Origin of the sequence: Dyella subtropica (assembly GCF_026283965.1) — a bacterium.
GTDB classification, from domain to species: Bacteria; Pseudomonadota; Gammaproteobacteria; order Xanthomonadales; family Rhodanobacteraceae; genus Dyella_D; species Dyella_D subtropica.
In genome coordinates this window covers 1-57671 of sequence record NZ_JAPDPD010000019.1, presented here as the reverse complement: position 1 = coordinate 57671, position 57671 = coordinate 1, and the positions used below count along the sequence as shown (strand labels likewise).

Below are 57671 nucleotides of genomic sequence, written 5' to 3'. Positions count from 1 at the left end.
TTGTTACGCTGGCGTAACGCATGGCGCGCACGCGTGATCCAAAGAGATTCTCACACTATTGGAGAACACATGGACGACAAGCACTTATAAGGTCAATCCAAAGATCGTTCCTTCAAACACCGTCCCATTACAACCACCTAATGATGAAGAGCGCATATTGTTCGCAGGGGTAACACGCTCGCTGCCATCCGATAAGCAGTGAAATGCGGCAAAGGCCATGATCATGATCGCTCACAGCACATCACTACCTCGCTCACCATCATTGTTCCAGGCATGGCTGGACCACATTACTCGCATCGCGCGCCACATGGGATTCGTCGAGCCAGTTCCCGTGCCTGTACCCCTGACGCACAGGCAGCAGTTGATGTTGGCTCAAGATAAAAAGAAGGCAGAAGAGCGCGCACGGCAGCTCGAACTTTTACATCGCGTCAGATACCCAAACCGATTCTGACCTTGAAAGACCCGCTGCACGGCCTGCGGACTTCGGCCAATCACATGCCCGGGGGCCGCTATGCGCGCTGAAATGAAGCGTCGCTGCGTTCTCGCCAGCGAAGGCCGTATGCATGGATGTTCGGATTGAACAACACGTTCGAAGTACGGCCAGGAATCCATCTAGCTGGATTGGACCCACGTGAACTCGATGTCATCCTTCACAGCGGTATCGACCTCTGTCATGGGAACGCCGAGAAGTTCGTAGATACGCCCGTGCCGCATACCGAAGAAAATACCTCCACGCCTGTACGTAGCGGTCCATGTGACGCGGCCCGAGTTTGCATGCTCATAGTCGCCTTCGTACGTAAAACCATTGGTGGTCATACCTGAAACGGTTGTCATGACTGCTGCCTTATAGACTGGCCATAGATAGGATCAACGGGTGCTGTCAGCGCTCGCTGGATTCAATCCTTGAATGCCTTGCACCGTCATCATCCATACGATGGGCCTCCAAGTCTTGCAGGTTCTTCTCGAGCTGTTTCGGCGAGTCCACCTTGGGCATCGGCGGGCCATGCTGGCTTGAGGTCGATGCACGTGGCCATGTAGCTGACGCGTCGTCCTCCGGAAATCGGTGATTGTGCTGCCCACTGCCAGCCGCTTTCAGGAATGGCCCAAAACTGAGCTTGTGCGGGTAGAAGTACAGCGAATTCGTTTGATTGAGCGCGTACATAAGCGTTGCCTTGAGTGTTGACCTGCCTCCTGCAAGTCATAAGCGGACGGCAGCCCACGTATCCGACCAGGCCGGAGTGAACTCAGTGGCGTTAGAAGGGAAACCGTAGCCTGAGACGATCGGAGCTGGCCCAGAGTAGCTTCGTCGTACGATCAACATGCGCTTTCCGCTGTTACGCGGCTGTAATGTTTTACCAAGCTGTCGGCCAGGCAGGGTGTGCGTATGGGCAGCGCGGTAGGATGCCATCAGCCAAGCTTCAAGAGGGTGCCTCATGCTCGCCTATCTGCTGCGACTGTTCGGACGCCCGCTTGCTCGTTACCTCACCAAACCATTGAAACGCTACGCACCTGTAGCCATGGTGCCGGCACAGCGCATGACGGCGATATTGCTCCCCGGTGACGTACTGCTGATCGAGGGTTCTTCGCGGGTCAGCCTGGCAATCAAATATCTGACTCAGTCCACCTGGTCACACGCAGCCCTCTATCTCGGCGCCGAAGCGCACGCAACAACGGGGCATGACATGCCGATGTTGATCGAGGCCGATATGCAGGAGGGCGTGCGCCTGGTGCCTCTAACGCGCTACGAGCACGCGCATACGCGCATCTGCCGCCCGCTGGGCTTGACGCCTGACGATGTGCAGCAGCTGATCGCCGATGCCCTGACCCACGTTGGCCAGACCTATGACCTGGGGAATCTCCTCGATCTCGCACGCTACCTGTTGCCGACGCCACCGGTGCCTACGCACTGGCGGCGGCGGATGATCGCGCTCGGCAGTGGTGAGCCCACCAAGGCCATCTGCTCGAGTCTGATTGCAACGTTATTTCAAAACATTCGTTACCCGATCCTTCCCGATATCGAGCACATACCGGAAGAACATCCCGGGCGAGATACCTTTTGTGCAGAAATTCTGCACATACGAAGCAGCAGCTTGTACGCGCCACGCGATTTCGATATCTCACCGTATTTCCAGATCATCAAGCCGGAGCTGCCCGCGAACTTCGACTACCGAACCCTGCACTGGGATGAACTCCACGAGCTCAGGCGCAAGTGAAGTCGTTCGCCACGTTACCCTTACCTAACAACTGCAAGCGCATGCTGCGACGGCGCCAGGAAAGCAAGTCTCCTCCTTGGCAGGCGTCTCAGCCACGCGGTCCTCTCCCTAACGCCATCTGAGTACTTCTCCGATCTACATCGGAGTCGCGGTTTCGTCCGCTCAAGATCCGCTACGCGGATCATCACTCAAGGCAACTCCATGTCCAATCATGATTCCAACACCTCTCAGGCTTCCTCCAAGAACCTCATCGATACAGCAGCGGCCAACGGTTCCTTCCTCACGTTGGGCAAAGCTCTCGAAGCAGCCGAACTCACCAGTGTCCTCAAAGGTTCGGGTCCCTACACCGTTTTTGCGCCGACGGATGCAGCGTTCGACAAGCTGCCCAAGGGCACGCTGGACAACTGGCTGAAGCCAGAGAACAAGGCGGAATTGATCTCCGTACTGAAGTACCACGTGCTACCAGGCCGGACATCAGCCGTCGAAGTCGAGAAATTGACCTCACCGAAAATGATGCAGGGCCAAACCGCGTCCGTCAGGAAAGACGGCGACAAGCTCAGCATCGGCGGTGCCAACATCACCCAGCGTGATATCGCCTCCAGCAACGGCGTCATCCACGCGATCGATACGGTGATCGTGCCCACTAAGCACTAATCGGCAAGGGTCTTGTGGTGGGGGTAACCTCACCACAACACCTCGATCGAACATGCCATGGAAAGTGGTAGCGGGATGATGGCCGTGGCCAGCGCTATGCGGCTAATGCCGAGAATGCGGCCCCAAGGACTCGCTACCCCTGGTGGCACAGATGGCGCGCTCTACATCGACCGAAGCACTGGTGCCGTGTTCGGGGCACAAGAGCGGATTCTCTGTTGGCGCTTTCATATCCAGCAGCTCTATGGACCTGGCACCAACGAGTTCCAGGAGATGGCGCACATCATCGGCACTCATTTCATCGTCCAGTTCCACAGTGACCACGGCATGACCCATTTGCGCCGGTCCGGGGAGACTGCTTGGCGAACGGAGTTCCGATACCTTCTGATGCTCTCGATGGCCCTGATGGCTGATGCTGGAGACGACCGACGTCGGCGCGCTTGAACTTGCCGCTGAATTGCCCACGCTTTCATCGACGCAAGTCGTCACATGTGCGCGCTGCATGCCTCGTGATAGCAGCTTGCCTTCGGCTGAGGCTGCTGCGAATTGAGTATCAAACTTGGCAACAATGAGGTTGGGCATGTTCCCGACTCCTCCATGGCGGCCGGCAATGCATAGTGGGCTTTCACTTGGAATCGTTCTGTGAGGACTTCCTTACGGGTGCGATCAGAAGCGGTATCGATGCTCCTGATTAGCGTCGAAGCTTAGCGAGCCGAGCTATTGGCGCCATCCTCTGCAAGCAGGGGCTTGTGCAGCCCTGGGGCGACTACTTCGGCCGGCTGACGGACCGATTTGGTGCGCAGTGGATGTTCAACTGCGCTACTCGAGTCGAGTATGAGCTGCTTGCCTCGGATGCCCAAGCCGAGTTCAAGCAGATGCGGACCGAAACCTTAGTTTCGATCCGCATGATTTTGCGCCTCTCGCATGAGTACGTTTGTCATCTGCAGCGCAGAGCATGGCGCGGCCCAATAACGGGCGCTGACAGGTCATGCACCCATGAAAAGGACGTATAGAGCGGCGCTAAGCGCCGCCCTGTTGATCGTTGCAACAGGCTCGGCCAGCTCCGCATTGGCTGCCCCATTCACCAGCGCGAACACGAGCGCGAACCTGATCGTCGGTGGCGACGGCGAAGCGGCCGCGTGCACGCCGGATTGGAACGCGGTCACCACAGTGCCGGGCTGGACCGTGCTGCAAGGCAATCCGAGCGTCGTGTGTTATTCCGCCGCCAGTTTCTCCACGCCCAGCACACCGGCGCGCGGCAAGGCGTTTCTCGCCGACGGCCCTTACGGTGACTCCGCGCTACAGCAGCGAGTGGATGTGTCGGCCGCCAGCGCCGCCATCGACACCGGTACCACGACCTACACGCTGTCCGGTTGGTTGGGCGGCTACGGCATCTACAGCGGACACACCGAGCTGAGTGCGACCTTCCTCGATGCCAGCGGCACCCCGCTGGGTTCGTCGGCGACCGTGCCCACCGTGACGGCGGCCGACCGCGGTTATGCCAACGCCTTCCTGGCGCGCGCCATCAGCAACCCGGTGCCCGCCGGCACGCGCGCGATCTCCGTGCTGTTGCGCTTTGTGGGTACCAGCGGCACTTACAACGTCGGCTATGCCGACAATGTATCGCTGACGCTTTCCACCCCGGTGCCCGCCCCGGCGCTGACCATTCCAACATCGACCGTGCCGGGCTACGACCATGTCTTCATGGTCATGATGGAAAACACCACCTATAACCAGGTCATCGGCGACACCACCGATGCGCCCTTCATCAACGGCCTGGCCAACCGCGGCACGCTGCTGATGAACTCCAGCGGGACCTACCACCCCAGCGACGAGAACTATCTCGCCGTCGCGGGTGGCGACAATTTCGTCCAGGGCGCGATCTACTACCCGAACATCCACGTCGCCTCGCCGCATCTCGGCGATCGCCTCGAAGCCATCGGCAAGAGCTGGAAGGCGTATGAGCAAGGCATGGGCACGCCGTGCAATACGAACAAAAACTACGATTCGTATTTCGGACCCGACGATGCGCCTTTCATCAATTTCACCAATATCAGCACCGACTTCGCGCGCTGCCAGGCGCACCTGGTGGATCTGAGCCAGCTCAATAGCGACCTGCAAACCGCCGCGAGCACCCCTAACTTCGCCTGGCTGGCGGCCGACGACTGGTACGACGGCGAGGCTTCGGGAAACGGCTCATCGGCGAGCCTGCAGGTACAAGACGGCTGGCTGAAGCAGACCCTGCAGCCGATCTTCAACTCCCCCGCCTGGACCGGCCAGCACTCGCTGCTGATCCTGACCTGGGATGAGTCCGCGGATAAGGCCAACAGTTCCGGCAATCACATCGCCACCATCCTGGTGGATTCCCAAGGCGCGGTGCGAGCCGGCTATGGCAGCTCCACCAGCTACAACCACTTCAGCGTGGGCCGCACCATCGAGCAGGCGCTGGGCCTGTCCTCGCTGACGGCCAACGACACCTACGCCGCGCCGATCAATGATGCGTTCGCGCAGGCCACGCCGCTGCCGGTAGCACCGACGCTGTCCACCACCACGCCGACCATGCCGCAAGGCGCCAATCTGGTGCTCGACTATGCGACCACCGGCGGCAAGCTGAGCGCCACCAACTGGGTGGGCATCTACAGCGCCGGCAATACGCCGGGGTCCAGCTCGTCGATCACCTGGCAATATGTCCCCACCGCCAATGGCAACGTGGCCCTCAACACGTCCTCGCTGTCGCCGGGCAGCTACACCGCCTGGTATCTCTATAACGATGGCTACGGTGTGCTGAGTGGGCCTGTGAGCTTCAGCGTAACGCCGTGATCCACGTGCACCGGGACAGGCACGTGCCTGTCCCGGAATCTCGGCTGGCGCGATGTTCCCCTCCCCCTGCTCGCAGGGGGAGGTCGGGAGGGGGTGAACACTTGCGATGACCTCTCCCGAAACGCTTTCTCAAGTGCCTACCCCTCCCCAGCCCTCCCCTGCTGGCAAGGGAGGGGGCAGTTCGTCTGGCCCACGACTCAGCTATCCCAGTCAGCGCCCAAAAAGCCGCCGCCCCACCCTGCGCCAGCGAATGTTGCGCAGGCTGATTAAAATGGCGGCCTTGTGACGTAACCGGAGTAGTTCGTGATCATCCATCCCAAGGTTCGTGGCTTTATCTGCATCACTGCGCATCCCGCCGGCTGCGAGAAAAACGTGCTCGAGCAAATCGAGATCACCAAGGCCAGCGGCACGCCGGCCACGGGTCCCAAGCGTGTGCTGGTGATCGGCGCGTCCACGGGTTATGGGCTGGCATCGCGGATCACCGCCGCCTTCGGCTACGGCGCGGCGACGCTGGGCGTGTTCTTCGAGAAGCCTTCCAGCGACAGCAAGCCCGGCACCGCCGGCTGGTACAACTCCGCCGCGTTCGACAAGCTGGCCAAGCAGGCCGGGCTGTACAGCAAGTCGATCAATGGCGATGCGTTTTCGCACGAGACGCGCGCCCGCGCGATCGAGCTGATCAAGCAGGACATGGGCGGCCCGATCGACCTGGTGGTCTATTCGCTGGCGTCGCCGGTGCGCAAGCTGCCGGATACCGGCGAAGTCGTGCGCTCCGCGCTGAAGACCATCGGCGAAACGTTCACTGCATCGTCGGTTGATACCAACCGCGACACCGTGATCCAGGCAACCGTGGAGCCGGCGACGGAGCAGGAAATCAAGGACACCGTCACCGTGATGGGCGGCGAGGACTGGGCGCTGTGGATCGACGCGCTGAGCAAGGCCGGCGTGCTGGCCGAGCATGCCAAGACCGTGGCCTACAGCTACGTCGGCACCGAGATCACCTGGCCGATCTACTGGCACGGCACGCTGGGCCGCGCCAAGCAACACCTGGACAACACCGCGCGCGAACTGCGCAGCCGTTATGCCGCGCAGGGGCTGGACGCCTATGTCGGTGTGATGAAATCGGTGGTGACCCAGGCCAGCGCCGCCATTCCGGTGATTCCGCTGTACGTCTCCATGGTGTTCCGCATCATGAAGGAGAAAGGCATCCACGAAGGCACCATCGAGCAGATCAACCGCCTGTTCCATGACGCCTTGTATCGCCAGGACGGATCCGCACCGAACACCGACGACGAAGGCCGCCTGCGCCTGGACGACTGGGAGCTGCGCGACGACGTGCAGCAGGCCTGCAAGGCGATGTGGCCCACCGTCACCACCGAAAATCTGTCGCAGCTCACCGACTACGCCGGCTACAAGCACGACTTCCTGCGCCTGTTCGGCTTCGCGCGCAAGGATGTGGACTACGACGCGGACATCAATCCGGACGTGCACTTCGACGTCATCGAACCCTAAGCCGTAGCGGAGGGCTGCCCCTCCGCAGGCATGGCAGCTTTCACCCATATGGGTATGCGTGAAAGCTGCCAACGCCTCCCGGCCTGCTCTACCATGCGTGCCCAGCGTCCCCGCATGGAGTTCTTCCCGTGACATCCGCTGTTCACCTGCCCAGCCGCGAACAACTGATCTATTGGTTGCATGAAGCTTCCGAAATAGAGCACCACCTGATGTGCTGCTATCTCTACGCAGCCTTCAGCTTGAAGTGGGATGACCCGCATTGGAGCGAGGCGCAGCGCGAAGCGGTCAAGCGCTGGCGCGCCACTATCATGTCGGTGGTGTTCGAGGAGATGACCCATCTGGCGCTGGTCGGCAACCTCGCCAATGCACTCGGCTCGACGCCGCACGTGAACCGACCGGCGCTACCGGTCGACGCCGGTCCCTATCCGGCGGGCTTCGTGATCCGGCTGGCGGCTTTTTCCGCCGAGACCATCGAGCACTTCAAATTCCTTGAGCGATCGTCGAATCAAGCGCAGTCCGACGGCGCCGGCTTCGAGCCGACGCGCCAGTATCGACGCGCCATTCCCGAAAGCCGCTTGAGCCCGGGGCCACGCGACTACGCAACCGTCGGCGAGTTGTACGAAGTGCTCGCGCACTCGCTCGAAGCCTGCGTAGCCGCGCAAGGTGAATCAGCCGTCTTTATCGGCGACCCAGCACTGCAGATCGATGCCAGCCTGGCGCCGCTGCCGGGCATGGTTGCGGTGACCGACCTGGACAGTGCACGCCGCGCGATCACCACCATCGTGACGCAAGGCGAAGGCGCCGGCAGCGAAGAAATCGACTCGCACTTCTCCCGCTTCTCGCGTATCGCCGACGAACTGGCCGCACTGACCGCCGCCGATCCAAGCTTCGCACCGGCATGGCCCGCGGCGACCAACCCGGTGATGAACGCACCAGTCCATAGCGCAAGCGAGCGCGTGTACATCAGCGAGCCGCGCATCGCGCGCTGGCTCGATATCGGCAACGCGATGTACACCACCTCGCTGCGCTGTTTGCTGCAAGGCTTCGCCACGCGCGAGCGGCGTGCGAAGGCCACCTGGCTGACCGCGAGTTTTTCGCTGATGCGCGCGCTGGTACCCGTAGGCCAGGGCCTTGCCGCCCGCCCCGCAGGTGACGATGCGAACGGTCCACATGCCGGACTGACGTTCACCCCCCTGCGTGCATTGACGCGCTTGCCGGAAAGCGACGCGGCCAGGTTCGTCGCCGAACGCATGGGTCAATTGCGCCAGCGTGCGATCGAACTGCCGGTGCACCCGGTCGACGGTGAGCGATGCGAAATGTGGCCCGGCGTCATCGACCTGCTTGCCGCACAGCAAGCTGCGTTGCTTGAGCTGGCCGGCATCGAAAGCGCAACGCCTCAACAAGCAACACCGGTGAACGTCCCAGCGCCGTCGCCTACGCCCGCAGCGCCCGCAGAATCGAAAATCGAAACAGCGAAAGGCCGCGACGTCACCGTGATCTTCGAAGGCCGACGCTGCATCCACTCCCGCCATTGCGTCCTCGACGCGCCCTCCGTGTTCAAAGCCAACACGCCGGGAGAATGGATCTATCCCGACACTGTATCGACAGAAGCTCTGATCGCCGTCGCCCACAGCTGCCCCTCCGGCGCGATCCGCTATGAGCGACACGACGGCGCCGCCGAAGAAGCGGCTCCCGCAGTGAACCAGCTACGCATCCGCGAGAACGGCCCCTACGCACTGCACGCACCGCTCACTTTGGCCGGCAACAACGACGGCTTCCGCGCCACCCTGTGCCGCTGCGGACAATCCAACAACAAACCCTGGTGCGATGGCACACATGCCACCGCCGGCTTTGTCGCCAGCGGCGAGCCGAAGAGCAGCAGCGTCGATCCACTAGCCGTACGCGATGGACCACTGGAAGTAGCACCGCAGAAGAATGGCCCGCTACACGTGCGCGGCAACCTGGAAATCTGCGCAGGCACCGGACGCACGGTGGCTCGTGTCACCGAAGCCAAGCTATGCCGTTGTGGGCAATCGAAGAACAAGCCATTTTGCGATCTATCGCATCTGGCGGCGGGGTTCGTTGCGGATGGGGCCTGATCGGGCACCCAAATAGCGTCGAATCTCAGCTGGCGCGCTGTTCTCCTCCCCTTGCTCGCAGGGGGAGGCAGGGAGGGGGTGAACCCTTGCGAAAACCTCTCCCGATACGCTTTCTCAAGTACTCACCCCTCCCCAACCCTCCCCTGTCCCACGGGACTAGCTTTGCGTCGCAAGCAAGGGAGGGGGCAGAAGCAAAAGCGATGCGTCAGCGAGCCCGTGACGGGTCCCCTGTGCAGCGGTGAGGGCTGGACGATAAGGCCCGCAGGGGCATGGGCACGGATGCCCATGCCTTTTCGACACGACAGGGACGTCGTGTCCCCATGTCATCTAAGAGCAGGCCCGGCCAGCCCTCACGTACCCGTAGGCGGAGCCGGAGGGCGCGGAACCGGGGTGCCCTTCTCTTTGGTTACTTTCTCTTGGGCAAGCAAGAGAAAGTGACTCGGACCGCGGCAGCGGTTCGACAGCCCGCCGCAGGCGAGCCAGGTCGCGATAACGCTTAAATCGAACGTCAACGACACTGGACCCCGGCCTACGCCGGGGTGATGAAATAGGAAGAGGTGTCGCTAGTGCACACCCTCACCCCGCCCCTCCCCCATCGCCTGAAACAACGCCGCCGTATCCACCAACCGCACCGCCGTAGCCTGAATCTCCGACAGCCGCGCGTTCTGCCACCGCTGCTCACTCACCAACGTCACCGGATACGAAACCGCACCAAGCTTGTACCGCGCCCCCGCATCGGTAAACGACTGCCCTGCCGCCGCAGCCGCCGCCTGCGAAGCCTGCAAGGCCAGCGCATCCTGATTCAAAGCCGTAAGCGAATCCGCGACATTCTGGAACGCGTTCAACACTGTCTGCTTGTATTGCGCCACCGAAGCGTCATAGCTCGCGATCGCAGCCTTGCGTTGCGCCAGCAACGCGCCACCGTGGAAGATCGGCTGCACCAGCCCCGCGCCTACGCTCCACACCTCGCCGACGCCGGTAAACAGCGAAGCCCGTTTGAAGGCAGCGGAGCCGTACGAGGCCGATAGCGAAATACGCGGAAACAGATTGGCCGTCGCTATACCCACTTGCGCCGAAGCCGCATGCACGGCGGCTTCGGCAGCGAGCACATCAGGGCGTTGCTGCAGCAGATCGGAAGGAACGCTGACGGGCACATCGGCCGGCAAGTGCCACTGCGAGAGCGGCAGCACCGCCGGCGCCTGATCCGGCGTGCGTCCCATCAAGGTGGCCAAGGTGTGTCGGGCGCGCTGTGCCTGGGTGCGCAGCGGCGGCAAGTTGGCCTCCAACGCGGCGGCGTTCTGCTGTGCCGACAGCAGATCGTCATGCGATACGGAGCCCAGTCGAAACGACTTCTCGGTCAGCTCAGCCTGTTCGCGCGCCAGCGCGGTCAACCGCTCGCTGGCAGTGACCTGTTCGGCCAGGGCCGACGCATTGACGGCGGCCACCACAATGTTGGCAGCGAGCGCGCGCCGTGCCGCATCCAGCTCATACGACTGCAGATCCACCTGCGCCGCCGCTTCTCGCACGCCATAGCGCGCCGCGCCGAACAGGTCGAAGGTGTAGCTCAGGTTCAACTGGCCGGCATAAACGTTGTAGAGGTTGGTCGGCGGCCCGAACTTGGGGAATCCCAGCGCACGCTGGCGGCTGGCCTGCCCGCCCGCGTTGAGCGACGGCAGCAGGGCTTCGCCGACTTCCGCGCGAAACTGTTGATGCGCGACTTCCAGCGTATGCCTGGCCGCATCCAGCGACGGATTGTTGCGAAGCCCTTCGTCCACCCAGGCATTCAACGTGTCCGATCCGTACTGCCGCCACCAGTCCGGCACCGGGCGCGCACCGAGGCTGAAATGCTGCGCGACGCCGCCCGCCTCCGCACTGACTGCGGGAACGGGTTCGACCGTGTAGCTGCCTGGCGAAGGCGAAGCCGGTGGCTTGGCCGGCGGTGCGAACGAGCAGCCGGCGAGCGTGGTGGCGGCTGCGGCAATAAACGTCAGCCTCATCGTGGTGACATGTTTCATGGTGCAACCTCTCGCGCCGGCTCGTCGGCCCGCACACGGAACCACGCGGCGTACAACGCCGGCAGATAGAACAGCGTCAACACGGTAGCCACGGTGATGCCACCCATCAGGGCGGTCGCCATCGGCCCGAAGAAGTTGCTGCGTAGCAAAGGAATCAGCGCCAGCACCGCCGCGGCGGCAGTCAGCGTGATCGGGCGGAAACGCCGCACCGTAGCGCCGACGATCGCCTCCCAACGTGGTTGGCCAGCATGAATATCCTGCTCGATCTGATCCATCAGAATCACCGAGTTGCGCATGATGATGCCCAGCATGGCGATGGTGCCCAGCATGGCGACAAAGCCGAATGGCTGACCGAACATCAGCAGCGAGGCAATCACACCGATCAGGCCCAGCGGCGCCGTGAGCACCACCATGAAGGTGCGGCCGATACTCTGCAGCTGGATCATCAGCAAGGTCAGCACGGCGATCACCATCAACGGCATCTGCGCGTTGATCGAGCCCTGCGCCTTCTGATTCTGCTCCACCGCGCCGCCCACTTCGATGCGATAACCGACCGGAAGATGGCTGCGCACCTCGTCGAGCTTTTTGTCGAGGGCGTTGGTGACATCGAGCCCCTGCGCGCCATTGCGCGTATCGGCCTGCACATTGATGGACGGCTGACGATCGCGCTCCCAGATCACGCCGTATTCCAGACCGTAGCTGACCTTCCCGAGCTGCCCCAACGGAATGGCTGCGCCGCTCGGAGTCGGCAACGCAAGGCGTTCGATCTGGTCGGGATGGATGCGGTCGTTCTTCGGCGCACGCAGGTCGACCGCAATCAGTTTATCGCGCTCGCGGTACTGGCTCACCGTGGTGCCGGAGAGCGACATGGCAAGGAAACTGGCCACGTCTTGCGAGCTGATGCCGAGCTGTCGCGCCTTGACCTGATCGATCTCGAAACGCACCGAGCGCTCGGCTGGCTCGTCCCAATCGAACTGGACATTGCGCGTGCGCGGGTCGGCGCGCACCACGGCGGCCACCTGATCGGCGATCTCGCGCACCTTGGCGATATCGTCGCCGTTGATGCGGAACTGCACCGGGAACCCGACCGGCGGCCCGTTCTCCAGCCGGCTGACGCGGCTGCGCACCGCGGTAAAGTCGCGCTGAAGTACGCCATCCAGATCACGCGCAAGCGACTCACGCTGCTTGACGTCCTTGGCGGTAATCACGAACTGCGCGAAGTTGGGCTGTGCCAGTTGCTGATCCAACGGTAGATAGAAACGCGGTGCGCCGCTGCCGACGAAGCTGACGTAGTTGGCGATCTCCTTGCGATCCTTGATCACGGCCTCGAAGCGCTTCACCTGGCTCAGGGTCGCCTCGAACGAAGCACCTTCCGGCAGGCGCAGATCGACCAGCAATTCCGGGCGGTCCGAACTGGGGAAGAACTGCTTGGGCACCAGCCCGAAGCCCGCCAGCGACACCACAAACAGCGCCACCGTCAACGTCAGCACCAGGAAGCGGTGCTGCAGGCAGAAATCCAACCAGCCGCGGAAGCGCCGGTAAAACGCGGTGTCGTAGATTTCGATGTCGCCTTCGCGATGCACGATGGCCGCCGCTTTCGCGCTGCGCGCCTCATTCCAGCGACGCGGCAGAAAGCGTGCCCACCATTCCTGCCCGGGTTTGGCGCGCGCATGATGCTCCGGCAGCATGTGATAGCCCAACAGCGGGATCACGATCACTGCGGCCAGCCACGACACCAGCAAGGCGATTGCGGAGACCTCGAAGATCGAGCGCGTGTATTCGCCGGTGCCCGACTTGGCCAGCGCAATCGGCAGGAAGCCGGAGACCGTCACCAGCGTGCCCGTCAGCATCGGGAATGCGGTGCTGGTATAGGCGAACGCCGCCGCGCGCACCCGGCTCCAACCCTGTTCCAACTTCACCGACATCATCTCGACGGCGATGATCGCGTCGTCCACCAATAGCCCAAGCGCCAACACCAGCGTGCCGAGCGACACCTTGTGCAAGCCGATGCCGAACAGTTCCATGCACAGCGCGGTCGCCGCCAGCACGAACGGAATCGAGATCACCACCACCATGCCGGTGCGAAAGCCCAGGCTCAGCAGGCTGACCAGCAGCACGATGCCCACCGCCTCGGCGACGGACTCCAGGAAGTCGTCAACCGAATGCGATACCGCGTGCGGCATGCTGGTGACTTCGGTCAACTTCAACCCAGCCGGCAGGCGCTTCTGCAGCGCGACGGTGGCTGTATCCAGCGCCTGGCCGAGGTGAACCACATCGCCGCCAGGCTGCATGGTGACGCCGATACCCAGCACCGGCTGCGCCATAAAGCGCATCTGCTGGCTCGGCGGGTCGTCATAGCCGCGCCGGATGGTGGCGATATCCCCTAACCGGAACGTCTGGTTGTTGACGCGCAACAAGGTGTTCTTCAGCGCATCGAGATTGTCGAACTGTCCGGTCGGCCGTACAAACACGCGATCGTCCGACGTGATCAGCACTCCGGCCGCCGCCACTGCGTTCTGCTGGTTGATCGCCTGCGCGATCTGCTGCGGGCTGATGCCGAGCTTGGACAGCTTGGCATTGGGGATCTCGATAAAGATGCGCTGATTCTGGTCGCCAATGAAATCGACCTTGCCCACACCGGACACACGCAGTAGTTCGGCACGCAACTGATCTGCGTAGTCGTGCAACTGCGCCTGGGTGAAGCCGTCGCCTTCGAGCGCGTAGATATTGGTGTAGACGTCGCCGAACTCGTCGTTGAAGAACGGCCCCTGCACGCCCGGCGGCAGCTGCACCGCCATGTCACCGACTTTTTTGCGCACCTGGTACCAAGTATCGGGCACGCTGGAGGCCGGCGCCGAATCCTTCACGTTGAAGAAGATCAACGACTCGCCAGGGCGCGAATAGCTGCGCAGGAAATCGATCGATGGTGTTTCCTGCAGCTTGCGCGAGATGCGGTCGGTCACCTGCTCCTGCATCTGTTTCGCATCGGCGCCCGGCCAGAAGGTCTGGATCACCATCACCTTGAAGGTGAACGGCGGGTCTTCCGATTGCGACAGCCGGCTGTACGACAACATGCCGAACAGCGCCACCATCACCATGATGAAGAACACCAGCGATTGGTGACGCAGCGTCCAGGCCGAAAGGTTGAAACGTCCCTCCTCGTTCATAGCGGCGCATCCTCGGGATGCGGCGGTGCGATCGGCGCAACCTTTTCGCCAGCGGACACGGCATGCACGCCCTGCATCACCACGCGCTCGCCAGCGTGCAGGCCGGTGTTGACCAGCACATCACGCTCGCCGTAACGCAGGATGGTCACTGGGCGCAGTTCCAGCGTGGAATCCGCAGGCCGCACGACCCAAACGGCGGGCCGGTCGCCTTGATGGAATAGCGCTGTGGCAGGAATACGCACGCCGTCGCCCGCGCTCGACTTGGCCGATAGCGAGACCTCGGCCGTCATGCCCAGACGCAGCTGCTCGCTCGGCTCGTCGAGTGCGAGCTTGACGCGATAGGTGCGCGCCTGCGGGTCCGCGGCCGGAGCGATATCGCGCACATGGCCGGCAAGACTCTTTCCGGGCAAGGCCGACACGCTTACCCCACCCACCTGCCCCACCGAGATACTGGCGAGGCGATCTTCCGGCACGTCGAAGAAGACGTCGCGATCGCCCGACCAAGCGAAGCCGAACACCGGCTGGCCAGCCGCCACGACCTGCCCCACCTCAGCCTGTTCGCTGGTGATGCTGCCATCGCGGTCAGCCACCAGCGTGGTGTAACGCGACTGATTCTGCGCCAGCGCGAGTTGCTGCTTGGCCTGATCGCGCGCGGCGAGCGCCGCGGCGAAGGCGTCGTGCGTCTGTTCGAGCTGAAGCTGGCTGATGAGATTCTGCTTGGCCTGCGCGTCGTCGCGATCGCGCTGCTGCGTGGCAGAGACCAAACGGTGCTCCGCCGCCTCCAGCGCCGCCTGGGCCGACGCTTGCGTCTTGGCCGCATCGGCGTCATCCAGTTTCGCCAGCGCCTGCCCTTTCTTCACGGCATCACCCAGCCGCGCATAGCGCGCCGTCAGTTGCCCGGCCACGCGGAACGACAACGGCATCTCATAGCGCGCATGCACCTCGCCGGGAAACTGCGCCACCACCGCGCCATCGGATGCCTTGACCGGCAGCGCGATCACCGGGCGCGCGGTCTCGGCCTGCGGGGCCTTGCTGCTGCACCCAGCCAACGTGGCCAGCGCAGCCACGGAAACGAACAACCAAAGATGCCGGGGAAAGCGGCCGCTCGATGCGGGGGGATCACGGTAAGTCACGAGCCACTCCTGGAGGGGGTACGGCAACGGGAAGCGCGATCGGCAGTCAGTCAGGGAAACCGGCTGCCGCCGGGTGGGATTCAGCTGCGGACATTAATCCATACTTGTATACAAATACAACACTGTATCCAAATGAAGGTTTGACTTGCCGTGCTACGATAAGTACATGCCCCGTAAGCGACTCACCCGTGAAGAAAGCCGTGACCTGACCCGCCAGCGCCTACTCGACGCGGCGGCCGTCATCATTGCGAAGAAAGGGGTGGCCGCCGCCAGCGTGGAAGACATTGCGGCCCACGCCGGCTATACCCGCGGCGCGTTCTATTCGAACTTCGATAGCAAGACCGATCTGTTCATCGCGCTGCTGAAGCGCGATCACGACGACATCCACCTGAAGCTGCAGCAGATCCTGGATGCAGGATTGCCGGTGGAGGACATCCAGAAGCATCTGGCGCTGTTCTATATCCAGGCCTACCGCGACAGCAGCAACTTCGTGCTGTGGGCCGAAGCCAGGCTGCATGCGCTGCGCGACGCCAAGTTCCGCGCGCGATTGAACGCCCTGTGCCTGGAAAAGCGCGACGTGATCGCCTATTTCATCACGCAGTTCTGCAGCGTGATGAAGACAACCCCGCCTGCCCCACCCGCCGACCTGGCTTTCGGCACCATGGCGCTGATCGACGGCATGCGCTTCTTCAATGCCAGCATGCCCAACGAATTGACCGACGAGAAGGCGCAGGCGGTGCTGAGCGCCATATTCAGCGCGACGTTCTTTCCTTAGAGCCTGTAGCCCACCCCAAGCCGATACTGGTGCCGGCTGCACACATCAAAGTCGCGCACCACCACCACGCGACCGTCCATCAGCACCGTGCGGAAATCGTGAAGGCAATCACTACCGGCCGGCCCTGCCTTCATGGCGGTGATCTCGATGGTGAAGGCCACACCGTATTCCGGCGGATCGCGGCGCATATCCAGCGTCACCCACCGTCCGCTGCCGGCCGGCGCGACAGCGAACGAAGCGACGCCGCTGCGCATACCGTTTAGGACCTCGACCGCATGGACGGACTCGGCCGGTGCAACCGCCGGCAAACTTGCGAACAGAACGGCAAAAGGTAATAAGCGCATATCGGTTTCCTCGCTTGAATGGGGCGCAGGAAGGCACTCGCCGTCATCGTTCGATGTCGGCGCCTCGGTTTGGGTTGAATTGAAGGCGCGAACGCGCCGACGGGCCGCGCCGCCGCAGACACAACAGACTTAGATCAAGAGCAGACCTTGACCCAACGCAGGCCCGCGGGCAACTCAGCCGATGCGTCGCGCGATCGTGAAGAACACAAGATTGCCTAGACCGATGGCGCCAGTCATGACGGCAATCATGCCGGCGTTGATATCGGTCCATCCGGCGAGCTGAGTCACCCCGAAGCCAAACGCGGCAAACACCAACACGATGCCCCAGCGCAGCGAAGCTTGGCGGTGCCGCTGCTCCTCGCCCAGCAGGATCGACTGGATCAGTTCCGCAGAACCGCCCGTGCTGAGCATCTTGATGCGCACCCGGGCATCGACCAGCAACTTGATCGCATAGGTGACGCAGATAAATGCTGCGAACGGCAACAGTATGCCTAGTACCTGCTTGTCCATCTCACTCTCCTCGATGGATCGGTCATGATCCTGTTGGAGGAATAGATACGGGCTAGCGGGTAACGGTTGCAGCCGAGGCAGAAGCCCCATCCGATATGTTCTTCCGCCGTGCAACCGTTTACCTTGCACACGTATCCATCCCGTCATGGAATCCATTCGCTCATGACCTCGGACCGTGTCCTGGTCGACGCTGTGCTGGCGAACGCGCCTGGCGCGTTCGAGCGGCTGGTGCGCGAGCATCAGGCGCTGTGCTGGCACATCATCTACCGCATGGTCCGCCACCCCGAGGATGCGCGCGAACTATGCCAGGACACCTTCCTGCGCGTGCACCAGAACCTGCATCAATACCGCTATGAAAGCGCATTGAAATCGTGGGTCGGGCGCGTGGCCTATTCCATCGCTTTGCGCCATCTGGAGCGCAAGCGCATCACCGTGGCCGAAGCCGCGGAAGATAACGACGAGCCTTCCCTGCTGGAAAACATCGGCGACGGCTTCGATCTCGAAGCCGCTTATGCCGATACCGAGATGGCATCGCATCTCCACGCCGCCATCGAAACACTGCCGCCCCTGCAATGCGCCGTGCTGACGCTCTACCATCTCGATGAACTATCCATCCCCGAGATCACCGAAATCACCGGACTCGCCGCCGGCACGATCAAGAGCCACCTGTTTCGCACTCGCCTGCGTCTGCGCGAACTGCTGGAATCCCGGATAGGAGCACCCACATGAACCACGATCCGCACCAGCCCGACAACGACGCGATCGAACGCGAATGGCAAGCCCAGGAACGCGCATGGCGTGCCGAACGACTCGGCCTGGATACGAACGGCGACGCCCACCTGCTGCGCTACCGCCTCGTGGCACACGCACTGCGCCAACCGCTGGACCAGCAGCTGCCATTGGATTTCGCTCACGACGTCGCCGCCCTGGCCCACGCACAGGCTCGTCGTCATAAAGCCGCCGATATGCGCATCGAAAAGGCCCTGAGCTACGTCTTGCTCGGCATCCTGATGATCGCACTGGTCGCCCTCATCATTGCGCACGGCCACGAATGGCTTCGTGCCAGCGAAGCCGTGCTACCCCCACATATGCTCAGTAATCCGTGGCTGCTTATGCTCGTGGGTTGCGTGGTGTTGTCGCGTGTACTGGAAAAATTCTTGCCGGCGCGTTTGCCTACGTCTCGCTGAAAGCTAGTCCTGATTGGCGTCGTATCTCAGCTGTGCGCACTGTTCTCCTCCCCTTGCTTGCGACGCAGAGCTAGTCCCGTGGGGCAGGGGGAGGCCGGGAGGGGGTGAACCCTTGCGAAAACCTCTCCCGAAACGCTTTCTCAAGCACTCCCCCCTCCCCAGCCCTCCCCTGTCCCACGGGACTAGCTCTGCGTCGCAAGCAAGGGAGGGAGCAGAAGCAAAAGCGATGCGTCAGCGAGCCCGTGACGGGTCCCCCTGTGCAGCGGTGAGGGCTGGACGATCAGGCCCCGAAGGGGGCATCGACAGGACGTCGATGCCTTTTCGACACGACAGGGACGTCGTGTCGAAAAGCCCGGCCAGACCTCACGGACTCGGAGGGCGAAGCCCGCAGAGCGCGGAACCGGGGTGGCCTCTCTTTTGGTTACTTTTCTCTGGCCAAACAGAGAAAAGTGACCCGGCCTCCGGCAGGAGGACGGAACACGCCGAAGGCGACCAGAACGCGATAACGCGACAACCGAGCGACATCGCACTGGGTGATTCGCTTCGCTCACCCCTCCGGGGCCGGCCTACGCCGGGGCGACGACAGTGAGAGGTTATCCCGAGCACCCGCCCCTCACCCCAACCCTCTCCCCAAGGGGGGAGGGAGTAAAGGCCTGCGCTCAGGCAGACACACCAAAAGCTGGCGGCCGATCCCCCGGCGCCGAACCAAACTGCTTGTTCGGCTCCTTGCCCATGTGGAACGTCAACGTGCCACCCGCCGCAAGCTCCTTATGGCTGATCCAGCTCCTGCTCCAAGGCTTGCCGTTCCAAAGCACCGACTGGATATACGGACTATCCGGACCATTGCCGATCGCCTCCACGATCAAACGGTGCTCGCCCATCTGGACCTCAGCGCGATCGACCAGCGGACTGCCGAACACATAGTTGGTACTGACCGGATCGACGGCATACAAACCGAGCGCGCTGATCACATACCAGGCGCTGATCTGGCCGCAGTCCTCATTACCGGCAAGGCCGTCGGGCTGCGCCTGGTACATGGTCTCCAGCAGCATGCGCACCCGCGCTTGGGTCTTGTAGTGCGACCCGGAGTAGGCATAGAGATAAGCCACGTGATGGCTCGGCTCGTTGCCATGCGCGTATTGGCCGACCATACCCGCGATATCCGGCGGTGCATCTGCAGGCAGTTCGGAGCTGGTGTTGAACAGCTCGTCGAGCTTGCGCTCGAACGCCTGCTCGCCGCCGAACAGATCCATGTAGTGATACAGGTCGTGCTGGTTGAGGAAGGTCGCCTGCCACGCGTTCGACTCGGTGAAATCGCGCCATTGCTTGGAGTGCCCCATGCCGCGCGGATCAAACGGCTCCAACCACTTGCCGTCGCTGCCGCGTGGACGCGTGAAGGCGAGCGTTTTGTCGAACACATTGCGGTAATTTCGCGAGCGCTCGCGCAGTTTCTTGGCATCGTCGGCAGCGCCAGCAGCATCCGCCAGATGCGAGACGGCCCAGTCGTCATAGGCGTATTCCAGCGTCTTGCTGACCGCCTCCCCTTCCTTGTCGCTCGGGATGTAGCCCAGCTTGCGATAGAGCGGCAGACCTCGATAGTCGTCGTCCATTGCACGGTTGCGGAACAGCGGCCACGCGCGTGCATGGTCAACGCCGGTGAAGCCCTTGGCGACGGCTTCGGCAACAACGACGGCCGAGTGGTAGCCGATCATGCAGCCGGTTTCCACGCCCTGCAGCGGCCACACCGGCGGACCATCCGGGCTCTCTGCCGCCATGCGGATCAGGCCGTTCACCAGGTCGGGCACGCGCTCGGGCTGATATAGGGTGAACAGCGGATGCAGCGCGCGGTAGGTGTCCCATAGCGAATAGGTGCTGTAGTTGTGCGCGCCTTCGGGAAGCTGATGGACGGCCAGATCCATGCCGCGATAACGGCCGTCGACGTCGCTGAACAGCGTTGGCGCCAGCATGGTGTGGTAAAGCCCGGAATAGAACATCTTCCTGACGTCTTGCGATGGCGTATCGATACGGATGCGACCCAGCTCGCGCTCCCAGCTCTCCGCCGCCGTCTTGCGCACACCGTCGAAATCCCATCCCGCGATCTCGGCATCAAGGTTGCGCAAGGCGCCATCGATATCCACCGCCGAGATGCCCACCTTCACCAGCAGGGGCGCCTTGTTGGCGTGGGTGTAGTGCAGTGCGGCCTTGAGGTGGGTGCCCTTGGCTTCTTTGGCCGAGCCGGCCACTGGCGCGTCATCGCTGTAGAGCGTGGCGCTGTCGAACGGGCGCGACAGTTTCATCGCGAAGTAGATGTGGCGGCCGTTGGCCCACTGATGCACGCGCCGGCTGCCGACCAGGGTGTCGTTACCGACCAGCTTGAGTTCCGCGTCGGTGACCTTGGTCGGCGTGGCGGGATCGTCGCGGTAGCCATGCGCCAGGTCGACCAGCAGATGGCCGTCGCCCTGGCCATGGAAGGTGTAGCGATGCAGGCCCGCGCGCAGGGTGGCGGTGAGTTCGGCGAGGACGTCATAGTCCTTCAGCCGCACGCGGTAATAGCCAGGCTGCGCCTGCTCGTCAGCGCGATCGTAGCGCGAGCGGTAGCCGCGCTCGGTTGACGCCTGCGACGGCACCGGCTCGTTGGATGGCGGCACGCCGTCGTAGCGCGAGCGATAGTTGGTGCCCTTGTACTCGCGATCGCCCGGCTGCAAGCGCACCGGACCGGTACACGGCATCACCAGCACGTCGAGCATGTCGCTGGCGCCGGTGCCGCTCAGATGGGTGTGCGAGAAGCCCATGATCGAGCCGTCGCCTTCGTGGTAGCCGGAGCAAGCATCCCACTGCGCGTTATAGGTGTCCGGGCTGAGCTGGACCATGCCGAACGGCATCGTCGCGCCGGGATAGGTGTGGCCGTGCCCACCAGTGCCGACGAACACGTCGACGTAGCGCGATACACCCGTCGCCGCATCCGCCACGCCACCTGTGGGCGATGCGCCCGCGGCCTGCGCGGTCGAGATGCCGGTGAAAGGACCAAGCCGGTTGCCCAGCAGGGCCGCGGCCACTGCGCCTTGCAGGAAACGCCTGCGTGTCACCATGGGTTGTGCTCCGGTAGAGGATCGGAAAGGAAGAACATGTCGGGAACCTGGCTCACGCGCGCAACAACGCGGGGCGGTGTTCCGCTAGTCCGACGATGAGTTCGCCGAACAAGGTGTTGGCCCAGGCGAACCACTCGCGAGTGAAGTGCGCGGGGTCGTCCTGGTCGAACGATTCGTGCATGAAGCCGGTGCCGGCGTGGGTGGTCTTCAACCAGCGCAGGCATTGGCGGATCTCGTCATCGTCGCGGCTGGTGAGCGCGCGCATCATGATCGACATCGGCCAGATCATGCGCAGCCCTTCATGCGGACCGCCAATGCCTTCGGCGGCTTTGCCGGCGAAGAAGTACGGGTTGTGCGTACTCCAGGCGAGCGAGCGCGTGCGGCGATAGCGAGTGTCGTCAGGCGCGCAGCAGCCCAGATAGGCAAGGCTGCTCAGGCCCGGTGCATTGGCGTCGTCCATGAACAGCTGGTTGCCGTAGCCGTCGACTTCGTAGGCCCAGATCTCGTTGCCTTGCGCGTCGTGCATCACGCCGTACGCCTGCACGGCGCGCTCCACTTCGGCAGCCAGTGCCTCGCAGTCTTCAGCGCAAGCGTGATCGTCAAACAACGCCCGCATCATCGGCGCAAGATCGCGCAACGCGCGCACGGCGAACAAGTTGCCTGGAATGAATAACGGATACAGGCAGGCGTCGTCGGAAGGTCGGAACGCCGAATGGATCAGGCCGACCGAACGCGTGGGATTGCCATAGCCACCGAGGAACTGGCTTTCCGTCGGCACTTCCGAGCGCCGCTGAAAATGGTAGGGCCCAGGCCCATCCTTGCGTTGCTGCTCGCGGAACGTCGCCACCACTTTGTGCATGGCCGCGCGCCAGTCCTCGTCGAACGGCTGCCGATCGCCGGTCGCCTTCCAATAGCCGCTGGCCAGGCGAATCGGATAGCACAGCGAATCGATTTCCCATTTGCGCTCGGCCACGCCGGGACGCATGTCGGTCACGTCGTCTACCGCCCAATGCAAACTGGTCTTGGCCTGCGGGTCCGGCATGAAGGCATTGGCGTACGGATCGATGGCGATGCACACGGCATGGCGCCGGATCAGTCCGCGGAACAACCGCTGCAGCGCCTCGTCGTGCTTGGCCAGCGGCACATACGGCCATACCTGCGCCGACGAGTCGCGCAACCACATCGCGTCGATATCGCCAGTCACCACAAAGGTGTCGGGCTTGCCGCGCAGGCTGCCCAGTTCCACCGTGGTATCCAGCGTGTTGGGAAAGCAGTTCTCGAACAACCAAGCGAGTTCGGGATCGGCGATGCGCGCCTTGGTTTGTGCGATCAGGCGCTCTACCGCCGGGCTGGTGAACTTGCGTTTGCCGGGCGGTGGCCGCTTGCTGACGAAGCCCTTGGGTGCCGCCCACGCCAGCGGCCCCATCCCCAGCGCCGCGCCACCGGCGGCGAAGGACATCAGCTTCAGCATCGAGCGCCGCGAGGCCATCATTGTTTCGTCTCCTTCGACTTGGTCGCGTCGGCCAGCGAACGGAGATGCAGTGCCTTGCGCAGCTCGTCCGCGTGCGCTTTGCTGGTCACCTGCAACTCGACCTTCTCGCCGGGTAACAGATCGAAGGCGTTGTCGGAGAGCGTCGCGTCGAGCGAGCCGAAGTCGATCCACACTTCGCGAGCCAAACGCTTCGCGCTCACGCTCAACACCAGGCCATGCCCGTTGTCGCGCAGCTCGGCTTGAAGGCCGGGATCAGGCAGCTGCAGCTCGATGGCCGGATCGACGAACAGCAAGTGACGGGAAACTGGCTTGCTCGCCTCGCTCAGCTCGAACACCGCAAAGCTGCGATGCGGATCGGCGCCGTGCAGCAAGTCTGCGTCGCTCAGCTCAGCCACTCGCGTGCTGGCAAGTTCTGGCACGTGCACGGATTCGGTGTGCTCGTGCACGAGCTTTCCATCCATACCCATGACGCGCGTGCGCAGCTGCGCATCGAACGGTGTCGTGCGATCGGAAATCAGAAACACTTCACTGCGGCCATCACGGCGAATCGGTGCCACGCGCACCGGCGCATAGAAGCGGCGCGCATGGAACTGCAACGCTTTCCACCGCCCAAAATAATCCACGCTCGACCACGAAGCGCCCGGCCACACATCGTTCAACTGCCAGTACAACGACCCCATCGCCTGCGGGCGGGTGCTGCGCAAGTGTTCCGCCGCCAGCTCGATGCCTTCGGCCTGCATCACCTGACTGAGGTAAACGAAGGATTCGAAGTCCTTCGGCTCGCCATAGTATTTCCGGATATAGAACAGCAAACGATCGTTGCCATCGCCGTTGGCGAATTTCTGATGCGCACGCATCACCGGGGAGTTTGGCGACAGGTCGGCTTCGTCGGCAAAAGCCTTGACCGTCGCCATCACCGGAAACGACTGCAAGCCGTATTCAGACTGGAAGCGCGGCGTGCTGGTGAGGTAGTCCTCGATCGGCTTCGAACCGGACCACACGCTCCACGAATGGTAGTCGCCGTTATCGAGTTGGTTGGCCTCCCCTTCGTAATCGGTACTGGGCGAGCTGGCCCAGTACGGTACGTCGGGTGCGTATTGATGCACCACATTGCGCAACGTCTCGCCGAACAAGGTCTTCATGCCCTGCTCCACGCGCTCGCGTTCGGCCGGTGCGATGGACTGCATGAACTTCTTGCGATCCGGCCAGGATTCCCAACCCGTCTGCACTTCGTTGTTACCGCACCAGAGCACGATGCTGGGATGATCGCGCAGGCGGGTCACCTGCTCGGTCGCCTCGATGCGGGTGTTCTCTCGGTAGGCTTCGTCATAGGGCGGAATGGCGCCACCGAACATGAAGTCCTGCCAGATCATCAGGCCCAGCTTGTCAGCCATCGCGTAGAACGCATCGCTCTGATAATGGCCACCGCCCCACATGCGCAACATGTTCATGTTGGCGTCGTGGGCGGACTGCAGGATCTGCTGCATGCTTTCGTCCGTGACACGCGCAGGAAAGCTGTCGAACGGAATCAGGTTGGCGCCTTTGGCGAACATCGGGACGCCATTGACCACGAACGCGAAGCTCCTGCCCCACTGATCCTTCTGGCGACGCAGCTCCACGCTGCGCAGGCCGGTATCGCGTTCGGCACTCGCAAGCTCTTTGCCGCCAGCGCTGAGCTGTGCGCGGAAGTGATACAGATTCTGCGGACCGTAACCCGTCGGCCACCAGCGCTGCGGCTGTTCGATACGAATCGGCACGCTGAGCGCGTTGTCGCCTTTCGTCAGCGACACCTCTTGTGACACATCGCGCTGGCTTCCATCGGGCGCGGTCCAGCTCAGCTGAAGTTGCGCACGGCCCGCCTGATCGGCGTGAACATTCAGCTGCGCCTGCAGCTGTGCGGTTTCGGCATCGACGTGTTGCTGAGCGACATGGAAATCGACCAGCCGCAGGCGATCCCAACTCTCCAGCCGCACCGGCTGCCAGATGCCGGCGGTGAGATAGCGCGGCCCCCAGTCCCAGCCGTACTGGTAATTGGCTTTGCGCACGTAATTAGACGTCTGTTTGCCCTTGGGCTCGTCACCAAATGCCGAATCGAATTCGCCCGGCAGCGCATAGGGCTGTTTGAGCAACCACGGCAGGAGCCGTGCGATCGGCGAATGCAGCTCGACCTGCAAGCTGTTCTCGCCGGCATGCAGCAGGCCCTTCACCGGAACCCGCCAGCTTCTGAACATGTTGTCGGCCGCCAACAGCTTGCGGCCATTGAGCGATACATCGGCAAAGGTATCGAGCCCGTCGAAGACCAATTCCACATGATCGCGCTGCAAGGTCGCAGCATCGACCTTGAACGACAGACGATAGTCCCAGTCCGTCAGGCCGATCCATTGCAGCTTGGCTTCGTTGTCCCGGAAGAACGGATCGCCGATGAGGCCGGATGCCAGCAGGTCGGTCTGCACGCTTCCCGGCACGCTGGCTTTGCGCCACGGCAACGCCTCCTGGTGTGCCTTGGCGGCCTCCGAGTGTGGCGCCAGACGGAACTGCCAACCGTCATCCAGCGATTGCTTCACCAGCGAATCGGCGAACGCCTGGCCGCCGGCCAACATGAGGACGGCGGCCGCCCAACCTCGCCATGCCCTCACCCGCTGTTGCGCTTTTGGCATGAAATCCGTGTCGTTATGCATGGTCTTGGGATGTCCGTGGCATGCGTGATGTTCAATGAACGCCAGTGTTGAATAGCTGGAACTCGCGAATGTGTGCCGCACCGGCGCTGGACAAAATGTTGAGGCGCACCCGCTGCGCCGTCACCGCCGGAAACGCGTCGATCTTCATGTGACCGATGGCTTCGGCCTGGGCAACAGCCTTCCAAGCGTGCCCGTCCCAGATCTCTACCGCATACTTGCGAATGTGCTGGCCCGCGTCGAGCCATTCCATGCTGAGCACGCGATCGAACGTAACCGGGTGGCCCAGATCGACTTCAAGCATGGCGTTGTGCGAACCCTCGGGCGCGGACCAGAACGTATCGCGATCGCCATCCAGCGCCTTCGCGGTGTTGGGATCGGCCGACGCGTGCTTGAGCACCAAATTGCTGGCCGCCCCATAGCGCGCCTGCAAGGCCTTGCCGAAAGCCTCTAGCCGAGCCACGTCGGCATCGGGCAAGAGACCATGGCGATCGGGTGCGATGCCGAGCATCAACTGCCCACCGCGCCCCACACTGTTTTCCCAGATCTCCATCAACTCATCGACGCTCTTGAGCGTGGACTCGTCATTTGGATGCCAGAACCAGTGCAGCTTGTGCAGCGGCGTATCCACTTCCACCGGACGCCAGCGCTGATAACCGTGGCGATCGATCACATTCCAGTTCTCACCGCGAATATGTCCATCCTCCGTCCCCACCCAGCGAATGTCGCCGTACTCGAACAACGCCATATCGGCGAACACCATGGCGTTGGACTGATAGGTGCGCAGCTCTTCCAGGTATTTGGGGAAATCGTAGACGTGACCGGCGCTGCCGGCACCGTCCAGCCACCATTCCGTCAGCGGCCCATAGTTCTGTACCAGCTCATCCATCTGGCCCAGGTAATACTGGTCATAGGCTTTGGTATTGGCATAACGCGGCTCATGGCGATCCCACGGCGACAGGTAGATGCCGAACTCCATCCCTTCTTTGCGTGCCGCGTCCGATGCCATGCGCACCAGGTCACCCTTGCCGCCGAGCCAGGGACTGCTCTTGACCGAATAGTTGCTCTGGTCGGTAGGCCATAACGCGAAACCGTCATGGTGCTTGGCGACCATCACCATGTACTTGGCACCGGCTGCGCGGCTGGCGCGTGCCCACTGCGCCGGATCGACGCGATCGGGATTGAATACTTTGGGGTCGGCTTTGCCGTCACCCCATTCGCGATCGAGGAACGTGTTGGTGCCGAAATGGACGATCACGCCGAATTCGAGGTCTTGCCAATGCGTTTGCTGGGGCGAGGGTTGCATCTCCGCGGCGTTCTGCGCGGAGATGCTTCCTGACATCACGACACAAGCGCAAGCCAACAGCATGCTAGGGAGGCTGGGTGAGAACTTCGGCATGCTGTGGCTTCCTCGCTGCTTGTTACAACGCTTACTTGGAGTCTGCACCAAGGGCTTACCCCTCCCCAGCCCCTGAGGTATCCCCACGTTTTGAGCCGTCATTCCGGCGCAAGCCGGAATCCAGTAAAAGTGCCGTGCGAAGCACTCAAAACAGTTTTGTGTGCTTCGCACGGCTTATTAAAACTGGATCCCGGCCTTCGCCGGGATGACGAGCAAAAACCTACCTCGTGCCGCAGGGGGAGGCCGGGAGGGGGTAAGCCCTTGCGACACCCTTCACATCACCATCAGTCGAGCTTGTATTCCAACTGCAGCGATAGCTCACGACCGTTGTAGTTCGCACCATTCAAGGTCGGGATGAACTCGAAGCCACCCGCGTAGTACGGGATCGAGCCGATCTTGTCGAAGATATTCGACACGGTCAGGCCCAGCTTGAAACGCTCGGTGAAGCGATAGCCGATCGTGGTGCTGTAGGTGATCCACGCCGGGGTGTGGCCCTTGTAGATCACACATTGCGGATCGCCCATGCCCGGCGTAATGCCATTTGGCAGCACTTCGCAGCCGCCGTAATGCGGAGCACGCACGCCACCTTGGCGATCGCCATACAGGGTCACGTCCCACGGGCCTTGCCGCCAGTTCGCCGTAGCACGCGTCCTGGTCGCCACGCGGTCATAGCGGGTATTGAGCAGCGGATCGTTGGCGTACTTGCGCAGCTTGTACGAAAGGTTGTCGGTCCAGTCGACGGCGAAGTTGAAGTTGCCCCAGTCCTGCGTCTTCAGGCGATAGGTGACGTTCGCGTCGACGCCGCTGACGTAGAGCTTGTTCTGGTTGATCGGGCCGGTGTAGACGGCGGTGACGTTGCCCTGACCATCGCGGATCACGTTGGCGATGATCTGCTTGCAGTACTCCGAGCCCTGCTGGTGCAGGGTGTACGGGGCGCCGCCCACCTGCAGGCCGGTGCGGCAGCCTGCTTCGTCCTTCAGCACGGTGTCCTGGTCCACGTTGTCGATGGCGTTGTCCACGCCCATGTGCCAGTAGTCGGCCGAGACCGACAGGCCTTCAACCCCAATGACGTCCCACACGAAGCCGTAGGTCCATGCGTGGCCTTGCTCCGGCAGCAGATTGCGACCGCCAGCGGCGTGCAGCGTGTAGTAGCTGCTGTGCTGGGTGGCCTGACAGGCCGACTGGTTGGCCGCAATGCACTGGTAGTAGTCGGAATAGATGCCGACCGTCGACTGCGAGTCCTGCTTGTACAGGTACTGCATGTCTGGCGCGTGGAAGTTGGTGCCGTAGGTGCCGCGCAGCAGCAGGCCCGTGACCGGACGCCATTCGACCGACGCGCCCCAGGTCTTCGCCACGTCGGCGCTGCTGGCGTCGTGGTACTTGTCCAGGCGGCCGGACACCGACGCGGTCAGGGTCGAGGTCAGCGGGATGCGGAACTCGGTGCCCGCGGACAGGCGCGTGCGCGTGCCGCCGCCGGCGTTGTAGTCCTGGAACGGGTCGCTGAAGCCGGCGTTGTTGCCGCGCGCATCCGGCGTGAGCTTGTAGCCCTGGTGGTTGGCTTCCAGCACGCCGGCGAAGCCGACCGGGCCGGCCCACAGGTTGAACAGGTCGCCGGTGACATTGACCGAGCCCTGATCCATCCACGACACCGCGGTGTTCTCGCCGCCCACGCCGAAGCTGCGGTAGTCCGCCGGGCTGATCGGGTTCCAATAGCGTTGCTGGTTGATCACATACACCGGATAGGCGGTGCCGCCCACCGTGGTGGTGCCCAGCTGCGGCCCGAAGAAGAAGTTGAACATGCCCTGTTCGTTGAGGCCGGTGTACGACTCGCGCACGATGTACTTGGCATGGCCGACATTGACGTCCCAGTTGAAGCGGCCGTCCAGCACGGTGCCGCGCAAACCGGCGTGCAGGTCCCAGTTCTGCTCCACGTCGTGGGTATTGCCGTAGGTGCCCATCTCCCCCGGGGTCAGCTGGCGGAAATAATTGGTGATCACCTGTCCCGAGGTCTGGTCATAGAAAGACCCCAGCGCCCCCGGCGTGCTGCCGGCATACGGATAGAGGAACGGCAGCTGGGTGTTGGACACGCCGGTGGTGCCCCAGTAGCCGACCGAGCCGTAGGCCTGCAGGCTGTTGCCGAAGTCGTAGGTGCCGGCGATGTAGGCATCCTTGTCGTCGCGGCCCGGGGTCAGCACCCAATTGCCGAACAGGGCGTTCTGCGCGCAATACGAGCCGTTGTCGGTGATATTGGTCGGATCGACCGTATTGCCGTTGGTGGCCACGGTCTGCTGGTGATAGAGCTTGAAGTTGTTCTTGAAACCGCCCTGCGTACAGGCGCCGGCCGGCGGCGCGATGTAGTTGCCGTTGATGTCGTTGAGCGACAGGCCGGTGTACTGGCGGTAGCCGAACATGCGCGCGTTCTGATCCCAGGTGCCGTAGCCGGCGTCGCCGTCGGAGTCGGTGTAGGGACGGTCGCGGCCCCACAGCGGGGTGCGGTGGCTACGCTCCAGGTTGTAGACGATGTTCCAATGCTCGCCGGACTTGCCGCCGACGAAGTTGAAGTCGGCAAAGTCGCGACCACCGCGCTTGGAGGTGCCCACCTGCACCTTGATGTCATCGCCCTGGTAATTCTTTTTCAGGATGATATTGACCACGCCGGCGATGGCGTCGGAGCCGTAGATCGCCGAGGCTCCCGTCGCCAGGACCTCGATGTGGTCGATCATGCCAGTCGGGAGGTTGTTGTAGTTCTGGAAGTTGGTCTTGCCGCTGGCCGGCATCGGGTAGTCGGTCACGCGAAGGCCGTTCACCAGCATCAGGCTGCGGTTCGAACCCATGTTGCGCAGGTTGAGCTGGCGCGCATTGACCGAGGTGCTGCCCCATGTAGGTGCCGTCTCAGCGATACCGGCCTGGGTGATCGAGTTCATCACTTCGTAGACGGTGGTGAAGCCCTGCGCTTTGAGTTCGTCGCCGGTGATGACGTTGACCGGGGCGGGGCCCTCGACCTCCGTACGCGCGATGCGCGAGCCGGTCACCACGACTTTTTCCAGCGTGGCCGCTTTCTTATCGGCAGCGGGCGGCGTCTGGGTGGATGCGTCCTGCGGCGCAGCCGCGGATTGCGCGTAGACACCAAGCGGCGAGAACAGAGCGATCGCGAGCGCGTTGGTGATCGCACGACGACGTAATGCAACTCGTAACATGACAGAACTCCCCATGGATGATGGCCTCCCTAAAGGCAGATGTAACTGAAACCGCATCTAGTTGTACAAAGCAGCCCGAACCTCAGCGCACGAGAATCTCGTCCGCAAAGGTCCAGGTTTGACGACCGTCCAGCGAGGGGCGCCGCGTCATTTCGACACGGACATAGCGCGCACTGAACGGCTGCGCGGCGGAATACGCCACGCGTTGAACTTGCACTTGGCTTTCGGCCGCGGCCGGCGCCGGCTTCGAGGTCTGCAACGACTGCCAATGCACCTGGTCGTCCGAGACCGAGAAACTCACCTCCGACGGCCACCACACCCACGACTCGGCCTGCTGCAACACGCCGATGCTGATGTCGTGCATTTCGGTGACCTGTCCCAGGTCGACTGTGAGGCGTGGATCGACTTCCTCCCAGCCCATCCAGGCACCGTCATGAAAATCGTTGCTGCCCAGCACGCCGTCGGTCATCGCGGTGGCGCTGTTCTTGGCGTAGGTCGGGCTGGGTTGCTGCTCGTACTGAACCGGCTTACCGAAGGCGAGATTGCGGCTTAGCTCAAACGTGCGCGAGTGATCGTAGGCATGCCCACGGCGGAACGGCGTCACGCGGAGCGTGCCCGGTGCCTTCACCTCCAGCGCGTCGGTGAAGGACGGCGATGACGATGTGGGTTCACTGCCGTCGGTGGTGTAGTGAATCCGCAGATCGTCGAAACCGCGCTGTGCGCGCAGCTGCCAGCCGTCGTGCTGCGCGTCGAGCGACAGGTCGTAATCGACCACGTTGCGGCCTTCCGGACCATAGGCAACGTTCCATGCATCCAGCCGCGGATACTGCGCGCGCAAGCGCTGCTGGAAATCCGCGAAGCCTGCGTCGTCCGGCTTGCCACCCTTCCACAGGCGGTCGGCGAAGGCCAGCAGCCGCGGGTAGAGTTTGGCTTCGGCATTCGACGGGTCGGCACGCTCGCTCCACAGCGGCGCCTCGGCACCAAGCACTTGTTCGCGATGCGCCACATAGTCGGCGTCGCCGAGCGGGTCGGTGCGGTAGACACCTTCCACAGTCAGCTTCAGCAGGGGCGAGTCCAGGTAATACGGACCGGCGTTGATGATGCGGTTGCCATTGGCCAGCGCCTTGCGGCCCTCGGTCTCGCCGCGCCAGACCTCGATGACGGCCGAGCGATCCACCCCGCCTTCAAGGATCTCGTCCCAGCCGATCATGGTCTTGCCCTTGCCGGCCAGACAAGTCTGGATGCGCTTGACGAAATAGCTCTGCAGGCCCGCCTCGTCCTTGATGCCGAGTTTCTGCTTCAAGGGTTCGCAGGATGTGCAGTTGGCCCAGGCGCCGGCCGGCACTTCATCGCCGCCGATATGCACGTACGGCGCCGGGAACAGCGGAATGATTTCGTCGAGCACGTCCTGCACGAAGGTGAAGGCCGCTTCGTCGCCGACGCAGTAGACGTCCTTGAACACGCCCCAGCCGGTGGGTACCGGGATCGGCTTCTTTGCGCAGGAAAGCTCAGGGTAGGAGGCGATCGCCGCTGAGCTGTGGCCCGGCATCTCGATCTCCGGAATCACCATGATGTTGCGCTTGCGCGCGTACTCGACGATGGAACGGATCTGGTTCTGCGTGTAGAACCCGCCGCTGCGGCTGCCGTCGGCCTCGGTGCGCCAGGCGCCCACTTCGGTCAGCTTGGGGTATTTCTTGATCTCGATGCGCCAGCCCTGGTCCTCGGTGAGATGCAAGCGGAAGGTATTGAGCTTGTAGTAGCTCATCAGGTCGAGCTGCTTCTTGATGAAGGCGACCGGGTAGAAATGCCGGCCCACGTCGAGCATGTGGCCGCGATAGACAAAGGCCGGCGCGTCTTCGATCCGCACCGCAGGAATGGAAGCGCCGCCCTGCCCGGACGGCTCCTGCGGCATCAGTTGGCGCAGCGTCTGCACGCCCCAGAACAGGCCCTTGTCGTTGGAAGCGCTGAGAGTGATGTGTTTCGGTGTCACCGTAAGGCGATAGGCTTCGTCGCCGCGCACGGAGGGGTCGATGCGCAATGCGATGCGCGCGTCGTCGCTGTTCGCCTGCTCGGGCACCGTCACGCCAGTCTGTTCGCGAATAGCAACGCGCAGGAAGCCAGCGATCTCCTGCGAGCGCGCATCGGCGGGCGCGTCGATCGTGGTGTGCCGATCCAGCACGAAGCGACCTTCGCGCTGTTCGAGATGCTGCGGGTAGGGAATCAGCGAAAGCTCCGCATGGGCGAAGCTTGCCGACATCAGTGCGAACACGCCTAGCAGCACGCGTCCTTTCATACGCTTGATCATCGCTGTGCCTCCGGCAGTTCGTCCCACACCTTGGGGTCCTCGGCACCGAGCACCCACGCGCAGAAACCTTGCAAGTCGTACTTCTTCACGACCTCGTAGCGATCGCGGAAGGCGTGGGCATCCGGCAGGAACACCCATTCGCGCATGCCGTCGCGATAGAAGTAGAACCAGGACTCGTGCTCCACCGGGTCCCACTGAAGCGAGGCGCCGAACTGCTTCGCCAGCGGAAACGATTCGTCAGCGTCGATGTAGCTGGCCGAGATATTCGACGACTCCTTGCCGTCTTCCTTCACCGGGTTGCCGGCGAACCAGTGATAGCCGTACAGCGCAATACCGAGCGAGAGCTTCTCCTTGGGCACGACTTTCAGCGCGTACTCCAGGTGCTCCATGGTCCACGGCATGCCGGCCACCGGACCCGGCGTGGTCCAGCGCGTGTGCTGGTCGTAGGTCATCAGGCAGACCAGATCCAGCGACTGCGCCAACGCTTTCAGGTCATAGGCGCCGCGCCAGTATTCCCACATCCACTTGGCAAACGCGCCATTGCCGGCATAGCCCGGCGCGTTCGGCACCACCGCCATCGAAAGCTTCAGCCCGTGCTTGTGCAGCGCGTCGGCGGTCTGCTTGGTCAGCAGGGTCAAGGCGTCGCGGTCGGTCCAGGCGATGTTCTCGAAATCGAACTGGAATCCGGTGAAACCGTATTGCTTCGCCTGCTCGATCAACGAGGCGATCATGGCCTTCTTGGCCGTCTCGTTGCCGAGCAGCTTGTGGAACTTCTCACGCTCGCCATTGGCCGACACGATCGGCATCACTGGCACGCGGTGCTCTTTGGCGGTCTTCAGCACATAAGGATTCGGCTGACCGGAGACCAGGCCGTTCTCGTCCACGCCGTACCAGGTGGGAACCAGCACGTCGATCTTGTCGGCATGGGCGACGAAGGAGTCGATCGATTTCTGCGACCCCATCAGATAGAACATCGCGCTCGGCGCTTTGGCGAACAGGTTTGGCGATGCAATCAGCAGACACAACAGGAGCAGGCGCTTCATCGTGCCGCGCCTTGTGACTGAGCCAGCTCGATGCGTAGCACGTACGCGTACTCACCCACCGGCTGAGCCGGCAAGGTCAGGTGCAGGCCATCGTCCTTCTGCTGCCACGGCACCGGCTTGCCATCCGCCACGAGCTGCACCGAGCGCACGCCATCGGCGGCCTTGATCGCATGGATCACCGCCTTACCGTCTTTCGGCCAGCCCAGCTCGATCGCGTACAACTTGCCGTTGCCGGTGGTGAAGCGGAAATCTTCGGCGGTATAGGGTTTGGTCTTGGTGTCCTGGAAAGTGCCACCGACGGTTTCGGTGGGGCCTTCGCCAAACTGCCGCCACGGCTTGCTGCCGTAGATGGCCTCGCCGTTGACTTTCAGCCAGCCACCGATATGGCACAGCACATCCTGCGCGCCTTGCGGGATAACGCCATCCGCGCGTGGGCCGATATTGAGCAACAAGTTGCCGTTCTTGCTCACCACATCCGCCAGCAGATGGACGATGACCTGCGGCGATTTGTAGGTGTCGTTCTCGATGTAGCCCCAGGAGTCGTTGCTGATCGAAGTATCGGTCTGCCAGTGCGTGGGATGGATGCCGGTGAGCTGGCCGCGCTCGACATCCAGCACGCCGGCACCATCGGCGAACTCACCGAACTTGTAATTGACCACCACACCGCGCGCCGCGCCTTCGTTGTAGTAGTAGGCGAGCATCTTCGGCAGCGAATTGCGGAAGGTCGGGTGGCCGATCCACCAGTCGAAATAGATCAGGTCCGGGTGGTAGTCATCGATCAGCTCGGTGGTGCGCGCGAGCCAGTCGTCCAGCCAGGCCTGGGAGACAAAGGTGAAGTCGCCGGAAAGCACGTCACTGTCCGGCCCGCTCATGCGCAGCTGCGCTGGGCCGTAGAACTCGGCGTAGCGCGGGTCGTTCACATCCGACGCGAACTCGCGGCCGTTACCCATGAACCAGTCGTGCTCGGCACGATGCGAAGACAAACCGAAGTGCAGGCCTTCTGCACGAATCGCCTTGGACAGCTGGCCGATCACGTCGCGCTTCGGCCCCATCTTCACCGCGGTCCAGTCGCTCAACCGCGAGTCGTACATGGCGAAGCCGTCGTGATGCTCAGCCACCGGCACCACATAGCGCGCACCGGCCTCGTGGAACAATTTCGCCCAGGCGGCCGGATCGAAATGCTCGGCCTTGAATTTCGGGATGAAGTCCTTGTAGCCGAATTGGCTTTGCTGGCCGTAGGTGGCGACGTGGTGGGCGAACTCCTTGCTGCCCTGCACGTACATGTTGCGCGAGTACCACTCGCTGCCGAATGCAGGCACCGAGTACACGCCCCAATGGATGAAGATGCCGAACTTGGCGTCGTCATACCACGTGGGCGAGCGGTAGGCCTGCAGGGAGGCCCAGTCGGGGCGGAACGGACCGGTGGCATCGCCCTTCTCGACTTTGTCGAGCAATGCGCGGCGCTGCGGCTCGAATTTTGCGCTGGCTTGCTGCCAGGCAAGATCGTTTTGTTGGGGGCTTTGCGTTTTTGCGGTGGGTGCTGTGGCGGCCTGCGCGCCAACACAAGCAAATATCAGTGCAACACTCAGCGCAGCGCGCCCAACAGACAGGCTCTTACTGCAGTTCGATGCGATACGCATAGGCATGCAGCCCCTTGGGTGACTTAGGCAAAGTGAGGTGCAGGCCATCCGCCTGCTGCTGGAAAGCGACGCTGGCACTGGTGGCCAGCAAGATGACTTTGCTCACGCGCAGGTCGGCGCCGATGGCATGGATCACCGCCTTGCCATCCGCCGGCCAGCCCAGCTCGATCGCATAGAGCCGCCCTTCTTTGCTGGTGAAGCGGAAATCCTGCGCGGTGTAGGGCGCGGTCTTGCTGTCCTGCATGGTGCCCGCCGCGACCTGGGTCGGGCCTTCGCCGAAACGGGTCCATGGACGCGTGCCGTAGATCGCCTCGCCATTGGCGCGCATCCACTCGCCGATGGACTGCAGGATGTTCTGCGCCGGTGCCGGGATGCTGCCGTCGCCTTTCGGGCCGATGTTCAACAGCAGGTTGCCGTTCTTGCTGACCACGTCGGCCAGCAAGTGCACGATCTCTTCGGGGGTCTTGTAGGTATCGCCCTCGACATAACCCCAGGAGGCCTGGCTGATCGAGGTCTCGGTTTGCCAGGGTTGCTGCCGAATGTCCGCCGCCTGCCCGCGCTCGATATTCAACGTACCGCTGCTCGCGCGCATCGCGTCGAGTTTGTAATTGAGCACCACAGGCTGGCCGCGCGCCGCCGACTGGTTGTAGTAGAACGTAGCGAAGTTGGCCAAGGCGCCGCGAAAGCGCTGTTGCCCGACCCACCAGTCGAAATACATCAGGTCCGGGTGGTAGTCCTGCACGATCTCGGCCGAGCGCGCGAGCCAGTCGTCCAGATAGGCATCCGACACGAAGGTCCAGTCGACGTCCTTGCCATCCTCGCCTTTCGCGCCCTGCAGTGGATGCGCAGGACCGTACAAGGCCGCGTAACGCGGATCGTTGACGTCGGAGTCGAAGCGACGGCCGTATTCGAAGAACCAATCGTGTTCGGCGCGATGCGAAGACAGGCCGAGCTTCATGCCTTCGGCGCGAACGGCCTTCGCCAGTTCGCCGATGACATCGCGATGCGGCCCCATCTTCACCGCCGTCCAATCGCTCAGCCGCGAGTCGTACATGGCGAAGCCATCGTGGTGCTCGGCCACCGGCACTACGTAGCGCGCGCCTGCGGTGCGAAACAGCTTTGCCCAGGCCGCTGGATCGAAATGCTCGGCCTTGAAGCGAGGGATCAGATCCTTGTAGCCGACTTGCGGCATCGGTCCATAGGTGTCGACCTGATGCTGGTAGTAGTTGGCGTACTCGCCCTCGCGCTCGTACATGTGGCGCGGGTACCACTCCCCCTTGTACGCCGCCACCGAATACACGCCCCAATGGATGAAGATGCCGAACTTGGCATCGCGGTACCAATCAGGCGTGCGATACGCGGTCAGCGATTGCCAATCCGGTTGAAACGGTCCGCGCCCGACCTGCGCGTCGACCTGTGTAAGCAGCGCCTGTCGCGCGCTGTCGTAGCGGCTGTTGGCCTGCCGCCATTGCTGTTCGATCTCACGGGAGTCCGGCGTGCCGGCCATGGCCGCCGCACCGAACAGGAATAGCATCACGCAGGCCACATCGACGCGGCGCGACAACAAGCGATGGAAGAAAACGTTCGCCATCGGATCAGCACTCGACCGGGTCAAGACTGGCGCGATCCAGGAACCAGCTGGCGGCACCGATGACGCCGAGCTGGCCGTGGTCCACCACCCGGACGGGCACTTTTTCGAGGAACGGGCGCATCACGCCCTTGTCGAGAAACCGCTCGGCGAAGGAGCTGGCGCGAAGGAACTCGACGATGCCGGACAGGAAACCGCCAGCGAGATAGATGCCGCCCGTGGCCTGGTAGAGCATGGCCAGATCGCCGACGAAGGACCCCAGCCAACCGCAGAAGAGGTTCAAGGTTTCGACGGCCAGCGTGTCGCTTCCGTCCAAAGCCGCGGCCGTGACGGCGGAAGGCTCGCTGCACATGGGCGCACGATGGGAAGACGCGCAAAGCGCGCGGTAGACGCGCAACAGGCCGGGCCCCGACAGCACGTGCTCGTAAGACACATAGGTATCGGGCAAGGCGAGCATGCGCATCACCTCCTGCTCCCGCCCGACGCGCGCTGCCAGCTGGATCTGCCCGGCTTCCGTCGCCAGCACCGTCGGCGGCGTACCGGGAAGCCGAACCGCCGCGCCCAATCCGGTGCCCGGCCCGACCACCACGACAGGACCGGACGCGCCGGTCACCACGTGCGGCGAGGTGTTCAATTGCGGCGAACGGGTCGTGTCGATGTACGCCGCCGCATGCGCCAGCGCTTCGAAATCATTGAGCAGGACGACTTCGCTCAGCCCCAGCGCCTCCGCCATTGCCGCCGGCACGATCGGCCAAGGCAGGCTGTCGTTGATGACCACGCCGCCATCCGCGCAGCCGGTGCAGGCCAGCACCATCTGCCGCGGTGCATCGGTCAATTCTTCGCGGAACGCACGCACGATGTCGGCCAGACTGGCGTATTCGGCACAGCGGTACACCCGATACGCCAGCACCACCGGACCACTCGCGCGGATGCCGGGAGCCATCAGGGCCATGCGGGCGTTGGTGCCGCCGACATCCGCCGCCAGGAACGGCTGCTGCCGGGGGGAGCGGGTGTTCATGGCTGCTGCCTCGGGCAGTCGCGCCCTATGTGGGTCGAACAAGCTCGCTGGGGCCGCGCCGCTCACGCGCGCCACCTCTGCCCGCTCCGGATGGACTCCGGCATGGCGACCACGCGAGCAAATGCTGAAGTCATACCGTGCATGGACACGCTCAAGCTCCCCACCTTTTAAGTCCCGACCCGGAATCACAGCTGTGAAGCGGCCGTGATTTTTATCGGCAAACGCATAGTTCATATTTACTTAGATCGATGCAAGTTGCGCTGCAACAGGAAAATCTGCAAGCCCTGTGCAAGCCGAAAAGATCACTTGTAAATTCGTTTTTCATATGTGCACACTAATTGACGACCTGTCGCATCCCGCTCGGGCACTTGATTAGCGTCGAATCTCAGCTACGCGAGCTGTTAGCTCCCTCCCTTGCTTGCAGGGGAGGGCTGGGGAGGGGTAAGCCCTTGAGAAAGCGTTTCGGGAGAGGCTTTCTCAAGTGTTCACCCCCTCCCAGCCTCCCCCTGCAAGCAAGGGGAGGGGCAAAACCGCACAAGCTGAAAGTCGACGCCAATCAAGTGATGGGATGCTGGAAGGCAATCGCGGAGTTCTCCATGGCGGAATCAGGCTTCAACAACCGGCACGACTACGAAGCGCCAGCACCCTCCAGGCCGATGGTTGCAGCGCACGGACTCAAGCTCTCCCCGCTTTCCTTTGGTGGCGCGCCAATCGGCAACCTGTATGCCGGCGTCGCCGAAACGGACGCCGCGCAAGCCATCGCGCATGCCTGGCACCGGGGCATCCGCCACTTCGATACGGCGCCCTACTACGGCTACGGCCTCAGCGAGGAACGCCTGGGCGCCGCGCTCGCCGGGATGCCTCGCGCCAGCTACACCTTGTCGACAAAGGTCGGCCGCCTGATCGAAACGGCGGATGATCGCCCGCACCTCGCCGACGGTTTCGACGTGGATGGCCGGCAGGCAGTGTTCGACTACAGCCGTGACGGCGTGCTTCGCTCGGTCGAGAGCAGCCTGCGCCGGCTACGCGTGGATCGCATCGACGTACTGCTCCTGCACGACATCGGCGCCCTGACCCACGGCGCTCAACACCCCCGGATACTGCGCCAGGCGCTGGATGAAGCTTTGCCCACCCTGGCGGAACTGCGTTCGCAAGGGATCTGCTCGGCTATCGGCATCGGCGTCAACGAAGAAGCCGTTTGCCTGGACGTGATGCCGCAGTTCGATCTGGACGTGATCATGCTCGCGGGCCGCTATACCTTGTTCGAGCAGAAGGACAGCGAGCGCGTCATGGGCGAAGCACTCCGGCGCAACATCGCTATCTTCGCCGCCGCCCCCTACAACTCGGGCCTGCTAGGTGCGTCCGATGCGCCGGGCAGCATGTACAACTACGCGCCCGCCGATGCGCCGACGCGCGAGCGAGCGCAACGCTTCTACGACATCTGCGCGCAAACCGGCACCAGCGTCGGTGCGGCGGCCCTGCAGTTTCCGCTCTTTCATCCCGCGGTAGCCACCGTCGTTTGCGGCATGCGCTCGGTGAGCGAGGTGTATAGCGCCACTTCGCGACTGGAAACCACGTTGCCGGCAGAACTCTGGGCCCGGCTGCGCGAAGCCGACCTGCTCGCCGACAGCGCCGTCACGCCATGATCATCGTCGACGCACACCAGCACTATTGGCGTGTGCAACGCGGCGACTACGACTGGCTCGCAAACGCTCCCAAGGAACTGCAGCGGGATTTCCTGCCGAATGCATTGGCCGTGCAAAGAAAGGCCGCGGGCGTACAACGCACCGTGCTGGTCCAGGCGGCACCGACCGAAGCGGAAACCCGCTACCTGTTCGAACTAGCACGCGCCGACGACAGCATTGCCGGCGTCGTCGGCTGGGTGGATTTCGAAGCGCAGGACGTGTCGTCGCGCATCGATGCGCTGGTCCGCGACGGCGAAGGACGTCTGCTCGGCCTGCGACCGATGGCGCAGGACATCGCCGATCCCGACTGGCTGGCCCGCCCTGCCCTGGACGCAGCCTTCGCCTGCATGCAGCAACATGATCTCGCCTTTGATGCGCTGATACGCCCGGACCAGTTGCCATCCCTATTGAAGCGACTGTCGCGCGAGCACGCCTTGCGCGCGGTGCTCGACCATGCCGGCAAGCCGCCTATCGGCGGCAACGGGTTCGACACCTGGTCGGCGCATATCGCGAGCCTGGCCAAACGCACCACGCTGTACTGCAAATTCTCGGGACTGCTGACCCAGCTTGCGCCGGGCATGGGCGAACACGCCATCGATCGCTATGTCGACCACCTGTTCGACTGTTTCGGTGCGGAGCGCCTGCTTTGGGGGAGCGACTGGCCCGTACTGACCACGCACGGCGACTACGGCCACTGGCTGTCCCTGGCACTGGCGCACACACGGCGGCTCGCGCCAGGTCGCGAGCCGGAGATCTTTGGCGGTAATGCGGCCGCCTTCTATCGCCTAGACATTGCCGCACTCCACCCGAGCTACAAGGGAGCTCCACCATGAACCAACGACTGGCCGGCAAACACGCACTGGTAACTGCCGCAGGCGCCGGCATCGGTCGCGCCACTGCCCTCGCCTTCGCCGATGCCGGCGCACAGGTATTGGCTACCGATATCGACACGGATGCACTGCATGCGCTGGCAGCCGCCTATCCGTCCATTCGCACCCAACGCCTGGACGTGACCCGCCCCGACGATATCGCTCAGCTGGTCGCGAGCCATGCGCCCTTCGATGTGCTGTTCAACTGTGCCGGCTACGTGCACGCCGGCACCATCCTGGACACCGACGAACAGGGTTGGCAACGCTCCTTCTCGATCAACGTCGACAGCATGTTTCACCTTTGTCGGAGCGTGCTGCCGGCCATGCTCGAACGTGGCGGCGGCAGCATCGTCAACATGTCTTCGGTGGCCTCCAGCATCAAGGGCGTGCCGAATCGCTTTGCCTACAGCACCACCAAGGCGGCCGTGATCGGCCTGACCCGCTCGATCGCGGCGGACTTCGTGGCGCGCGGCGTGCGCTGCAATGCGATCTGCCCCGGCACCGTAAAAACACCGTCGCTGGGCGACCGCGTGCGCGCACTGGGCGGCGACGAAGAAGCCGTGTGGCGAAGCTTCATCGAGCGGCAGCCGATGGGCCGCCTGGGCACGCCGGAAGAAATCGCCGCGCTCGCGCTTTATCTCGCCTCTGACGAATCCGCATTCACCACCGGCACTGTCCACGTCGTGGACGGCGGCTGGTCCAACTAGGAATCTGTTGATGAAACTCGTCCGCTACGGCGTACCCGGCGCCGAGAAACCGGGACTTATCGATAGCGCGGGCGAACTGCGCGATCTGTCTCTGTTCATCGCCGACATCGATCAGTACGCACTCGGCCGCGTTGGCCTGCAACGCCTTGCCTCGGTGGACCCGGCTACGTTGCCCAAGGTCGAGGGCAACCCTCGATTCGGCGCACCGGTAGCGCACGTCGGCAAGATGATCTGCGTGGGCATGAACTACGCGGACCACGCCGCCGAAACCGGCGCCCCCGTTCCCGAACAGCCGGTGCTGTTCATGAAGGCGACCAGCGCGATCATGGGCCCCAACGATGATGTGGTCATCCCGCGCGGATCGACACGTACCGACTGGGAAGTGGAGTTAGGTGTAGTGATCGGCGACGTCGCTCGCGATGTCACCGTCGAAAATGCCTTGGCGCATGTGGCCGGCTATCTGGTGGTCAACGATGTGTCCGAGCGCGAGTTCCAGTTCGAACACGGCGGTCAATGGGTCAAGGGCAAGAGCTGCGATACCTTCGGCCCGCTCGGCCCGTGGCTGGTGACTGCCGACGAAGTCGCCAATCCGCAGAATCTCAATCTATGGCTGGAAGTGAACGGCCATCGTCACCAGACCGGCAATACGCGCACGATGGTGTTCGGCGTGGCGCAACTGGTGAGCTACATCAGCCGCTACATGACACTGATGCCCGGCGATGTGATCAGCACCGGCACGCCAGCTGGCGTCGGCTTGGGCCTTAAACCGCCCACCTATCTGCGCCCTGGCGACGTGATCGAACTCGGTATCGACGGCCTCGGGCGGCAACGTCAGCAGGTTCACGCACATCCCGCCGATCAGGGCGGTGCACGATGAGCCGATCGGTGAAGGACAGCTCGCTGAAAATCATTGCGCTGGACACCTACGACGTCCGCTTTCCGACCTCGCGCGAGTTGGACGGCTCCGATGCGATGAACCCGGACCCGGATTACTCGGCGGCCTACGTGGTACTGCGCACCGATGATCCGCGAGGCCTTGCCGGCTACGGCCTGGTCTTCACCATCGGCCGCGGCAACGACGTGCAGAAAGCCGCGCTCGATGCGCTGCGTCCGTTTGTAGTCGGCCTGCGTCTTGAGGAGGTGATCGGCGATCTGGGCGGTTTTGCCAACCGCATGATCGGCGACTCGCAGCTGCGCTGGCTCGGCCCCGAGAAAGGCGTGATGCACATGGCCATCGGCGCGGTGGTCAACGCCGCATGGGACATGGCGGCGCGCCACGCGAACAAACCGCTGTGGCGCTTCATCGCCGACATGACGCCGGAACAGCTCGTCGGCGTCATCGATTTTCGCTACCTCGCCGACGCACTCACGCCGGAAGAAGCCTTGCAACTGCTGCGCTCTGCTGAGCGCGGCAAGCAGCAGCGTGTAGAACAACTGCTTGCCGAAGGTTATCCCGCCTACACCACGTCGCCGGGCTGGCTCGGTTATTCCGACGAGAAGATGCAACGCCTCGCCAAAGAGGCCGTGGCCGACGGCTTCCGCACCATCAAGCTCAAAGTGGGCCTGAATGTCGAAGACGACGTGCGCCGCTGCCGCCTCATGCGCGCGACGGTAGGCCAGGACATCGCCATCGCCGTCGATGCCAACCAGCGATGGGATGTGCATCACGCCATCGACTGGATGCGCCGGCTGGCCGACGTCCAGCTCGCCTGGATCGAAGAGCCGACCAGCCCCGACGACGTGCTCGGTCACGCTGCGATTCGCCGCGCCATCGCACCAACGCCGGTCTCCACCGGCGAACACACCCACAATCGCGTGATGTTCAAGCAGCTGTTCCAGGCCGGCGCCGTGGACCTGGTGCAGATCGACGCCGCACGCGTGGGCGGCGTCAACGAGAACCTGGCGATCCTGCTGCTGGCAGCCAAGTTCGGTGTGCGCGTGTTTCCGCACGCGGGCGGTGTCGGCTTGTGCGAGCTGGTACAGCACCTGGCCATGGCCGACTTCGTGGCGATCACCGGCAAGAAAGAAGATCGCGCCATCGAATTCGTCGACCACTTGCACGAGCATTTCGTCGATCCAGTGACCATCCGCCACGGCCGTTACCTTGCACCCGAGACGCCCGGCTTCTCGGCGCAGATGCGCGAGCGCTCCATCGCCGACTACCACTTCCCGGACGGCCCCGTTTGGCTAGGGTCTTCCGACGCGTTGAGCGCCTGACCCGAGGATTCGCTCCCATGACTGCGCCCATCACCAACGTCCTGGACTTGCGTGCGCTAGCGAAGCGTCGCGTACCGCGTGCCTTCTTCGAATACGCCGATCGCGGCTCCTATGATGAGGTGACCCTGCACGACAATCGCCTCGCCCTGGACCGGATCAAGCTGCGCCAGCGCGTGATGATCGATGTCGATCAGCGCTCGCTGGCGACGGAAATCGTGGGCCAACCGGTATCCATGCCACTGGCGATCGCGCCGACCGGACTCACCGGCCTGCAACACGGCAGCGGCGAGATTCTTGGCGCGCGTGCGGCGGCAGCGGCCGGCATTCCGTTCTGCTTGAGCACGATGTCGATCTGCTCCATCGAGCAGGTGCGAGCAGCCGTGGACAAGCCGTTCTGGTTTCAGCTCTACGTGATGCGCGATCGCGGCTTCGCCCGCGAACTGATCGAACGAGCCAAGGCCGCCGAATGCTCGGCGCTGATGCTCACCGCCGACCTCACCGTGCAAGGACAGCGGCATCGCGAAATCAAGAACGGTCTATCAGTGCCACCCAAGCTCACCCTGAGCAACCTGCTGGATATCGCCAGCAAGCCCCGCTGGGCCTGGAGCGTGCTGCGCGCACCCAGTCGTTCGTTCGGCAATCTGCAAGGCCGCATCGGCGGTGGCGACAGCCTCACCACACTGGCGCAATGGATCGCGAGCCAGTTCGACCCCACCATCACCTGGAAGGATCTCGATTGGGTCCGCGAACTGTGGCCAGGCAAGCTGATCGTCAAAGGCATCATGGACCCGGAAGATGCGCGAATCGCGGCACAGCACGGCGTGGATGCCATCGTGGTGTCCAATCACGGCGGTCGCCAGCTGGATGGAGCACCGGCCACCATCGATGCGCTACCCGCAATCGTCCAGGCCGTCGGCGATCGCATGGATGTGCTGTTCGATGGCGGCATTCTCAGTGGCCAGGATTTGCTCAAGGCGTTGGCTACGGGTGCGCGTGCAGGGCTTATCGGCAAGGCGTTTCTTTATGGTCTCGGTGCGATGGGTGAAGCCGGCGTGACACGGGCCATCGAGATCATCCGCCGCGAGCTGAGTGTAAGTATGGCGCTGACGGGGCAGACGGATGCGCGGGGGATTTCGCCAGAGGTCGTCTGGCGTCGTTGAGGGTGTTGTACTGGTGCGCTGACGAAGGCTCAGCAGTACCAGCTGCAGCGGAGCTCTAAACTCCAACTCCGCCCCTGAGGTTGCGCGCGGGTAGGTAAACCTGGCCACGATTCGCCTGGTTGTTGGCAGAGGCTGCATGCTCAACAGCCTGCTAGGGATTGCTCCCTAGCGAAAACAGTCCATGTTCGCCGCGCAATTCGTACCTATACCCACCTGCTACGGGAGAACTGTCGATGGACAGGACGCCACGCGAGAGCGAATACGTAAAGGTGGGCCGACCGCGGTACTTGGGGGATCGACAAGTGATGCGGTAGGCGTCGCTTCCCGGCTGAGCGACGCTTTGGCAAGACAGACCGTGATACTTCCACTGCTTCATCGGCATCGCCTTTGGAATGACGATCTCTAGCGGGCCGGTTAGACAATAGAAGGCTTCGTTGCCGCAATCCTCGTATTTGCTACCAAAATCGCCATCCATGGAGCCAATGCGTGCGTCAGCCTTGCGCTGGATCTCCACCCAATTTTTTGCGACATCGATGACGATGGCTAGGTCGTGGAGTGCACCGGCCCTACCACCACCGATCTCATCATAGATATAGCCCCTGATCGGCTCGGCACCGTGCGCCGCGGGCACCAAGCCGGAGATCAAAGCGAGAACAACCGCAAAGAGAGCAGCAACGCGTTGCATGGCTTATTTGCCCTCGTCGTAGAGCTGGTTACCGCCCTCACTGCAGGCATCACGATGGAGGGTGTCCCAATTGACTTTATTCGCCTTGGCAAATGAAGGCACCATTTCGCCGTCCGGGTCAATAGCCCCATGATGGGCCAAGAGCCAAACGTCGAGCTATTTCAAGGAGAAAGCTTGTAGCTCCTTACATGCATAAATTCCGCGATCACACCCTCATCTGATCGCTTGCGTATCAATACATCCGCATCGATATCGGCCTCAACTGGACACACCAGTTGATTCAGCTTGCGGCAGCGCTCGCTCTCCTCATGGTAGAACGCCGTAACGCTATCGTCGCCATGAGTTCTGATCGGATGTTCGACATCTATAGTCTTTTGACTATCGCACGACTCATCAAATAGAGCCGCGTAATACATTTGGTCTGATTTGTAGATCGCCCGAAGATGAATCACCTTCCCTATGTAGTCATCGGCATGCCGCCACACGCTGCATATTGACGCGCTGGGTGCATCCAGCGCCACTCCTGTTGTGGCAGATGTCAATGGCACGACGAGACTGCCCACCAGAAACGCACACAGGACAACTGGCCAGATCAGGGTATTAGCAGTCATTGTGCTGGTCCGTACTTTGCTGGCTCTTCCAAAGCCCTACTGACAGAAATACGGGTCACGTTGGACTTTCAAGGCGGAGCACCGCTGCATCCCTGCCCCATCCCCTTTGTTCCCAGGCCGCAGCTTGCGTGCGGCAACGAAAACGTTAACGAGCTCATAGACAATGTGCAAGCCACCCGTGCGCTCGCCTGCTCGATAGAGCCTCCAGATGATGTTTGGCGAGGAACGCGTACCACTCGGTGCGCTGTGAATGATTCAGTTACACAGCTTGTTTGACAGGCCCGCCAACGACACCGCCCCCAGCCACGCGATCATCCACCGACAAACACCCCGCCCCTTCCAACGTCACCCGAATCGCCTCTTCAATCGGCGTATACGGCGCAGCCCCAAGAAACGCCACCAACCGCGCATCATCCAGTTGAACCGGCGTCCGCCACAGATAGCGCATCTTGCGCATCTCGCGCAGCGTTTCCATAAACGGTGACGCGAGCGTCACCATCCACCACGGAAAACGTGCGACAGCGATGTTCTGATCTCCTGTCGCACGACGGATCGCCTCGACCATCCCATGCCCATCAAGCCAGTAACCGCCAAAGTGGAATACGGCGAACGTCGACAACTCGTTTTCGCGATCCAGCAAACGCGCCAAGGTCTCTGCCACGTCAGGCATGTAGGCCCATGCGTGACCGATATCGAGACGACCGGGGTACGTCACTTTGCGCACCGGTACGCCCGGCTTGGTTAGCCCCTGCGAAAACCAGCTGTTGGCCGTGCTGCGCGGCCCGAAGAAATCGCCGCAGCGAAGTATCAGTACCGGCGTGCCTTCGCGCGATGCCTGCTCCAGACGCTGTTCCATCGCCGCGCGTATTTCACCTTTGCGGGTGGTGGGATGTTGCGGCGAGTTTTCGGTGAGCAACGGGAAAGCGTCCGGCCCATAGTTGTAGATCGTGCCCGGCAGCACGATGCGTGCGCCGACCGCCTTGGCTGCGGCGATGGTGTTGTCCAGCATCGGCAACACCACTCGGTCCCAGCCGCGATAACCCGCCGGGTTCACCGCGTGGACGATCAGATCCACACCCTCAGCAGCGTGCAGTACATCGGCCGCTGTCATCGCATCGCCGCGCACGTATTCAACACCGTCCGTGGCATCCGCCTTCGGTGTGCGGACCAGGGCGCGAACGCGCCAGCCGTGCCTCAACAGCGCCAGACAGGTTTCGCTGCCGATGCCACCGTTGGCGCCTACCACCAATGCCGCTTTTGTCGTCTTCATGGTGCTGCCCTCTGGTTTGGATGGGTCTAGGAGCCTGTCGGACTTGAGTCGGCCGGGCTGCAAATCCGCCTGCACGGTCCATATTTCCGTCGATTCTTGACCCATAGAACCACTATGGGCCTGCGACTCGCCGAAAATCTGTCCTCGCGCAGTCGAATTTTCGCCTCGACCACTCAAGTCCGACAGGCTCCTAGCGTGAGCCCCGGTCAGGCAAAAGAAAATTGCTCAACAGCTAACTTCCGCTATACAAATATGTATGACCAAGCCAGAACCCGCGTGGGACCTCTATCGCTCCTTCCTCGCCGTGATGCGCGAAGGCAGCCTTTCGGCCGCGGCGCGCGAGCTTGGCATGACCCAGCCCAGCCTGGGGCGCCATATCCGTGAACTGGAAACAGCCCTGGGCGTGGCGCTGTTCACGCGCTCGCCGCAAGGGCTGCTGCCTACCGACATGGCGCTCGAACTGGTGCCTCATGCGCAAGCGATGGCCTCCGCCACGGCGGCTCTGCGACGCGCCGCAACGGCGGGTGAAGGCAAGACGCGCGGTGTGGTGCGGGTGACCGCGAGCGAAGTCATCGGAGTGGAAGTGCTGCCGCCAATACTGGCCGCGTTCCGCAAAGAGCAGCCGGAGGTGGTGATCGAGCTGTCCGTGTCCAATCAGTCGCAGGATCTGCTGCGCAAGGACGCCGATGTCGCCATCCGCATGATTCGCCCCACCCAACAGGCGTTGGTGATGCGCCACATCGGCCGCATCGAGCTGGGCCTGTACGCGCACAAGCGCTATCTGCGCACGCATGGCCGGCCGGCGGCGCTGGACGATCTGCGCCAGCACAGTCTGATCGGCTTCGATAGGGAAACACCCTACGTCCGCAGCATGCGCCCCAAGAACCTGCCCTACTCGCGCGAGCTGTTTGCCTTGCGCACGGACAACGATCTGGCGGCGCTGGCGGCGATCCGCGCCGGCTACGGCATCGGCATTTGCCAGGTGCCGCTTGCCGCCCAGGATGCCCACCTGGTGCGCCTGCTGCCGGAAAGCCTCGCTTTGCCGATGGAGGCCTGGGTGGTGATGCACGAGGACCTGCGCCGCAACCTGGCTGTGCGCCGGTTGTTCGACCACCTGGCGGCGGCGCTGATCGGCTACGCCAAGGGAAAACCTGATTAGCGTCAAATTTCAACGATGCGAGCTTTTCCCCTCCCCTTGCTCGCAGGGGGAGGCCGGGAGGGGGTGAGCCATTGCGATAACCTCTCCCGAAACGCTTTCTCAAGTATTCACCCCTCCCCAGCCCTCCCCTGCAAGCAAGGGAGGGAGCTAACAGCTCGCATCGGTGAGATTCGACGCCAATCAGGAGAGGGAAACAGCCCGATAAGCCCACTGGCGAGCAACCACGTCATCCCCCTGTCAGAACACTGCAGCAATATGACCGGTTGCGAAATAGTCCGGCTGCGGAGGCCGGCCATGGACGTGCTTGCCGCGGGAACGGGGTAGCATGCTTACTTCCCGATGCGTCCTTGCTCAGCAGGGAACCAGGACCGACATGATGTCCAACAGTGAAAACCGCACCACGATCATGATCGACGAAGCCGCGGTCGACGAAGCCGCGTCTATCCACGAGCTGCCGGCGGTGAGTCCGCCGGTTGCCGCGGTACACGACCTCAACGACAGCGGCCTGTACATCCACCGCGAGCTGTCGCAGTTGCAGTTCAACATCCGCGTGCTGGAGCAAGCGCTGGACGAGCGCAAGCCGATCCTGGAGCGGCTGAAATTCCTGCTGATCTTCTCCACCAACATGGACGAGTTCTTCGAGATCCGCGTGGCGGGGCTCAAGAGCCAGATCGCCTTCGACCACGAGATCGTCGGCCCTGACGGCATCGCGCCCAAGCGCGCGCTGGCCGAGATCAGCGAGATCGCGCACAAGCAGATCGAGCGGCAGTACATCATTCTCAACGAGCAGGTGCTGCCCGAGCTGGATCGCCAGGGCATCCGCATCGTGCGTCGCACCGAGTGGACGCACAAACAGAAGCTGTGGGTGCGCCGCTACTTCCGGCACGAGGTCGCACCGCTGGTCACGCCGATCGGGCTGGACCCGACGCACCCGTTCCCCCTGCTGGTGAACAAGAGCCTCAACTTCATTGTGCAATTGGAAGGCGTGGACGCGTTCGGCCGCGACTCCGGCCTGGCCATTGTGCCGGCGCCGCGCGTGCTGCCGCGCCTCATCCGCCTGCCGGATGAAGTCTGCACGGGCGGCGACAACTTTGTGCTGTTGTCTTCCATCATCCATGCGCACGCGGAAGAGTTGTTCCCCGGCATGTCGGTGCACGGCTGCTACCAGTTCCGCCTGACCCGCAACGCTGACCTCACCATCGACCCGGAAGACGTGGAAGATCTCGCCCGCGCCCTGCGCGGCGAGCTGTACTCGCGCCGCTTCGGCGACGCCGTGCGCCTGGAAGTGGCCGACAACTGTCCCAAGGCGCTCACCGACTATTTGCTCAAACAGTTCGGCCTCACCGCGGCGGAAATGTACGAGGTGAACGGCCCGGTGAATCTGGCGCGCCTGCTTGGCCTGGCGAACAAGACGCAGGCGCCGCAGCTGCTCTACCCGCCGTTCACGCCCTCGATACCCAAGACGCTGAAGAAGGCCGAAGACCTGTTCCAGGTCATCGGCAAGCAGGACGTACTGCTGCTGCATCCTTATGAATCGTTCGCGCCCGTCGTGGATCTGCTGCATCAGGCCGCGAAGGACCCGAGCGTGCTGGCGATCAAGCAGACGCTGTATCGCAGCGGCGCCAACTCCGAGATCGTCGACGCGCTGGTGGATGCCGCGCGCGCCGGCAAGGAAGTGACCGTGGTGGTGGAGCTCCGCGCGCGCTTCGACGAAGAATCCAACCTGACGCTGGCTTCGCGCCTGCAACAGGCCGGCGCGATGGTGATCTACGGCGTGGTGGGCGTGAAGACGCATGCCAAGCTGATGCTGATCCAGCGTCGCGAAGGCGATGAACTGGTGCGCTACGCCCACCTGGGCACCGGCAACTACCACACCGGCAACGCACGCCTTTACACCGACTACAGCCTGCTCACCTCTGACCAGGTGCTGTGCGAGGACGTGCACAAGCTGTTCAGCCAGCTCACTGGCATGGGCAAGGTGCTGCGCATGAAGAAACTGCTGCATGCACCTTTCACGCTGAAAAAGACCCTGCTCGACCTGATTGCACGCGAGACCGCGCACGCCAGTGCAGGCCGACCCGCGCAGATGATCATCAAGATCAACGCCATCACCGACCCCAAGGTGATCCGCGCGCTGTACAAAGCCAGCGCCGCCGGAGTGAAGATCGAACTGATCGTGCGCGGCATGTGCTGTCTGCGGCCGGGCGTGCCGGGCGTGTCGCACAACATCCGCGTGCGCTCCATCGTCGACCGCTTCCTCGAACACAGTCGCCTGTACTGGTTCGCCAACAACGGTGACGAACAACTCTACCTGTCCAGCGCCGACCTGATGGAACGCAACCTCGATCGCCGTGTGGAAACCGGCTTCCCGATCGAAAGCAAAAAACTGCAGCAACGCCTGAAAAAAGAGCTGGAACTGTACCTCAGCGACAACACCAGCGCCTGGCAGCTGCAGCCCGACAGCCACTACACGCGCGTGCACCCAACATCAGGGCAGATCGCACGCAACACGCAATCGCAGCTGCTTGAAAAGCTTTGTGGCGCGGGGGCTTCGACCAACGCTTGAGTGCGCCGTTCGCTGACCAAGGCGATCATGCAGTGTTGGGGTTCGCTGACGCTCACCCCAACCTACGCGCTTCAACCGACGCCTGACATTTCGTGTAGGAGCGCACCCTGTGCGCGAAGCCCAGCAAGGCAGGGCCGCGGGTCGCCCACAGGGTGGGCTCCTACAGGGGCGATCAGGCCAACTTGCCAGCCGCAGCCACCACTTCCGCTTCACCTGGCAGCACCAACAACGCCGCACCGGCCAGTGGCGTATAGGTATCGGCGCCGACCACGCGCTGCAACGGCGTAGCACCACAACCGCCTTCGACGATCGCCGTGATGACGCCCTCGCCCACACCGGCGCTCTTGCGCCCCTCATCCAGCACGATGATGCGCTTGGCGCTGCGGGCTTGTTCCGCGATGAAGGCATCGTTGAGCGGCGCCAGCCAACGCAGATCCACCACGCGGGTCTGCCAGCCATGCTTCGCTTCGATCTCGCGCGCGGCACGCAACGCCATCGGCACACCGTTGCCGAAAGTGAAGACCACCAGATCGTTGGCGCCTTCGTTGTAGACGCGACCTTCGCCCAGCGTCATCGCTTCACCTGGTGCCGGATAGCCGAACTGCCAGCCACCGTCGCCGGCTTCGTACAGGTCCTTGGTCATGTATAGCGCGATGGGTTCGAGGAAGGCGCAGACGCGGCCATCGACTTTTGCCAGCGCCGTGAGCGTGCGCAGCATGTTCGCCGCATCGTCGCCGCGGCTGGCGCAACCGACCACCAGGCCGGGAATATCGCGCAACGCGGTGATGGAGTTGTCGTTGTGGAAGTGGCCGCCGAAACCCTTCTGGTAACCAAGCGAAGCCACGCGCATCACCAGCGGATTGCGGTACTGGTCGTTGGAGAAGAATTGCAGGCTGCAAGCCTCGCCGCGGATCTGGTCGCACGCGTTGTGGAAATAAGCGAGGTATTGGATCTCCGGGATCGGCAGCATGCCCATGTTGGCGTAGCCCTGGGCCAGGCCGAGGATCACCGTTTCGTCGAGCAGCGTGTTGAACACGCGCGTGCCCTTGAAGGTTTTGAACAAGCCCTTGGTGACGGTATACACGCCACCCTTCTGCGCTACGTCTTCGCCGAACAACAGCGACTCGGGATACTTCGCCATCACATCGTGCAGTGCCTGGCCGATCTGGATCGCCAGATGGCGTGGCGGCTGTTGCTCCGGCAGTTTGTCCTCGCTGCCGAACACGGCGAGGCGACGCTCGGCATAGTCGGCGCGCTCGGCTTCGGCTTTCACCGCGGCCGGGGTGTACGGCGCCAGCGGCTTCATCACATCGTCCAGCGCGGTGATGCGCGGACGGCGGTCGGCATCTTCGGCAGCCTCGAAACAGCGCTTGCGAGTGGCTTCGTAAAGTTCCAGCAGCGATGCTTTGGTGTACAGACCCGATGTCAGCGCGATCTCGGCCGAGCGCAGCAGCGGATCGCTGGATTCCAGCGTGAACAATTCCTCCACGCTGCGCCACTCGATCTCGAAATCGGTGCCGGCGTGACCCATGATGCGCGTGGTCCGCAGATGCAGAAAGGTCGGCCGGCGCGCGTTGCGGCAATGCTCCACGGCGCGCTGTACTTGCGCATAGCCTTCGGCCAGGTCCAAACCATCGGCGAAGAAATAGTCGAGGTCGGCGCGACCCTTGAAGTTGTTGGCGATCCAGCCGGTCGGCGTTTTCACCGAGATACCGATGCCGTTGTCCTCGCACACGAACAGCACAGGCGCAGGCAACTTCTGGTAGGCCGTCCAGCCCGCTGCGTTGAACGCGGTTTGCGCCGTCGCGTGGTTCGACGACGCATCGCCAAACGAACAGATGGTGATGCTGTCATCTGGAATGGGCAAGGTGTGACCTATGCGACGCGCCTGCTCGATCGCCACTGCCGTACCAAAAGCCTTGGGCAGGTGCGAAGCGATGGTCGAGGTCTGCGGCAGTACCCACAACGGCTTGCTGCCCCACACTTTGTGGCGACCGCCGGAGGCAGGGTCTTCTTTGCTGGCGGCGAACGACAGCGCGGAGTCCATCACCGGGTCCATGCCCGGCAGCTTGCGGAAACGCTCGGCCATGAAGCCGCCGGAGCGGTAGTGCAGGAAGGCCGGGTCGGTGTGGCGCGTGAGCCGCGCCACCATCGCATTGCCTTCATGGCCGCTGGAGCCGATGGTGTAGAACACCTTGTTCTGCACGCGCAGCACGCGCGCCATCAAGTCGAGATGGCGCGAGATCAGTTGCGATTCCAATAGTTCGCGGAAGCCGCGCGCATCCAATGCACTGCCCGGCAGCACCGGCTGCTCGTCGCGCGGTGCGCTGTGCGCCTCGCCCTGCCACAGCTGCACGAACTCGGTGAAGTTCTGGTCGACGATCTCCGCGCGGTTGAAGCCTTTGTGGCGGGCACTGAGGGCAAACGGAAGGGCAATCATGATGGCAGCGTGATCTCGTCGGGGACGGTGGTTTGGGGTGGTGAACGTTTGATTATCGGCTTGCGGGTGATGCGTGTGCCAGTAGTGGCGTTTGTGGTGGTGCTTTTGAGGAAAGGTTGTCTCAAGGGCTTACCCCCTCCCAGCCTCCCCCTGTCCCACGGGACTAGCTTCGCGTCGCAAGCAAGGGGAGGAGCAGAAGCTCGCGACAACCAGCCCCCTCCCTTGCTTGCGACGCGAAGCTAGTCCCGTGGGACAGGGGAGGGTTGGGGAGGGGTTAGCTCTTGGCATAGTGCTTCGGGTGATCGAGTGCTCTTAGCAACGCCGCGCGTTGCAAATCCTTCGGACGCCCGAAACTTTCCAAGATACGGATCTGCTCCGCCACACTGGGCATCGGCACGTCGAGGCCAGCCACACGAACCATCACCGTCTCGCCCACGTCCACCGCTCGCCAGCCCTGCCCGGTGTTGAGTTCGAGCCCGCCCATCACTTCCACCGGCAAGCCGGGAAAGCGAAAGCGGGCGAAATGCGAACGGAAACGTTCGGCGCCTGCGGGCGCGTAGACTGCTTCGCGATGCGACTGCCAGTGCTCCAACAGGCGCTTGGCGTCGCTCACACTGGTGAGCACGTCAAGGTCCGCTACGGTGACGTCCACGCCGGCCAGACACGCCGCCGCGCTACCGATCAGATGCCATGGATCGCGGCAATGCCTTTGCAGATCCGGCACCACAGCAGCGATCACCTGATCCAGGACGTCGCGCACCATCGTCTCGCTCATCCCTGCCGGCAACGCTGCCGCCATTCCTCACGGGTCTGGCCCCAGATGTCGACCCGTACATCCTCGAACGGCGCCGGCAGCTGACCTGGTCCGCGACTGCGCGAGCCGAGCCGAATCGCCAAGGCCTGCGAGGCCTGGTTCTCGGGATGGATGGTGTGGATCACCTCGGCCCAGCCCAGGTGTTCGAAGGCCCAGTCGATGCTGGCGATGGCGCCCTCGCGTGCGTAGCCCTTGCCCCAGGCCGTGCGCACCAGGCCCCAGGCGACTTCGGTGCCAGGCCAGCCTTCCGGCTGCCAGGGACCGAGCCGGCCGATCCATTGTCCGCTGCTCTTCTCGATCACCGAGAACATGCCAAAGCCCTGAATAGCCCAAGCGCCGACCATGGTGAGGAAGCCGCGCCAAGCGGTGGCGCGCGGCTGGTATCCGCCGATGAAACGCGCGGCCACCTCGTCGGCCATCAGGGCCGCCCAGCCGTCGAAATCCTCACGCTGCGGAGGCCGCAGAATGAGGCGGTCGGTTTCGATGCGAATGTCCTGCCGGTTCACGCCGGGAGTCTCTTCATCGGGGCGCGGATCAGAACGCGTTGATGCCGGTCAGCTCACGCCCCACCACCAGCTGGTGCACGGTCTCGGTGCCTTCATACGTGATCACCGATTCCAGATTGAGCGCGTGGCGGATCGCCGAATGCTCGGTGGTGATGCCGGCACCGCCGAGGATGTCGCGGCATTCGCGCGCGATGTCGATGGCCATGCGGCAGTTGTTCCATTTGGCCAGCGAGACCTGGGTGGGCTGCATCTTGCCGGCATCCTTCAGACGGCCGAGCTGCAGGGACAGCAGCTGCGCGCTGGTGATGCGACGTGCCATGTCGGCCATCTTCAACTGGACCGCCTGATTCGACGCCAACGGGCGGCCGAACAGGATGCGCTCCTGGGTGTAATCCAGCACTTCCTTCAAGCAAGCCTGGGCGGCGCCGATCGGGCCCCAGGTGATGCCGTAGCGCGCCTGGGTAAGGCAGCCGAGCGGGCCCTTCAGGCCCTTCACGTTCGGCAGGCGGTTAGCGTCCGGCACGCGCACGTTGTCGAAGAACAGCGCCGAGGTGACCGAGGCGCGCAGGCTCATCTTCTTGTGCACTTCCTGCGCGGTGAAACCCTTAGTGTCGGTGGGCACGATGAAGCCCTGGATGCCGTCCTCGGTCTGCGCCCACACGATGGCGATGTGCGCGAGGTTGCCGTTAGTGATCCACATCTTGGCGCCATTGATGACCCAGTCGCCGCCGTCCTTCTTGGCGTGGGTCTTCATATTGGCCGGGTCGGAGCCGCCGTGCGGCTCGGTGAGGCCGAAGCAACCGATGATCTCGCCCGCCGCCATTTTGGGCAGGTAGTGCATCTTCTGCTCTTCGGTGCCGTAGGCGTAAATCGGATACATGCACAGCGAGCTCTGCACCGAGGCAAAGCTGCGCAGGCCGGAATCGCCGCGCTCCAGCTCCTGGCAGATCAGGCCGTAGCTCACGCCATTCATGCCGGCGCAGCCGTATTTCTCCGGGATGGTCGCACCCAGCAGGCCGAGGTTGGCGATCTCCGGAACCAGCTCCATCGGAAAGCGCGCCTGATCGAAAGCGTCACCGATGATCGGCAGCACTTTTTCATCGACGAAGCGGCCAACGGTGTCCTGCACCATGCGCTCCTCGTCGGTGAGCAGCGAGCGAACGTCGTACAGGTCAAGCGGATTCAGGCGAGCGGACATGCAGGGTTTCCGTGCGAGGGGTGGGACAAGCGCTCGATTCTAGCGGTCTCCGTCGACCCAGGTCACGACGAGGTGCAACACCGGCGGGTAGGCGGAGTGGCCGTGCTATGGGACCATGGCCGTTCCCGCCCGCAACCCCCCGTTTTTCCGCTGGAATCCCCATGCTTAAAGGTGTGCTCCTGGGCTTTGCGTGCTTCGCGGCCTACGCGATCAGCGATGCCTTCGTGAAATCGCTGCACGGCTCGCTACCCGCCTACGAGGCGGTGTTCTTCGGGGCAGTGCTGATGCTTACGGCCCTGCCCTTCATCCGCCAGCCGGACGACCGCTGGATCGAGGTATTCAAGGCGCAGCGCCCGAGTCTGTGGTGGGTGCGTGCGATGTCCGGCGCCATTTGCAATATCGCGGCCGTGATGGCCTTTACCGCCTTGCCCATGGCCGAGGCCTTCGCGCTGATCTTCCTGCTGCCGATCTTCGTGACCCTGCTGTCGGTGCTGTTTCTCAAGGAGCATGTCGGCTGGCGCCGCTGGTCCGCGGTGATCGCCGGCTTCGTCGGCGTGCTGGTGGTGCTGCGGCCGGGTTTTCGTGAACTAGGTGCCGGCCACGTCGCGGCCATGGTGTGCGGACTCTCCGGCGCCGTCTCGGTAGTGGCGCTGCGCATGGCTGGTGCCCACGAGAAGCGCATCAGCCTTTACGGGGCCGGAGTGATCGGCCCGCTGGCCGCTGGCTTCGCGCTCATGCTGCCCCAGTTCGTCTGGCCCGACCTGCATCAGTGGATGCTGCTCGCGGGCTACGGCCTGCTCGCTGGGTTTGCCGGCGTGCTGCTGATGCTCGCCACCCAGAACGCCCCCGCCAATCGCGTCGCCCCCACCCAGTACAGCCAGATGCTGTGGGCCATCGGCTTCGGCTATTGGCTATTTGGCGATCATCTCGACTGGCCGATGCTGATCGGCATCGCGCTGATTCTTGGCTCCGGCTTGTTCACCCTGGTGCGCGAGGGGAAAGTGACGCCGTGGTGGCGACGGACGAAGCTGGTGTAGCCAAACCCTTCAAGGCGTTGCCGATTTTCTCTACGGATGCCGCACTGAGCGCCTACGCAACATTCCGAAGCGTGCGTCTGTTCGCGTACCCGGGAATGCCATGAAAGTGAGTCAGGCGCCCTGACTGGGGCGCGCAGATCCCACCTTACTGGAGATGACTCATGAAGATTCGCACTTCACACCGTCGCTGGACGGCAGCTCTGGCCGCCTTGTGCCTGTGTATGCCGGCACTATCGCCAGCCGCAGGCAAGGACACGCCGCGCAAGGACAGGCCGCGCAACGCCCAGCCACCTGCCTATGTCGACATGCATAGCTACCTGCCCGATTGGCAGGACCGTGATGCCTGGCTCGACATCACCTACCAGCTCAAGATGAACTTCCTCGATGTCTGCGGCGATACCTTTTGCGAAGGCGAATACGCCAATCTCGAGGCGTTGAGCTATCGCTGCTCGGTGGAAGCCGCCACCGGCAACATCGGTGAATGCGTGTGGGTGATCGCCGCCAGCCAGGAAGAGATCAACCCCAACGATGGCAAGGTCATGGTGTCCTTGCGCGAGTGGCAATGCGTCAGCCCGCTGGCCGCGCATACCAGCGCGGAGCAACTCGTCGCCACGCTGAAGGGGCGCGATCCCATCCATGCGCCGCTACCGAACACGAAGCAAACGATCTACGACGGATTGACCGCATGTCTTTAGGCGCATCCCTTTCAAGGTGTTCGCCCCCTGCCTCCTCTCCCCTCCGGGGAGAGGACTGAGGTGAGCAACTGTGTTGGCAGTCAAGCGGATGTCGCATGTTCCAGATGCCACGAGGCGTTGTCGCGAACCATGGCGTTGAGCACGGTTAATAGCTTGCGCATGCAAGCGACGATGGCGACCTTT

At 62.9% G+C, this 57671-nt stretch carries 42 protein-coding genes and 1 pseudogene; 18 read left to right on the top strand and 25 right to left on the bottom strand.

From position 1 onward, the window contains the following. Positions 1-880 precede the first annotated feature (880 nt). Positions 881-1162 carry a hypothetical protein gene (locus tag OUZ45_RS16205; RefSeq protein WP_266171184.1) on the bottom strand — a complete coding sequence of 94 codons (282 nt, stop codon included), beginning with the start codon at positions 1160-1162 and terminating at the stop codon, positions 881-883. Between the two features lie 271 nt (positions 1163-1433). Here OUZ45_RS16205 and OUZ45_RS16200 point away from each other — a divergent pair, with 271 nt between their 5' ends. Together OUZ45_RS16200 and OUZ45_RS16195 are read left to right on the top strand one after the other, a co-directional pair. After that, positions 1434-2213, top strand: coding sequence for a YiiX/YebB-like N1pC/P60 family cysteine hydrolase (locus OUZ45_RS16200; RefSeq protein ID WP_266171183.1), 780 nt, complete (start codon positions 1434-1436; stop codon positions 2211-2213). Positions 2214-2414: 201 nt separating this feature from the next. Beyond that, a complete protein-coding gene (locus OUZ45_RS16195; RefSeq protein WP_266171182.1) occupies positions 2415-2867 on the top strand; it encodes a fasciclin domain-containing protein in 453 nt (150 codons plus the stop codon). Positions 2868-2969: 102 nt separating this feature from the next. Here the strand turns inward: OUZ45_RS16195 and OUZ45_RS16190 are convergent, their stop codons facing one another. Next, the gene (locus OUZ45_RS16190) at positions 2970-3446 is read right to left on the bottom strand and encodes a hypothetical protein (protein ID WP_266171181.1); all 477 of its coding nucleotides are present in this window, start codon (positions 3444-3446) and stop codon (positions 2970-2972) included. Positions 3447-3860: 414 nt separating this feature from the next. Between OUZ45_RS16190 and OUZ45_RS16185 the strand changes: the two genes are divergently transcribed. The 3 genes from OUZ45_RS16185 (at position 3861) to OUZ45_RS16175 (ending at position 9292) form a co-directional block, all read left to right on the top strand. Further along, complete coding sequence (locus OUZ45_RS16185) at positions 3861-5684, top strand: alkaline phosphatase family protein (protein ID WP_266171180.1); 1824 nt, start codon at positions 3861-3863, stop codon at positions 5682-5684. 303 nt (positions 5685-5987) lie between these two features. Then, on the top strand, positions 5988-7193 hold the full coding sequence (gene fabV, locus OUZ45_RS16180; RefSeq protein WP_266171179.1) for an enoyl-ACP reductase FabV: 1206 nt from the start codon (positions 5988-5990) through the stop codon (positions 7191-7193). 128 nt (positions 7194-7321) lie between these two features. Continuing rightward, positions 7322-9292: a ferritin-like domain-containing protein gene (locus OUZ45_RS16175; RefSeq protein WP_266171178.1), complete on the top strand. Its 1971-nt coding sequence runs from the start codon at positions 7322-7324 to the stop codon at positions 9290-9292. A 563-nt stretch (positions 9293-9855) separates the two neighbouring features. Here OUZ45_RS16175 and OUZ45_RS16170 read toward each other — a convergent pair. Genes OUZ45_RS16170 through OUZ45_RS16160 form a run of 3 tightly spaced genes read right to left on the bottom strand, consistent with a single transcriptional unit; the run spans position 9856 to position 15607 of the window. Continuing rightward, positions 9856-11307, bottom strand: coding sequence for an efflux transporter outer membrane subunit (locus OUZ45_RS16170; RefSeq protein WP_266171177.1), 1452 nt, complete (start codon positions 11305-11307; stop codon positions 9856-9858). After that, complete coding sequence (locus OUZ45_RS16165; protein WP_266171175.1) at positions 11304-14474, bottom strand: efflux RND transporter permease subunit; 3171 nt, start codon at positions 14472-14474, stop codon at positions 11304-11306. The genes OUZ45_RS16170 and OUZ45_RS16165 overlap by 4 nt, the downstream gene beginning before the upstream one ends. After that, positions 14471-15607 carry an efflux RND transporter periplasmic adaptor subunit gene (locus OUZ45_RS16160; protein WP_266171174.1) on the bottom strand — a complete coding sequence of 379 codons (1137 nt, stop codon included), beginning with the start codon at positions 15605-15607 and terminating at the stop codon, positions 14471-14473. Before OUZ45_RS16160 ends, OUZ45_RS16165 begins: the two co-directional genes overlap by 4 nt. Positions 15608-15773: 166 nt before the next feature. Between OUZ45_RS16160 and OUZ45_RS16155 the strand changes: the two genes are divergently transcribed. Continuing rightward, positions 15774-16382, top strand: a complete 609-nt coding sequence (locus tag OUZ45_RS16155) for a TetR/AcrR family transcriptional regulator (RefSeq protein WP_266171173.1) — start codon at positions 15774-15776, stop codon at positions 16380-16382. Here the strand turns inward: OUZ45_RS16155 and OUZ45_RS16150 are convergent. Both OUZ45_RS16150 and OUZ45_RS16145 read right to left on the bottom strand, forming a co-directional pair. Then, positions 16379-16726 carry a hypothetical protein gene (locus OUZ45_RS16150; protein WP_266171172.1) on the bottom strand — a complete coding sequence of 116 codons (348 nt, stop codon included), beginning with the start codon at positions 16724-16726 and terminating at the stop codon, positions 16379-16381. The genes OUZ45_RS16155 and OUZ45_RS16150 overlap by 4 nt on opposite strands. 174 nt (positions 16727-16900) lie before the next feature. Beyond that, complete coding sequence (locus tag OUZ45_RS16145; protein ID WP_266171171.1) at positions 16901-17236, bottom strand: hypothetical protein; 336 nt, start codon at positions 17234-17236, stop codon at positions 16901-16903. Positions 17237-17398: 162 nt separating this feature from the next. Between OUZ45_RS16145 and OUZ45_RS16140 the strand changes: the two genes are divergently transcribed. Together OUZ45_RS16140 and OUZ45_RS16135 are read left to right on the top strand one after the other, a co-directional pair. Then, the gene (locus OUZ45_RS16140) at positions 17399-17965 is read left to right on the top strand and encodes an RNA polymerase sigma factor (RefSeq protein ID WP_266171170.1); all 567 of its coding nucleotides are present in this window, start codon (positions 17399-17401) and stop codon (positions 17963-17965) included. After that, positions 17962-18423: a hypothetical protein gene (locus OUZ45_RS16135; protein ID WP_266171169.1), complete on the top strand. Its 462-nt coding sequence runs from the start codon at positions 17962-17964 to the stop codon at positions 18421-18423. The genes OUZ45_RS16140 and OUZ45_RS16135 overlap by 4 nt, the downstream gene beginning before the upstream one ends. A 659-nt stretch (positions 18424-19082) precedes the next feature. On the opposite strand, the gene OUZ45_RS16130 is transcribed toward OUZ45_RS16135, so the two are convergent. From OUZ45_RS16130 to OUZ45_RS16085, 10 genes are all read right to left on the bottom strand, one after another. Then, positions 19083-21512, bottom strand: a complete 2430-nt coding sequence (locus tag OUZ45_RS16130) for a GH92 family glycosyl hydrolase (RefSeq protein ID WP_266171168.1) — start codon at positions 21510-21512, stop codon at positions 19083-19085. 52 nt (positions 21513-21564) lie between these two features. Continuing rightward, positions 21565-23001 (bottom strand): glycoside hydrolase family 125 protein, encoded by a 1437-nt coding sequence (locus OUZ45_RS16125; RefSeq protein WP_266171236.1) that lies wholly within the window; start codon positions 22999-23001, stop codon positions 21565-21567. After that, positions 23001-25661 carry a beta-mannosidase gene (locus OUZ45_RS16120; RefSeq protein WP_425601703.1) on the bottom strand — a complete coding sequence of 887 codons (2661 nt, stop codon included), beginning with the start codon at positions 25659-25661 and terminating at the stop codon, positions 23001-23003. The genes OUZ45_RS16125 and OUZ45_RS16120 overlap by 1 nt, the downstream gene beginning before the upstream one ends. A gap of 52 nt (positions 25662-25713) precedes the next feature. Then, entirely contained in the window at positions 25714-27021 is a 1308-nt protein-coding gene (locus OUZ45_RS16115; RefSeq protein ID WP_266171167.1) for an alpha-L-fucosidase, read from the bottom strand. 341 nt (positions 27022-27362) lie between these two features. Then, positions 27363-30275, bottom strand: a complete 2913-nt coding sequence (locus OUZ45_RS16110; RefSeq protein ID WP_266171166.1) for a TonB-dependent receptor plug domain-containing protein — start codon at positions 30273-30275, stop codon at positions 27363-27365. Positions 30276-30357: 82 nt separating this feature from the next. Next, positions 30358-32580, bottom strand: a complete 2223-nt coding sequence (locus OUZ45_RS16105; RefSeq protein ID WP_266171165.1) for a glycoside hydrolase family 20 protein — start codon at positions 32578-32580, stop codon at positions 30358-30360. After that, the gene (locus OUZ45_RS16100) at positions 32577-33623 is read right to left on the bottom strand and encodes a glycosyl hydrolase family 18 protein (RefSeq protein WP_266171164.1); all 1047 of its coding nucleotides are present in this window, start codon (positions 33621-33623) and stop codon (positions 32577-32579) included. The genes OUZ45_RS16105 and OUZ45_RS16100 overlap by 4 nt, the downstream gene beginning before the upstream one ends. Continuing rightward, positions 33620-35263 (bottom strand): alpha-L-fucosidase, encoded by a 1644-nt coding sequence (locus OUZ45_RS16095; protein ID WP_266171234.1) that lies wholly within the window; start codon positions 35261-35263, stop codon positions 33620-33622. The genes OUZ45_RS16100 and OUZ45_RS16095 overlap by 4 nt, the downstream gene beginning before the upstream one ends. Further along, entirely contained in the window at positions 35238-36797 is a 1560-nt protein-coding gene (locus OUZ45_RS16090; protein ID WP_425601702.1) for an alpha-L-fucosidase, read from the bottom strand. Before OUZ45_RS16090 ends, OUZ45_RS16095 begins: the two co-directional genes overlap by 26 nt. Before the next feature lie 61 nt (positions 36798-36858). Next, a complete protein-coding gene (locus tag OUZ45_RS16085; RefSeq protein WP_266171163.1) occupies positions 36859-37869 on the bottom strand; it encodes a glucokinase in 1011 nt (336 codons plus the stop codon). A gap of 596 nt (positions 37870-38465) precedes the next feature. Here OUZ45_RS16085 and OUZ45_RS16080 point away from each other — a divergent pair. The 6 genes from OUZ45_RS16080 to OUZ45_RS16055 are packed head-to-tail and all read left to right on the top strand — an operon-like array spanning position 38466 to position 44507. Next, entirely contained in the window at positions 38466-39515 is a 1050-nt protein-coding gene (locus OUZ45_RS16080) for an aldo/keto reductase (protein WP_425601701.1), read from the top strand. Further along, positions 39512-40387 carry an amidohydrolase family protein gene (locus OUZ45_RS16075; protein WP_266171162.1) on the top strand — a complete coding sequence of 292 codons (876 nt, stop codon included), beginning with the start codon at positions 39512-39514 and terminating at the stop codon, positions 40385-40387. Before OUZ45_RS16080 ends, OUZ45_RS16075 begins: the two co-directional genes overlap by 4 nt. Further along, entirely contained in the window at positions 40384-41130 is a 747-nt protein-coding gene (locus tag OUZ45_RS16070; RefSeq protein ID WP_266171161.1) for an SDR family oxidoreductase, read from the top strand. The genes OUZ45_RS16075 and OUZ45_RS16070 overlap by 4 nt, the downstream gene beginning before the upstream one ends. Before the next feature lie 10 nt (positions 41131-41140). Beyond that, a complete protein-coding gene (locus OUZ45_RS16065) occupies positions 41141-42007 on the top strand; it encodes a fumarylacetoacetate hydrolase family protein (RefSeq protein WP_266171160.1) in 867 nt (288 codons plus the stop codon). After that, a complete protein-coding gene (locus OUZ45_RS16060; RefSeq protein ID WP_266171159.1) occupies positions 42004-43347 on the top strand; it encodes an L-fuconate dehydratase in 1344 nt (447 codons plus the stop codon). Before OUZ45_RS16065 ends, OUZ45_RS16060 begins: the two co-directional genes overlap by 4 nt. Before the next feature lie 17 nt (positions 43348-43364). Continuing rightward, positions 43365-44507, top strand: a complete 1143-nt coding sequence (locus OUZ45_RS16055) for an alpha-hydroxy acid oxidase (protein WP_266171158.1) — start codon at positions 43365-43367, stop codon at positions 44505-44507. A gap of 151 nt (positions 44508-44658) precedes the next feature. Here the strand turns inward: OUZ45_RS16055 and OUZ45_RS16050 are convergent, their stop codons facing one another. The 3 genes from OUZ45_RS16050 to OUZ45_RS16040 all read right to left on the bottom strand — a co-directional run bounded on the left by OUZ45_RS16050 (position 44659) and on the right by OUZ45_RS16040 (position 47073). After that, positions 44659-45192 (bottom strand): hypothetical protein, encoded by a 534-nt coding sequence (locus OUZ45_RS16050; protein WP_266171157.1) that lies wholly within the window; start codon positions 45190-45192, stop codon positions 44659-44661. Between the two features lie 161 nt (positions 45193-45353). Further along, a complete protein-coding gene (locus OUZ45_RS16045; RefSeq protein WP_266171156.1) occupies positions 45354-45803 on the bottom strand; it encodes a hypothetical protein in 450 nt (149 codons plus the stop codon). Positions 45804-46062: 259 nt separating this feature from the next. Continuing rightward, a complete protein-coding gene (locus tag OUZ45_RS16040) occupies positions 46063-47073 on the bottom strand; it encodes an NAD-dependent epimerase/dehydratase family protein (protein ID WP_266171155.1) in 1011 nt (336 codons plus the stop codon). A gap of 256 nt (positions 47074-47329) precedes the next feature. On the opposite strand from OUZ45_RS16040, the gene OUZ45_RS16035 reads away from it, so the two are divergent. Continuing rightward, positions 47330-48232, top strand: a complete 903-nt coding sequence (locus tag OUZ45_RS16035) for a LysR family transcriptional regulator (protein WP_266171154.1) — start codon at positions 47330-47332, stop codon at positions 48230-48232. 373 nt (positions 48233-48605) lie between these two features. Further along, complete coding sequence (gene ppk1, locus OUZ45_RS16030) at positions 48606-50798, top strand: polyphosphate kinase 1 (protein ID WP_425601700.1); 2193 nt, start codon at positions 48606-48608, stop codon at positions 50796-50798. A 172-nt stretch (positions 50799-50970) separates the two neighbouring features. Here ppk1 and OUZ45_RS16025 read toward each other — a convergent pair whose 3' ends face one another. The 4 genes from OUZ45_RS16025 to OUZ45_RS16010 form a co-directional block, all read right to left on the bottom strand. After that, the gene (locus tag OUZ45_RS16025; RefSeq protein WP_266171152.1) at positions 50971-53238 is read right to left on the bottom strand and encodes a thiamine pyrophosphate-dependent enzyme; all 2268 of its coding nucleotides are present in this window, start codon (positions 53236-53238) and stop codon (positions 50971-50973) included. 274 nt (positions 53239-53512) lie between these two features. Further along, positions 53513-54013 (bottom strand): nucleotidyltransferase family protein, encoded by a 501-nt coding sequence (locus OUZ45_RS16020; protein WP_266171151.1) that lies wholly within the window; start codon positions 54011-54013, stop codon positions 53513-53515. Continuing rightward, positions 54010-54558 (bottom strand): GNAT family N-acetyltransferase, encoded by a 549-nt coding sequence (locus OUZ45_RS16015; protein ID WP_266171150.1) that lies wholly within the window; start codon positions 54556-54558, stop codon positions 54010-54012. The genes OUZ45_RS16020 and OUZ45_RS16015 overlap by 4 nt, the downstream gene beginning before the upstream one ends. A 28-nt stretch (positions 54559-54586) precedes the next feature. Beyond that, positions 54587-55756, bottom strand: coding sequence for an acyl-CoA dehydrogenase family protein (locus tag OUZ45_RS16010; protein WP_266171149.1), 1170 nt, complete (start codon positions 55754-55756; stop codon positions 54587-54589). A 161-nt stretch (positions 55757-55917) separates the two neighbouring features. Here OUZ45_RS16010 and OUZ45_RS16005 point away from each other — a divergent pair, with 161 nt between their 5' ends. After that, on the top strand, positions 55918-56793 hold the full coding sequence (locus OUZ45_RS16005) for a DMT family transporter (RefSeq protein WP_266171148.1): 876 nt from the start codon (positions 55918-55920) through the stop codon (positions 56791-56793). Between the two features lie 161 nt (positions 56794-56954). Then, positions 56955-57488, top strand: coding sequence for a hypothetical protein (locus tag OUZ45_RS16000; protein ID WP_266171147.1), 534 nt, complete (start codon positions 56955-56957; stop codon positions 57486-57488). An 80-nt stretch (positions 57489-57568) separates the two neighbouring features. Here the strand turns inward: OUZ45_RS16000 and OUZ45_RS20895 are convergent. Further along, positions 57569-57671 (bottom strand): annotated as a pseudogene (locus OUZ45_RS20895) (IS110 family transposase); the annotation flags it as partial.

Excerpts from the sequence above, each read along its gene's own strand:
- OUZ45_RS16205 (WP_266171184.1), bottom strand. The coding sequence starts at position 1,162 with ATGTACGCGCTCAATCAAACGAATTCGCTGTACTTCTACCCGCACAAG.
- OUZ45_RS16200 (WP_266171183.1), top strand. The coding sequence starts at position 1,434 with ATGCTCGCCTATCTGCTGCGACTGTTCGGACGCCCGCTTGCTCGTTAC.
- OUZ45_RS16195 (WP_266171182.1), top strand. The coding sequence starts at position 2,415 with ATGTCCAATCATGATTCCAACACCTCTCAGGCTTCCTCCAAGAACCTC.
- OUZ45_RS16190 (WP_266171181.1), bottom strand. The coding sequence starts at position 3,446 with ATGCCCAACCTCATTGTTGCCAAGTTTGATACTCAATTCGCAGCAGCC.
- OUZ45_RS16185 (WP_266171180.1), top strand. The coding sequence starts at position 3,861 with ATGAAAAGGACGTATAGAGCGGCGCTAAGCGCCGCCCTGTTGATCGTT.
- OUZ45_RS16170 (WP_266171177.1), bottom strand. The coding sequence starts at position 11,307 with ATGAAACATGTCACCACGATGAGGCTGACGTTTATTGCCGCAGCCGCC.
- OUZ45_RS16165 (WP_266171175.1), bottom strand. The coding sequence starts at position 14,474 with ATGAACGAGGAGGGACGTTTCAACCTTTCGGCCTGGACGCTGCGTCAC.
- OUZ45_RS16155 (WP_266171173.1), top strand. The coding sequence starts at position 15,774 with ATGCCCCGTAAGCGACTCACCCGTGAAGAAAGCCGTGACCTGACCCGC.
- OUZ45_RS16150 (WP_266171172.1), bottom strand. The coding sequence starts at position 16,726 with ATGCGCTTATTACCTTTTGCCGTTCTGTTCGCAAGTTTGCCGGCGGTT.
- OUZ45_RS16145 (WP_266171171.1), bottom strand. The coding sequence starts at position 17,236 with ATGGACAAGCAGGTACTAGGCATACTGTTGCCGTTCGCAGCATTTATC.
- OUZ45_RS16140 (WP_266171170.1), top strand. The coding sequence starts at position 17,399 with ATGACCTCGGACCGTGTCCTGGTCGACGCTGTGCTGGCGAACGCGCCT.
- OUZ45_RS16135 (WP_266171169.1), top strand. The coding sequence starts at position 17,962 with ATGAACCACGATCCGCACCAGCCCGACAACGACGCGATCGAACGCGAA.
- OUZ45_RS16130 (WP_266171168.1), bottom strand. The coding sequence starts at position 21,512 with ATGGTGACACGCAGGCGTTTCCTGCAAGGCGCAGTGGCCGCGGCCCTG.
- OUZ45_RS16125 (WP_266171236.1), bottom strand. The coding sequence starts at position 23,001 with ATGGCCTCGCGGCGCTCGATGCTGAAGCTGATGTCCTTCGCCGCCGGT.
- OUZ45_RS16120 (WP_425601703.1), bottom strand. The coding sequence starts at position 25,661 with ATGCCAAAAGCGCAACAGCGGGTGAGGGCATGGCGAGGTTGGGCGGCC.
- OUZ45_RS16115 (WP_266171167.1), bottom strand. The coding sequence starts at position 27,021 with ATGTCAGGAAGCATCTCCGCGCAGAACGCCGCGGAGATGCAACCCTCG.
- OUZ45_RS16110 (WP_266171166.1), bottom strand. The coding sequence starts at position 30,275 with ATGTTACGAGTTGCATTACGTCGTCGTGCGATCACCAACGCGCTCGCG.
- OUZ45_RS16105 (WP_266171165.1), bottom strand. The coding sequence starts at position 32,580 with ATGATCAAGCGTATGAAAGGACGCGTGCTGCTAGGCGTGTTCGCACTG.
- OUZ45_RS16100 (WP_266171164.1), bottom strand. The coding sequence starts at position 33,623 with ATGAAGCGCCTGCTCCTGTTGTGTCTGCTGATTGCATCGCCAAACCTG.
- OUZ45_RS16095 (WP_266171234.1), bottom strand. The coding sequence starts at position 35,263 with ATGCGTATCGCATCGAACTGCAGTAAGAGCCTGTCTGTTGGGCGCGCT.
- OUZ45_RS16090 (WP_425601702.1), bottom strand. The coding sequence starts at position 36,797 with ATGCTATTCCTGTTCGGTGCGGCGGCCATGGCCGGCACGCCGGACTCC.
- OUZ45_RS16085 (WP_266171163.1), bottom strand. The coding sequence starts at position 37,869 with ATGAACACCCGCTCCCCCCGGCAGCAGCCGTTCCTGGCGGCGGATGTC.
- OUZ45_RS16080 (WP_425601701.1), top strand. The coding sequence starts at position 38,466 with ATGGCGGAATCAGGCTTCAACAACCGGCACGACTACGAAGCGCCAGCA.
- OUZ45_RS16075 (WP_266171162.1), top strand. The coding sequence starts at position 39,512 with ATGATCATCGTCGACGCACACCAGCACTATTGGCGTGTGCAACGCGGC.
- OUZ45_RS16070 (WP_266171161.1), top strand. The coding sequence starts at position 40,384 with ATGAACCAACGACTGGCCGGCAAACACGCACTGGTAACTGCCGCAGGC.
- OUZ45_RS16065 (WP_266171160.1), top strand. The coding sequence starts at position 41,141 with ATGAAACTCGTCCGCTACGGCGTACCCGGCGCCGAGAAACCGGGACTT.
- OUZ45_RS16060 (WP_266171159.1), top strand. The coding sequence starts at position 42,004 with ATGAGCCGATCGGTGAAGGACAGCTCGCTGAAAATCATTGCGCTGGAC.
- OUZ45_RS16055 (WP_266171158.1), top strand. The coding sequence starts at position 43,365 with ATGACTGCGCCCATCACCAACGTCCTGGACTTGCGTGCGCTAGCGAAG.
- OUZ45_RS16050 (WP_266171157.1), bottom strand. The coding sequence starts at position 45,192 with ATGCAACGCGTTGCTGCTCTCTTTGCGGTTGTTCTCGCTTTGATCTCC.
- OUZ45_RS16045 (WP_266171156.1), bottom strand. The coding sequence starts at position 45,803 with ATGACTGCTAATACCCTGATCTGGCCAGTTGTCCTGTGTGCGTTTCTG.
- OUZ45_RS16040 (WP_266171155.1), bottom strand. The coding sequence starts at position 47,073 with ATGAAGACGACAAAAGCGGCATTGGTGGTAGGCGCCAACGGTGGCATC.
- OUZ45_RS16035 (WP_266171154.1), top strand. The coding sequence starts at position 47,330 with ATGACCAAGCCAGAACCCGCGTGGGACCTCTATCGCTCCTTCCTCGCC.
- ppk1 (WP_425601700.1), top strand. The coding sequence starts at position 48,606 with ATGATGTCCAACAGTGAAAACCGCACCACGATCATGATCGACGAAGCC.
- OUZ45_RS16025 (WP_266171152.1), bottom strand. The coding sequence starts at position 53,238 with ATGATTGCCCTTCCGTTTGCCCTCAGTGCCCGCCACAAAGGCTTCAAC.
- OUZ45_RS16020 (WP_266171151.1), bottom strand. The coding sequence starts at position 54,013 with ATGAGCGAGACGATGGTGCGCGACGTCCTGGATCAGGTGATCGCTGCT.
- OUZ45_RS16010 (WP_266171149.1), bottom strand. The coding sequence starts at position 55,756 with ATGTCCGCTCGCCTGAATCCGCTTGACCTGTACGACGTTCGCTCGCTG.
- OUZ45_RS16005 (WP_266171148.1), top strand. The coding sequence starts at position 55,918 with ATGCTTAAAGGTGTGCTCCTGGGCTTTGCGTGCTTCGCGGCCTACGCG.
- OUZ45_RS16000 (WP_266171147.1), top strand. The coding sequence starts at position 56,955 with ATGAAGATTCGCACTTCACACCGTCGCTGGACGGCAGCTCTGGCCGCC.